We start from the raw sequence: 56,324 nt of genomic DNA on the forward strand, positions 1-56,324 counted from the left end.
GTGGAGACGACGGGGCAGCTGTCGTTCCTGCGGCTGCATGGCTGCGAGGGGTTCCAGGGGTTTCTTTTCGGGCGGCCCGGACCGGTGGGAGATATCGATGCCTTGCTGTATCCCGCACGGTAGGCCCCGCCCGGGGCACGGTCCAGGCACGGCCGGGGGTGGGGCGTGACGCGGGTTGGCGCAGGCGTGGGAGTGTTCCTGGACAAGGTGCTGGACCGCAATGCCCCGGGCGCGCGGGGCTTCGTGCTGGTGGTGGTGGCGGCGCTGGCGGGTGCGTGGCTGGTGGTGCTGGCCGCGATGCACTGGCAGGGCGCGGAACGCGCCGCCGAGCGCGCGAAGCTGCTGCAGCAGACCGTCGACGTGCTGCAAAACCGCATCACCGGCGGTGGCATGCTGGGGGCGGTGTCGCTGCTGGGCCTGAGCGAGCCGCTGCTCAAGGCGATGGCGCGGGGCGAGTTGCCGCCGGACGATCCCGAGGCCCTGGCGCGCCTGGGGGTGGCGCGTGGCCGGTTCCTGGTGAGCGGGGTCTACGTGATGTCCGGCGACGGCACCGTGGTGGCGCACGAGACGCCGGGCACCCGTTCCACCGGCCTGAACCTTGCGTTCCGGCCCTATTTCCAGCAGGCCATCAAGGGCGCCATCAGCGTGTATGCCGCGATCGGCAGCAATTCGCAGGAGCGGGGCCTGTACTACGCCGCGCCGCTGTACGAGAGCGACACGCCGTCGAGCATCATCATCGGCGTGGTGATGTTCAAGGTGGGCTTCGAGTCGTTCGACGAAGTGCTGCGGCGCACCGAAATGCCGACCGTGCTGCTGTCTCCTCACGGTGTCGTGTTTGCGTCCACACGGCCCGAATGGCTGTTCGCCGTGGCGCCGCCGCTCACCCAGGCGCGCATTGACGCGATCCGCGCCTCGCGCCAGTTCGGCAATCATTTCGACAAGGGCCTGGCGTCCGCCCTGCCTTTTGCGCCGGATGCGGGCGAGGTCGTCCTCGACGGAATGACCTATGCGGTGGAGCGCCGCCGCGTTGACTGGGGCGACCCGGGCGGCCAGTGGCAGCTGGCGATGCTGGACGATGTGAGCGCGCTCATGCCCGCCACCGAGCGCCTGCAGGTGGGGGGCGGGGCGTTCGTGCTGCTGTGCCTGCTGGGCCTGCTGCTGCTGGATCTGCTGCGCAGCCGCGCGCGGATGGCCGCCGCGCTCGAGCGTTTCAGCGTGCTGGGGGCCGCGCTCGAAAGCAGCCCCGCCTCGGTGGTGATCACGGACGGGGATGGCCGCATCGACTGGGTCAACCCGCAGTACGAGCGCAACACCGGGTACACGCTGGAAGAGGTCCGGGGCAAGAAGCCATCGATGGTCGCCAGCGGCCAGACCCCCGCACGCACCTACCAGGACATGTGGTCCACGTTGCTGTCGGGCCGTTCCTGGCGGGGCCAGTTCGTGAATCGCCGCAAGGACGGAACCATCTACCACGACGAGGCCACGCTGTCTCCGGTGTTCGATGAACGCGGCAAGCGCATCGCCATCGTCGGCCTGCACGCCGATGTGTCCGAGCGCATCCAGGCCCAGCAGGAGCTGGAGCGGCGCGAGCGCCTGCTCAATGAGCTGCTGGAGCAGCAGACCGCGATCTTCGACAACGCGCCTCCCATCGTCTTGCTGTGCGATGGGCAGGTCCGCCAGTTCAACCCGGCGTTCATGGAGCTGATGGGGGGCACCGCGTCCCAGTTGCTGGGGCAGGGCGTGTCGGCGCTGTTCGGCGGCGCGGCCGGTTCGGACCGGTTCAACGCGCGCGTGGGGGGGGACCTGGCGGCTGGCGAGGCCGTGCGCGAGACCACGTCCCTGTGCCGCCTGGACGGCAGCCGGTTCGAGGCACGGCTGGCGGGCCGAAGCCTGCAGATGGACGGCTGCAGGACCGCATCCATCTGGGTGATCGAGGACGTCAGCGAACAGCGGCGCGCCGAGATCGCGATGCAGCAGGCCAAGGAGCGGCTGGAACTGGCGCAGGAGGCCGGCAAGATCGGTGTGTTCGACATCGACCTGGCCACCGGCCAGGTGTTGTGGAGCGAAAAGCTCCTGGCCATGTTCGGGCTGCCGCCCGGCACCGGGGAGCGTACGCAGCAGGACTGGATGGAGCGCCTGCACCCCGAGGACCGCGACCGGGCCGCCGCCGCGTTTGCCGGTGCGCTGGCGGGGGGCGAGATGCATCTGCGTGATTCGTGGCGCATCGTGCGGCCGCAAGGCGAGGAGCGCTGGTTCCTGTCGGCCGCCCGCATCTTTCGCGACGGCAGGGGCAAGGCGGTGCGCGTGGTGGGCGTCAACGTGGACGTCCACGACCAGAAGCTGCTCGAGGCCCGCGTGGCCGAGCAGCTGGACTTTCAGCAGGCGCTGATCGACGCCATTCCCGTGCCCCTGTTCTACAAGGGAGCGGATGGCCGCTACATCGGCTTCAACCGCGCCTACGAGCAGGCCTTTGGCGTGCAGCGCGAGGCGCTGATCGGCAAGACGGTGCTGGACCTGGCCTTCCTGCCCGAGGCCGAGCGGGAGCGCTTCGACGCGGATGCCGAGGAAGCCCTGAACGGGGTCCAGTCGGTGCACAAGGAGGTGGACCTGCCGTATGCCGACGGAATGGTCCACCACACCCTGTTCTGGCTGCACGGGTTCTCGCGGCCCGACGGCTCGCCCGGGGGCGCCATCGGCACGTTTGTGGACATCACCGACCGGCAGCGCGCCGAGCAGGACCTGCGCCGCGCCAAGGAGCTGGCCGAGGAGTCCACCGCGCTCAAGTCGAACTTTCTGGCCAACATGAGCCACGAGATCCGCACGCCCATGAACGCGATCATCGGCATGTCGCACCTGGCGCTCAAGTCGGGCCTTTCGACGCGCCAGCACGACTACGTGAGCAAGATCCAGCAGGCGGGCCAGCACCTGCTGGGCGTGATCAACGACATCCTCGATTTTTCCAAGATCGAGGCGGGCAAGCTCACGGTCGAGAAGCAGCCCTTCGTGCTCGACCGCATGCTGGAGAGCGTGTCCGACGTGGTGGGCTACAAGGCCGGTGCCAAGGGGCTGGAGCTGGTCTGCGACGTGGGGGCCGACGTGCCCCCGAACCTGGTGGGGGACTCGCTGCGGTTGGGGCAGATCCTCATCAACTTCGCCAACAACGCCATCAAGTTCACCGACACCGGCGAGATCAGCATTGCCGCGCGGCTGGTGGAGGAGGCGGGCAACCGCGTGCTGCTGCGCTTCGAGGTGCGCGACACGGGCATCGGGCTCACCGTGGACCAGATGGGGCGGCTGTTCCAGAGCTTCCAGCAGGCGGACACGTCCACCACGCGCCGCTACGGCGGCACGGGGCTGGGGCTGGCCATCTGCAAGAGCCTGGCGGAACTGATGGGCGGCGAGGTCGGCGTGCAGAGCATCCATGGCCAAGGCTCCACCTTCTGGGTCGCCGTGCCGCTCGAGCGCGGGGCACCCGCGCGGATGCTGCTGCCGCCGCCGGACCTGCGGGGGCGCAGGGTGCTGGTGGTGGACGACAACCACACGGCGGCCACGGTGCTCTCCGACATGCTGCACGCCATGGGCTTCGAGGTGGAACAGGCCTATTCCGGGCTGGAAGCGCTCGACAGGCTGCGCGAATCCATGGCGCGGCACCAGCCTTTCGGCCTGCTGCTGCTCGACTGGCACATGCCGGGCATGGATGGCATCCAGCTGGCGGGCCACATCCGGGGGCTCGGGATGGCGCAGGTGCCCAAGATGCTCATGGTCACGGCCTACGGGCGAGAGGATGTGATGCGCGCCGCGCGCGCGCAGGGCATCGACACGGTGCTGATCAAGCCCGTCAACGCGTCGCTGCTGTTCGACACGCTGATGCAGCCGCTGGAACACTCCACCTACAGCCCGCGCCGCGTGGTCACCCCGGCGCCTGCGGCGGACGAGCTGCCGCTCGCGATCCGGGGCGCGTCCGTGCTGCTGGTGGAAGACAACGAACTCAACCAGATGGTGGCGGTCGAGCTGTTGCGGGAAGCCGGTTTTTCCGTCGATGTGGCCGAAAACGGCCAGATTGCGATCGAGCGCATCGAGCGCAAGCCCTATGACGTGGTGCTGATGGACATGCAGATGCCCGTCATGGACGGAGAAACCGCCACGCGGCGGCTGCGCAGCGACCCGCGGTATGCCCAGCTGCCCATCGTGGCCATGACGGCCAACGCGATGGAGGCCGACCGCCAGCGCTGCTTTGCCGCGGGCATGAACGACCATGTGGCCAAGCCCATCGAGCCCGCGGCGCTGTGGAGCGCCTTGGGCCGCTGGATCCGGCCCCGGCCAGGCCTGGGCAAGCCGCCCGCGCCGGGCCTGCCCGCCACGGCTCCGCCGGATGGCGAGGCGGCGCCCGGCCTGTCCTTGCCCACGGTGGCGGGGCTGGACACGGCCCTGGGCCTGCAGCGCGCGCTGGGCAAGCCGGCCCTGTACGCCGAGATGCTGCGCCGGTTCGTGCAGGGACAGTCACGGGTGCTTGCCGACATGGAGCAGGCCAGCGCCGGCGGCGACACGGTGCTCGCCGAGCGCCTGGCGCACACGCTGCGTTCCGTGGCGGCCAACATCGGGGCCGAGGAGGTGTCCTCCCATGCCCAGGCGCTGGAGCACGCCCTGCGCAGCGGGCAGGAGGCGGGTACCGCCGCGGCCCTTCTGGGGGCCGTGGACTCTGCGCTGCAGCCCCTCCTGGACGGCCTGCAGGCGTGGATGCAGCGGCACCGGCCGGCGGCGCCGGACAGCGTGGCTGGCGCGGGTGCGGGCCACGAGGGGCTGGACGGCGCAGGTGCCCTGCAGCACCTGCGCGGCCTGCTGGAGCAGGACGATCCTGCAGCGCCGGAGTTTTTCCAACACAATGCCCCTGTGCTGAAGCCCGTGCTGGGGAGCGCCTTCACGGTGGTCGAGATGCACACCCTGAATTTTGATTTCGAGCAGGCCCTGGGGGCCATGGCCGATGCGCCAGGCTCCGAACACCCTGCCGCCCACACCCCCTGAGCGGCACAACACGCAGGAAATTCCATGGACAACGCGCCCTTTGCCTCCCCGCAGGCCGTTCTCGTTGAAAAACCGATCGCCACGGTGCTGGTGGTGGATGACACGCCCGACAACCTCACCCTGATGGGCAGCCTGCTGCGAGAGCATTTCCTGGTGAAAGTGGCCAACCATGGGGAAAAGGCTCTGAAGATCGCGCAGTCGGGCACGCCGCCCGACCTGATCCTGCTGGACATCATGATGCCCGAGATGGACGGCTACGAGGTCTGCCGGCGCCTGAAGGCCGCGTCCGCCACGCGCGACATCCCGGTGATCTTCCTCACCGCGCGCTCCGACCCCGATGACGAACGCATGGGCCTGGCGCTGGGCGCGGTGGACTACATCACCAAACCCATCAGTCCGCCCATCCTGCTGGCACGGGTGAACACCCATCTGGCGCTCAAGGCCACCGCGGATTTCCTGCGCGACAAGAGCTCCTACCTGGAGCGCGAGGTCGCCATGCGCACGCTGGAGGTGCAGGCCATCCAGGACGTGACCATCATGGCCATGACCTCGCTGGCCGAGACGCGCGACAACGAAACCGGCAACCACATCCGCCGCACCCAGCTGTACGTGAAGACGCTGGCCGAGCGGCTGCGCCACCACCCGCGGTTCGAGCCGGTGCTCAACGACCGGATGATCGAGCTGCTCTACAAGTCGGCGCCGCTGCACGACATCGGCAAGATCGGCATCCCCGACAGCATCCTCCTGAAGCCGGGCAAGCTCACCGTGGAAGAGTTCGAGATCATGAAGACTCACACCACGCTGGGCCGCAACGCGATTGAGGAGGCCGAGCGGCGCCTGGGCATGCGGGTGGCTTTTCTGAGCGTGTCCAAGGAGATCGCCTACTGCCACCAGGAAAAGTGGGATGGCTCGGGCTACCCGCAGGGGCTGGCGGGGGATGCCATTCCGGTGTCGGCGCGCCTCATGGCCGTGGCCGACGTGTACGACGCGCTCATCAGCAAACGGGTCTACAAGCCCGCGTTCTCGCACGACCAGGCGTGCAACACCATCGTGCGGGGCAAGGGCACGCATTTCGACCCTGACATGGTGGATGCGTTCGTGGACATTGCGGAAGATTTCCGCAGCATTGCCCAGAAATACCCCGACCCGAACTGAGCACAGTCCCGATAGGGGACGGTGCTCAGGCATACATCAGAACGGCGCGTCTTCGCTCTTGGGGGCGTCGGCCTGTGGGGCGGCACCCGTGGTGTCGGACTCCACATCGGCTGCAGCCTCGGCTTCAGCGCTGACGGGTGCGTCTGCCGCAGCCGCCTGGCGCACGGCCGCCTTGTCGCCCGCGCTCGCAAACTTGCTGTACTTGCCCAGGATGGGCACCAGCTGGCCGTAGATGCGGGGGTTGCCGGCCAGGCATTCGCGTTGCTCCAGGAAGTCGGCTTCGCCCGTGAAGTTGCCCACCAGGCCGCCGGCCTCGGTCACCAGCAGCGAGCCGGCGGCCACGTCCCAGATCGACAGGCCGGTCTCGAAGAAGCCATCCGTGAAGCCCGCGGCCACGTAGGCCAGGTCCAGGGCGGCGGCGCCGGGGCGGCGCAGGCCGGCGGTGCGCTGCATCACGTCGGCCATCATGTTCAGGTAGCTCTTGAAGTTGTCGCCCGGGCGGAAGGGGAAGCCCGTGGAGATCAGGCAGTCCTTGAGCTGGGTGCGCTTGGAGACGCGGATGCGGCGCTCGTTCAGGTAGGCGCCGCGGCCCTTGGTGGCCGTGAACAGGTCGTTGCGCGAGGGGTCGTAGATGACCGCCTGCTCGACCTTGCCGCGCACGGCCAGCGCGATGCTGACGCAGTACACAGGAAAGCCGTGGATGAAGTTGGTGGTGCCGTCCAGCGGGTCGATGATCCAGACGAATTCCGAATCCTTGGCGCCGTATTCGCTGCCCGACTCTTCGGCCAGGATGCCGTGACCGGGGTAGGCCGTGAGCAGCGTCTCGATGATGATCTTCTCGGACGCATGGTCCACTTCGGTCACGAAGTCGTTGATCTGCTTTTGCGAGATCCGCACCGATTCCACGTCCAGGGCCGCGCGGTTGATGATGGCGCCGGCGGCGCGTGCGGCCTTGATGGCCACGTTGAGCATGGGGTGCAGATTGGACGACATAGATTGTGGTGGTGGGCAGGGCGCCCGCCGAAGGGGCAACCTGCGAATCAGGAGCGGTGCGATCCGTCCCGGCGATGCGGGCGGCGACAATGAGGGCGGAATTTTACCCGCAGTGCCATTTTTTGCCTAACCCGCGGGCCTTTGTCCGCACCGCTTCCACGCTTCGCCTGTCCTGTTCGTGCCCCGCACACCCTCCTTTTCCGCTGCCATGAAGACCCGTTTTGTCCTGATCAACACCAGCCACGCCGGCAATGTGGGCGCCGCCGCCCGCGCCATGAAAACCATGGGTTTTGACGACCTGGTGCTGGTGGCCCCGCGCTGGGCCAACGTGCTGCGGCGCGAGGAGACCATACAGCGCGCCAGCGGCGCCCTGGACGTGCTGGAGAACGCCCGCATCGTCGCCACGCTGGACGAGGCCCTGGACGGCATGAGCCACCTGTGCGCCACGGCCATGACCCCGCGCGACTTCGGGCCGCCCACGGCAGCACCCCGTGCGCATTTCGATTTGCTATTAAAAAATGAGCTATCAGCGCTTGACGGAAAGGCGCTGGAGGCCAAAAACACCCACAACATTGAGGAATCGGCACCCACCGCATCGGTGGCGGGCCGCCAGGCAGGCGTGGCCTTTCTGTTTGGCTCCGAGCGTTTTGGCATGACCAACGAAGACGTCTACCGCTGCCACGTGGCGCTCTCCATCCCCACCAATCCCGGCTTTGGCTCGCTCAATCTGGGCGCGGCCATTCAGGTGATTGCCTACGAATGGCGCATGGCGCTGGGCGGATTCCCGGTGCAGGACGCCACGCCCGCCCGCGCCCTGGCCGACGCCGCCCAGGTGGCGGGCATGCTGGGCCATTGGGAGCAGGCGCTCACCACCATCGGCTTCCTGGACCCCGCCGCGCCCAAGAAGCTCATGCCCCGCCTTAACCAGCTTTTCAACCGCGCGCAGCTCAGCCCCGAGGAAATCCACATCCTGCGAGGTGTCGCCAAGGCCATGATCGAGGCGAGCCAGTCAAAACGATAGACTGTGCAGCCCATAAACACATAACGAAAAGAACCGATGCTCGCCCGCCTGCGCTCCGATATCCAGTGCATCCTCGACCGCGATCCTGCCGCGCGCAGTACGTGGGAGGTGATCACCTGTTATCCGGGCCTGCACGCGATCTGGCTGCACCGGCCGGCGCACTGGTGCTGGCACCACGGCCTGAAATGGTTCGGGCGCTTCATCTCGCACTTCGCGCGCTGGTTCACCGGCATCGAGATCCACCCCGGCGCCAGGATCGGCGAGCGCGTGTTCTTCGACCACGCCATGGGCGTGGTGGTGGGCGAGACCGCCGAGATTGGCGACGGCTGCACCATCTACCAGGGCGTCACGCTGGGCGGCACCTCGCTCTACAAGGGCGCCAAGCGCCATCCCACGCTGGGCAAGGATGTGGTGGTGAGCGCGGGGGCCAAGGTGCTCGGCGGCTTCGAGGTGGGTGACGGCGCCAAGATCGGCAGCAACGCCGTGGTCATCAAGCCGGTGCCCCCGGGCGCCACGGCGGTGGGCATCCCGGCGCGCATCATCCCGTCCAAGGCGGGCGAAAGCGCCGACGTGACCGAACCCCAGCAGGCCCGCAAGTTCACGGCCTATGGCATCACGCAGGAGGACGACCCCCTCTCGCAGGCCATGCGCGGGCTGATCGACAACGCCTCGTCGCAGGAGCACCAGATCGCGCTGCTGTGGCAGGCCATCGAGAAACTGTCCGCCAACCCGCAGAACAAGGACTGCGTGCCGTGTGATGCGGCGCTCAAGGAGCAGTTCGAGGCGGGCAAGCTCAACGAGCTGGTGGGCAAGTAGCGGCTTGCCTGCGCTGCATTCAAGAATCAGAATGCTATAAAAATTATAGCTGCCAGCGCTTGTTGAATAAGCGCTGGCAGCTATTTTTTCTTTGAACCGTGAGAAATCAGGCCGGGCGAGGCGCTCGCACCGCGTTCTTGGGCCGGAACGCCTTGCAGACTTCGTCGCGCGTTTCCAGATACGGGCCGCCAATCAGGTCCACGCAGTACGGCACGGCGGCAAAGATGCCGGGCACGATCTGCTTGCCGTCGGCGTCCTTCAGGCCTTCCAGCGTCTCGGCAATCGCCTTGGGCTGGCCGGGCAGGTTGATGATGAGGCTCTGGTCGCGCACCACGGCCACCTGGCGCGACAGGATGGCGGTGGGCACGAACTTCAGGCTGATCTGGCGCATCTGCTCGCCAAAGCCCGGCATCTCCTTGTGCGCCACGGCCAGCGTGGCCTCGGGCGTCACGTCGCGCGGGGCGGGGCCGGTGCCGCCGGTGGTCAGCACCAGGCAACAGCCTGCGTTGACCAGCTCGATCAGCGCGGCGCTGATGCCGTCCTGCTCGTCGGGGATCAGGCGCGATTCAAAGGCGATGGGGTTGAGCAGGGCGCGCGCGAGCCAGTCCTGCAGCGCGGGCAGGCCCTTGTCTTCATAGACCCCGGAGCTGGCGCGGTCGCTGATGGAGACGATGCCGACCTTCACCGGGTCGTGTCGGGCCTCACTCATCGCCGTCGTCCTCGTCGATGCCGCTGGCATCGTCCGTGCCCGTGCCGCCCAGGTGCTCGCGCACCAGCTGGAACAGTTCGCGGTAGGCGCGGCCCTTGCGTGGGGCCAGGCCTTGCGACACGGCGGCCTTGTCGGCGGGGGGCGCATCCTTGCGCGCCTGGCGGATCAGCGCGCGCAGCTGCTGGGTGTCGGTGCCTGGGTGCTCGGCCATCCAGGGGGCCAGCGCCTCGTCGTCGGCGATCAGGCGGTCGCGCCAGTGTTCGGCCAGCTGCAGCTGCATCTTTTCGGTGGCCGAGCCCTTGTGCTGCTCCTGCAGCGCCTGGCGGGCCGCCTGCACCAGCTCGGGTTCGAGCTTGCGCATGATCTTGCCCACGTACTGCATCTGGCGGCGCTTGCCCTCGAAATTGGTGATGCGCTTGGCCTCGGCCAGTGCGTCCACCAGCTTGTCGGGCAGGCCCACGGCGTCGAACAGGTCGGCGCGCAGCGTCAGCAGTTCCTTGCCCAGCTCCTGCAGTTCGTCGCTTTCGCGCTTGAGGTCGGTGCGGCTGGCATCGGGCGTGCCTTTGAGTTCGGCCTTGAGCTGAATGTCCATTTCGCTGCCTTCGGCAACGAACTGGCCTCGCACAAAGTAGCCTTTTTTGGGTTTGCGTGACATGGGTGGGGGCAAAAAGAGAAGCGGCGCAGAGCGCGCCACAGCGGCAAGTATCATAGCTTCCGCTATGAATAAACCCTCCACCCGCGCCGCGCGCCTCCAAAGCGCCCCGCCCGCCGCGCAAGCCCCTGCCATTTCCCGCGCCACCCCCGACAGCGGTTTCAGCTACAGCCGCCCCTTCTTCGAGGAACTGGTCGACCGCGCCCTGGCCCATGCCAAAAAGCTCGGCGCCACCGACGCGGGCGCCGAGGCGTCCGAGGGCTGCGGCCTGTCGGTCAGCGTGCGCAAGGGCGAGCTGGAGAACGTGGAGCGCAACCGCGACAAGTCGCTGGGTGTGACGGTCTACATCGGCAACCGCCGCGGCAACGCCAGCACATCCGATTTCTCCAGCAGGGCGATCGAGCAGACCGTGCAGGCCGCGTATGACATCGCCCGCTTCACGGCCGAAGACCCCGTGGCGGGTTTGCCCGATGCCGACGACATCGCCCCCGCGGACACACACCGTGACCTGGACCTGTTCCACCCCTGGGCCCTCACGAGCGAAGAGGCCGCTGAAATCGCCAAGGCCTGCGAGGCCGCCGCGCTCAAGACCCACCGCCGCATCACCAACAGCGAAGGCGCGGGCGTGTCGGCGCAGCAAAGCCATTTCTTCAGCGCCCACACACGCGGCTTTCGCGGCGGCTATGCCAGCTCGCGCCACAGCTTCTCGGTGGCGCCCATCGCCTCGCTGCCCGGCCGCAACGCAGAGATGCAGCGCGACGCCTGGTACAGCTCCATGCGCGACGCCACCGAACTGGCCTCGCCCGAGGCCGTGGGCCGGTACGCCGCGCAGCGCGCATTGAGCCGTCTCGGGTCACGCAAGATCCCCACCACGCAATGCCCGGTGCTGTTCGAATCCACCCTGGCCGCTGGCCTGCTGGGCGGCTTCGTGCAGGCCGTGAGCGGCGGCTCGCTGTACCGCAAGAGCAGCTTCCTGCTCGACTCGCTGGGCAAGATGGTGTTTCCCAAGCACATCGACATTCTGGAAGATCCCTTCATCCTGCGCGGCAAGGGCAGCTCGCCGTTCGACGAGGAGGGCGTGCGCGTGGCGCCGCGCAAGGTGGTGCAGGGCGGGCGCGTGCAGGGCTATTTCTTGTCCAGCTACTCGGCGCGCAAGCTGGGCATGAAGACCACGGGCAACGCGGGCGGCTCGCACAACCTGGTGATGACATCGCGCCTCACCCAGGCCAGCGACAACCTGGACGCCATGCTGCAGAAGCTGGGCACGGGCCTCTTCGTGGTCGAGCTCATGGGCCAGGGCGTGAACTACGTGACGGGCGACTACTCGCGCGGTGCGAGCGGTTTCTGGGTCGAGAACGGCAAGATTGCCTACCCCGTGCACGAGATCACCATCGCGGGCAACCTCAAGGACATGCTCAAGGGCATCGAGGCCGTGGGCGCCGATGCCTACAACTATGGCGCCAAGACCGTGGGCTCCATCCTCGTGAACCGCATGAAGGTCGCAGGCAGCTGAGCGGACGGCGGACGGGCCCGTTCAGGGCAACTTCCGGCAAACAAGGGCCCTCGCCATGGCGAGGGCCTTTTTGCATTCGGCCCCTGAACACCGGGCCGCACCGGGCCGCGCGGCCGTGCGCGTCCATCGACGGGACACATGCCGGCATCATTGCATGTTGACATGATACAGACCTGTATGTAGTATTAAGAACATACAGGTCTGTATCTATTTCTTGAAAGGTCACCATGCATTCCCCTCTCCAGTCCATCGCCGTCTATGGCGCCACGGGCCACACCGGCCAGTTTGTCGTTCGCGAGGCCCGGCTGCGCGGCCTGCCCGTGGTGGCGGTGGGGCGCAGTGCCGCCCGGCTTGGCGCGTTGTTTCCCTCCGGCATCGCCTGCCGCGTGGCGGGCCTGGACGACCCCGGCGCGCTCGGGCAGGCCTTCGCGGGCTGCGCGGTGGTCATCAACTGCGCGGGTCCTTTCCTCGACACCGCGCCCCCGGTGGCGCGGGCCGCGCTGCGGGCCGGCTGCCACTACATCGACGTCACGGCGGAGCAGCCCAGCGCGCAGGCGAGCTTTGCCGACCTGGATGCGCCAGCGCGGGCCGCCAGGCGGGTGGTGATGCCGGCCGCCGGCTTCTATGGAGGGCTGGCCGATCTGCTGGCCAGCGCGCTGGCCTCGGCGGGGCGCATTGACGAGATCACGGTGGCCATGGGGCTGGACCGCTGGTGGCCCACCGCGGGCACCCGCGAGACGGGCGAGCGCAACAAGGCGCCGCGCCAAGTGGTCCAGGGCGGTGCCCTGGTGCCCCTGGTCCCGTCGTCCGATGTGCCGGACTGGACCTTCGCGCCGCCGCTCGGGACGTATCCGATGGTGGAGCTGCCGTTCAGCGAAACGATCACGCTCGCGCACCATCTGCGGGCCGACACGATCCGTTCGTTCCTGAACAGCTCGGCGCTCGCGGACATCCGCGATGCGGCGACGCCGCCGCCCACGGCGGTGGACGGCAGCGGCCGGTCGGCGCAGCGCTTCGAGCTGGCGGTGCGGCTTGTGCAGAACGGGCAGGCCCGCACGGCGGGCGTGCGCGGGCAGGACATCTATGCCGTGACGGCGCCCCTGGTGATCGAGGCGGCGCAGCGCCTGATGGCACCGTCGTTCCAGCGCAGTGGGGCACTGGCCCTGGGGCAGGCCGTGGACCCTGCGGACACGCTGCGCTCGCTGCACGGCCGGGCCCTGGAGGTCTTCGGCGACGCGCTGCCGCGCTGAGGCGAAGACAGGCCGGGCTCAATAGGCGGCCGCCGCGCCGCCGCCGGGCGGCGCCTTCGGCCCGCTGCCGCCGAAGTGGGCCCGCAGCCTGCGTGCCGCGTTGGCGAACATCAGCACATCCACGCCCACGGCCACGAAGGTGCAGCCCAGGTCGAGGTAGCGCTGCGCCAGCGTGGGGTCGGAGGTGAGGGTGCCCGCGGCCTTGCCGCTGGCGATGATGGTCCGCATGGCGCCTTCGATGGCCGCCTGCACCTCGGGGTGGCCGGGATTGCCCCGGTGGCCCATGGAGGCGGCGAGGTCGGCCGGGCCGATGAACACGCCATGCACGCCGTCCACGGCGCAGATGGCGCCGAGGTTGGCCAGCGCCGTGGTGGTCTCGGCCTGCACCAGCAGGCACACTTCGTCGTCCGCGATGTTCAGGTAGTCGGTGCGGGCGCTCCACTGCGACGCGCGGCCCACGGCGCTGCCCACGCCCCGGATGCCCAGCGGCGGGTAGCGCATGGCCGCCACGATGCCCCGTGCCTGTTCGGCGGTGTCCACCATGGGCACGAGCAGGGTCGTGGCGCCGATGTCCAGCATCTGCTTGACCAGGGCCGTGCTGCCTTCCACCACGCGCACCACCGGCTGCGACGCGTGGGCGGCCACCGACTGCAGCGCGGCCAGGGTGCTGCGCACGTCATTGGGCGCGTGCTCGCCGTCGATCAAGAGCCAGTCGTAGCCGCAGGTGGCGGCGGCTTCCGCCAGGTACGGGTCGGCCATGGCGAGCCACAGGCCGATTTGCGGATGGCGGCCGGCGAGCGCGGCCTTGAAGGGGTTGTGTGCGGGCATGGGATTCCTTGTGGGAGGGGAGCTGGGCGCCGCATGCGGCGCCGCGCGAAAGCTGCGGGTCAATCGAGCCCGCCCTGGCAGACGTACTTGGTGTGCAGGTAGTCGTCGAGGCCGTGCGTGGAGCCCTCGCGGCCGTAGCCCGACTCCTTCACGCCGCCAAACGGCGCGGCCTCCGCCGCCAGCGCCCCTTCGTTGACGCCCACGATGCCCGTCTCCAGCGCATCGGCCACGCGCCAGATGCGGCGCACGTCCTGGCTGTAGAAGTACGCGGCCAGCCCGAAGGGCGTGTCGTTGGCGGCGGCGATCACTTCCTCTTCGGTGTCGAACACGGTCAGCGGCGCCACGGGGCCGAAGGTCTCTTCGCAGGCGCAGGCCATGGTGGCGTCGGCGCCGGTGAGCACGGTGGGCGCGTAGTAGGTGGCGCCCAGCTCGGCCAGGCGCCTGCCGCCCGTGAGCACCCTCGCCCCCTTGGCCACCGCGTCATTCACGTGGCGCTCGATCTTCTGCACGGCGCGGCCGTTGATCATGGGGCCGATCTGCGAGGCCGGGTCGCTGGCCGGGCCGACCTGCAGCGCCGCCACGCGCGCCGCGAGCTGGTGGGCGAACGCCTCGAACACGCGGCGCTGCACGAACACGCGGTTGGGGCACACGCAGGTCTGGCCGCCGTTCCTGAACTTGGCGGCCATGAAGCCGTCCACGGCGGCGCCGACGTCGGCGTCCTCGAACACGATGAAGGGCGCGTTGCCGCCGAGTTCGAGCGAGAGTTTCTTGAGCGTCTCCGCGCTGCGCCGCGCCAGGTGCTTGCCCACGGGGGTGGAGCCCGTGAAGGTGATCTTGCGCACGCGGCTGTCGTCGAGCCACACGTCCACCACCTCGGGCGTCTTCTCGCGCGAGGCGGTGACGATGTTGAGCACCCCCGGCGGCACGCCGGCCTCGTGCGCGAGCAGCACCAGGGCCAGGGAGGTCAGCGGCGTGTCCTCGGCGGGCTTGCAGACCACGGTGCAGCCGGCGGCCAGGGCCGGGGCGATCTTGCGCGCGATCATCGCGGCCGGGAAGTTCCACGGCGTGATGGCGGCCACCACGCCCACGGGCTCGCGCAGGGCGAACATGCGCCGGCCCGGCACCGGCGCGGGGATGACCTCGCCGTTCATGCGCGTGGCCTCTTCGGCGAACCATTCGATGTAGCTGGCGGCGTAGGCCACTTCGCCCTTGCCCTCGGCCAGGGGCTTGCCCTGCTCGCGCGAGATGAGCTTGCCCAGGTCGTCCTGGTGGGCCAGCACGAGGTCGTTCCAGTGCTTGATGATGGCGGCGCGCTGCTTGGCGGGCACCTTGCGCCAGGCGGGAAATGCGGCGTGGGCCGCGTCCAGGGCCGCCAGCGCATCGCCAGCGCCGGAGTCCGGCACGCAAGCGATGGTGTCGCCGGTGGCGGGGTCGGTCACGTCAAGCCGGGCGCCGGTGGCCACGGTCCATTCGCCACCGATGAAGTTGGCGCTGCGGATCAGCGCGGGGCGGGTGAGGGTCAGGGGCATGGTTTTCAATGAAATAGGCCGGAAGCGCTTGTACAGCAAGCGCAGGAAGCTATGTTTTTGGGAGCAAATTCTCAAGACACGATGCCCAGGTGCCAGGGCACGAACTCGTGGTCGCCCAGGCCCAGGGCCTCGCTCTTGGTGGCCTCGCCGCTCGCGTGGCGCAGGATCTGCTCGAAGATCTTCCGGCCCATCTCGGGCACGCTGCATTCGCCGTCCACGATCACGCCGCAGTTGATGTCCATGTCCTCTTCGAGGCGCTGGTACATGGGCGTGTTGCTGGCCAGCTTGATGGTGGGCGCGGGCTTGCTGCCGAACATGGAGCCGCGCCCCGTGGTGAAGCAGATGAGCTGCGCGCCGCTGGCGATCTGGCCGGTGGAGGCCACGGGGTCGTAGCCGGGCGAGTCCATGAACACGAAGCCATGCTCGGTGATGGGTTCGGCGTATTCGTACACCGCGCGCAGCGGCGTGGTGCCGCCCTTCATGGCCGAGCCCAGCGACTTCTCGAAGATGTTGGCCAGGCCGCCGGCCTGGTTGCCATGGCCCACCACGCCGTTGAACTGGGCGTTCTGGCCCGCGGTGTAGCGTTCCCACCAGGCCAGGCGGTCCAGCAGCTTCTGGCCCACGGCGGGGCTGATGGCGCGGCGCGTGAGCATGAACTCCACGCCGTGGATCTCGGGCGTTTCCGACAGGATGGCCGTGCCGCCGTGGCGCACCAGGATGTCCATGGCCGCGCCCAGCGCGGGGTTGGCGGTGATGCCCGAGAAACCGTCCGAGCCGCCGCATTCCAGTCCGATCTTGAGGTGGCTCGCGCTCACGGTGCTGCGCCGCGCCTGGTTGGCGATGGGCAGCATCTCCTCGATGGCGGCGATGCCCGCCGCGATGGTGGCGCGCGTTCCGCCCACGTCCTGCATCACCAGCGTGCGCATGAGCTTGCCTTCCTGCAGCCCTTGCGACTCCACCAGGGAGGCGACCTGGTTGCGCTCGCAGCCCAGGCCCACGATGAGCACGCCCGCCAGGTTGGGGTGGCGCGCATAGCCCGCCAGCGTGCGGCGCAGCACGTCGAAGTGCTCGCTGGGCGAGGACATGCCGCAGCCGCTGGTCTGCGCGAAGGCGGCCACGCCGTCCACGTGTGGAAAGTCGGCCAGGCGCTCGGGCGTGAAGTGCGCGGCGATGTTCTTGATCACGGTGGCCGAGCAGTTCACCGACGACAGGATGCCGATGAAGTTGCGCGTTCCCACGCCGCCGTCCGCGCGCACGAAGCCCTGGAAGGTGGCGCGCTCGCCCTCGGGCACGTACGCCACGGGCCGCACGTCGGCGCCAAACGCCGGGTCGCGGTAGTGGTCCACCAGCCGCAGGTTGTGGCTGTGCACGTAGTCGCCGGGCTCCAGGTCGCGCGTGGCGACGCCGATCACGGTGTCGTACTTCTTGACCTGCTCGCCCTCGGCGATGCGGCGCGCGGCGATCTTGTGGCCCGCGGGCACCTGGGCGCGCGTGCGCACGCCCAGTTCGGGAATTTCCTGCCCCAGCGCCAGCGCCGTCTTGGCGACGAGCACGTTGTCGTGGGGGTGCAGGTGCAGCAGCGGGCTGGCGAGCAGGCCGGGGGCCGTGGGGGCGTTCATCGTGGGCCTTGTGGTGGGGGGTGATTCTGGTGGCTGCGGGGCTCAACTGCGCATCAGCTCTCGCAGCTTGAGTTTTTCGATGAGCACGGTCTCCTTGGCGTAGACCGTGTTCACGTACTTTTCGTAGTCAGGGCCGTCCAGGTACAGCAGTGGCGCGTCGAGCTTGTCGGCCACGGCCTTGAATTCGGGGCTGGCCACGGCCTGCTTGAAGGCTTCACGCAGCCGGGCGGCGATGGCGGGGTCCAGGCCCCGGGGCGCGCCGATGCCGTTGGGAGCGTCCACCACCACGTCATAGCCGGATTCGCGCAGCGTCGGGACCTCCTTGAAGCGGGCCGTGCGCTGCTCGCCCCAGGTGGCCAACAGGCGCAGCTTGCCGGCCTCCACATGCGGCGCCCACGAGCTGGAGTCGGCGAGCGCGTCCACGTGGCCGCCCAGCACGCCCTGCAGCGCCTCGGCGCCGCCCTTGTAGGGCACGTGGTTGAGCTGGATGCCCGCGGCGCCCGCGAACTCCTCCATGCCCACATGCGTGGCGCCGCCCACGCCGGCGTGGGCATAGGTCACCTTGCCGGGGTGGGCCTTGGCGTGCTGCACGAAGTCCTTGAGCGTCTTGAATGGCGAGCTGGCGGGCACGGCGATGCCGAAGGTCTGGCCCGAGGTGCGCGCGAGGTAGGTGAAGTCCTTGCGCGGGTCGGCCTGCAGCGTGCCCAGCTGCGAGAAGCGCGTGACCGAGATCGGGATCTGGCCGACGGTGTAGCCGTCGGGCCTGGCCGAGGCCAGCGCCTTGGCGCCGATCATGCCGGACGCGCCCACCTTGTTTTCCACCGCGATGCTCTGGCCCAGCACCCGGCCCGCCACCGCGCACAGCGCGCGCATCGACTGGTCGGCCGTGCCGCCCGCAGGCCAGGGGCAGATGAAGGTGAGGGGGCGCTCGGGCCAGGCCTGGGCGAAGAGGCTGCCGGACGGGGTGGCCGTCAGTGCGCTGGCGCTCAATGCGCCCAGCACGAACTGGCGCCTTGCGATGCGGGGGGTGTTGTGCATGCCTGTCTCCTGTTGTTTGTGGGGTCGGGAGCCGCCATTGTTCAGAACCGGTGCATAACAATCCAATGAAGATATGGACTGGCTTCATTGCCTTGAAGTAATGTGTCGAGCCCGCCAGAAAGAAGACCACGATGGCCAAGATCGACCGCGTACTGCGCTCCAACCTCAAGCTGCGCCACCTGCAGATGCTCGTGGCGCTCGACCAGTTCCGCCACCTGGGCCGCGCGGCGGAGTTCCTGTCGGTCACGCAGCCGGCGGTCTCCAAGACGCTGGCCGAGATCGAGCGCATGTTCGGCCTGCCGCTGTTCGAGCGCTCCACGCGCGGCACCGAGCCCACGGCCGCGGGCGCGAGCGTGGTGCGCTTCGCCCGTTCGGTGCTGGCGGGGTATGACCGCACGCGCGACGAAATCGCCGCCGAGGCCAGTGGTGCCGTGGGCCGCACCAGCGTGGGGGCCATGGTGGCGGCCACGCCGGTGCTGCTGGCGCAGGCGGTGGAGCTGCTCAAGGCGCGGTCCCGCCGCACCACGGTGCTGATCGACGAAGGGGACCTCACGCGCCTGCTGCCCAAGCTGCGCCTGGGCGAGCTGGACCTGTTCGTGGGCCGCCTGGAGCCCGGCTATGCCTCGCCCGACCTGGAGACCGAGGCCCTGTATGGCGACCCCATGGTGGCCGTGGCGCACCCCACGCACCCCCTGGCCCGCAAGCGCAAGGTCGGGTGGGCCGAGGTGGCCGCGCAGCCGTGCGTGCTGCCCCCGCCCTGGGCGTCGCTGCGGGTGAAGCTGGAACAGCAGTTCTTCGCGCACGGCCTGCACCCGCCGCAGGACATCATCGAATCGGCGTCCTTCCTGTCGCAGATCAGCTTCGTCCAGCAGCGCGGCGCCGTGGCCTTCATGGCGCGCACGGTGGGCCGGCATTACGCCGCGCAGGGGCTGGTGGCCGTGCTTGCGCTGCCCGTGCCGGTGGACCTGCCTCCCGTGGGGCTGATCACGCTGCGCGGGCAAAGGCCCACACCCACCACGGGATTGCTGGTGGAATGCTTGCGGGAGGTGGCTGCGGGCATCCAGGGAAAGGGAACGCGGCGGCCGCGGTGAAGGCGATATGCTGTCCTCATGCCGCCCGTGACTCCGGATCTCATTCCCCCGCGCGAAGACCCCGCCGGCCTGCCGTCCACGCCGGACGGGACCGGCGCGCAGCAGGACCCGGCCCTGCTGCGCCGCCTGCTGCGGGCGAAGGACCACATGGACGCCGCCTCGCACGAAGCGTGGCCGGTGAAGCGGCTGGCCCGGGTCAGCGGCGTCTCCGACGCCCATTTCGCGCGCTCGTTCCGGCAGGCCTTCGGCATTCCGCCGCACCGCTATTTGCTCACCCGGCGCATCGAGCAGGCGACCACGCTGCTGCGGGACACGGACCTTCCCATCACCGAGATCGCCTATGCCACCGGCTGGGAAAGCCTGGGCACTTTCGGCCGCACGTTCCGGGACGTCACCGGAAAAAGCCCGAGCACCCTGCGCATCGACGCCCGGCACGAGGCGCAGCAGCTGGGCAGCGTGCCCGCCTGTTTTCTGAAGGCCGCGCAGCGCCCGGACCTTGCCACCGCAGTTTCGGAGAAGCGCCGCCGCCTGGCGGAGGGTACAAACCGGCCCTCAACCAAGGAGATGTGATGAGCCAAGGTATCGGTGTGGTGGGTGTGTATGTCAACGACCAGGACGAAGCCCTGGCGTTCTATGTCGACAAGCTCGGATTCCGCGTCCACACGGACGTGCGCAATGGTGCCTACCGGTGGCTGACGGTGCAGCACCCCGAGCAGCCGGCGTTTCAGCTCGGCCTGTTCACGCCGGGGCCGCCGATGCACGACGAGGCCACGGCCCAGGCGCTGCGCGCCATGGTGGCCAAGGGGGCGATGCCGCCGCTGGTCCTGCATGTGCGCGACTGCCGCGCCGCATGCGCGCACATGCGCGCCCAGGGCGTGGAGTTCACCCAGGAGCCGGTGGACCGGTTCGGCCAGGTGGATGCGGGGTTCCGCGACCCGGCGGGCAACGGCTGGAAGATGATCCAGGCCGCGGGAGGCCCGCAATGAGCCGGGGCCAGGGCGTGCGGCGGTTTCACCGCTGGGCGTCGATGGCCTTCACGCTGGCCGTCGTCGCGAATTTCGCGGCGATGGCCCTGCGGGAGGGCAGCCCGCCGCCCTGGGTGACCTATGCGCCGCTGCCCCCTCTGGGCCTGCTGCTGCTGACAGGGCTGTACCTGCTGGCGCAGCCCGGCCTCCAGCGGTTCGGGGCGTGGTGGTCTTCTTCTGCAGGGGCGCGGCCGGCTCCGCCGCCCGTGTGAACCCACGCCGGCACTGCGCGCGGCCCGGCGCAAATGCCGTGCGCGGGCACGCGCCCCGGGGGCGCGGGGCGAGGGCCTACCCCTTGGAAACCAGCGCCGCGATGGCCGCGCCCACCTGCGTGGTGTCGGCCGAGCCGCCCAGGTCCGGCGTGCGCGGCCCGCTGCGCAGGACCTCCTCGATGGCCGCCACGATCGCATCGTGCGCCTGCCGCCCCGCGCCCTGGCCCTGGGTGAGGAAGTCCAGCATCAGCGCGCCCGACCAGATCATCGCGATGGGGTTGGCGATGTTCTTGCCGTAGATGTCCGGCGCCGAGCCGTGCACGGGCTCGAACAGGCTGGGGAACGTGCGCTCGGGGTTCAGGTTGGCCGAGGGCGCCAGGCCGATGGTGCCCGTGGTGGCGGGGCCCAGGTCGGAGAGGATGTCGCCGAACAGGTTGGTGGCGGCCACCACGTCGAAGCGCCCGGGCTGCAGCACGAAGCGCGCGGTGAGGATGTCGATGTGCTGCTTGTCCAGCGTGATCTCGGGGTAGTCCTTGGCGACTTCCTCGGCGCGCTGGTCCCACCAGGGCATGCTGATGGCGATGCCGTTGCTCTTGGTGGCCAGGGTCACGTGCTTGCGCGGGCGGCTCTGGGCCAGGTCGAACGCGAACTTCAGCAGGCGGTTGGCGCCATGGCGCGAGTAGACCGATTCCTGGATCACGATCTCGCGGTCGGTGCCTTCGTACATGATGCCGCCGAGCGAGGTGTACTCGCCCTCGGTGTTCTCGCGCACCACGTAGTAGTCGATGTCGCCGGGCTTCCTGCCCGCCAGCGGGCAGGGCACGCCCTCGAACAGGCGCACGGGGCGCAGGTTGATGTACTGGTCGAATTCGCGGCGGAACTTGAGCAGCGACCCCCACAGCGAGACGTGGTCGGGCACGGTGGCGGGCCAGCCCACGGCGCCGAAGAAGATGGCGTCCATGCCCGAGAGCTGGGCTTTCCAGTCGTCGGGCATCATTTTTCCGTGGGCGGCGTAGTAGTCGCAGCTGGCCCAGTCGATGGTGGTGGTCTCCAGCGGGATGCCGAAGCGCTGGGCGGCGGCCTGCACCGCGCGCAGGCCTTCGGGCATGACTTCCTTGCCAATGCCGTCGCCGGGGATGACGGCGATCTTGTAGGGGGTGTTGGTGCTCATTCGGGGTCCTTGGTGCCTGGGGAAGAGAAAGAAGGGAAAAGAAAGGCAGGGGGAATCAGCACGGATTGTTTGGCAGTGCGGCAAAAAATACAATCCGGCAACTGTGCTCATATTCTTCACACATCGTGCATAAAAATCCGGCCACCGACGACCTGCGCGTGTTCACCGTGGTGGTGCGCAAATCGAGTTTTGGCGACGCGGCGGCGGAGCTGGGCACCTCGCCCGCGTACGTGAGCAAGCGCATCCGCCTGCTGGAGCAGGAGCTGGCCGTGAAGCTCCTGCACCGCACCACGCGGCGCGTGGCCGTGACGGAGGAGGGCGAGCGTGTCTTCCACTGGGCGCAGCGCATCCTGGACGACATGGATCAGTTGCTGCAGGAGGTGGCCATCACCCGGCGCGAGCCGCGTGGTCAGCTGCGGGTGAGCAGCAGCTTTGGCTTTGGCCGCCAGATCGTGGCGCCCGCGCTGTCGCGGCTGGTGGAGCAGCACCCCGGCCTGCAGGTGCGGCTGGAAGTGTTCGACCGGCTGGTGGACGTGGCCGGCGAAGGGTTCGACCTGGACGTGCGCGTGGGCGACGAGATCGCTCCGCACCTGATCGCCCGCCGTCTGGCGGACAACCACCGCGTGCTGTGCGCGGCGCCCGCCTACCTGGCGAGCCACGGCACGCCGCGCGCGCTGGCGGAGCTGTCCAGCCACGACTGCCTGGTGATCAAGGAGCGCGACCACCCGTTCGGCGTGTGGCGGCTGCGCAGCGGCGCGGTGGACGAGACGGTGAAGGTGCGCGGCCCGCTGTCGGCCAACAACGGCGAGATGGCGGTGCAGTGGGCGGTGGACGGGCGCGGCATCGTGCTGCGTTCGCTGTGGGACGTGGGGGCGCACCTGCGTGCGGGAAGGCTGGTGCAGGTGCTGCCCGACTGGCGGCAGGAGGCCAACGTGTGGGCCGTGTACCCCACGCGGCTGGACCGCTCGGCCAAGGTGCGGGTGTGCGTGGAGTTCCTGGAGGTGTACTTCCGCCAGGAAGCGGGGCGCCTGCAGGGCATGCCCGGGACTGCCTGAGGCCGGCCGGGGATGCCATGGGCCGGCGCGGCGCGGGCGCCGCTGCCAGTGCCGCCCCAGGGCGGCCCGCGCCCGCCGTTCAGCGGGTCCCGAGCAGCGCGGGCAGCTGCGCGGCCAGCGCGTCGATGACGACGCGCGTGCGCCGTGGCAGGGCGCGCGCCTGGGGCCAGACGGCGTGCAGCTCGTAGCCGAAAGGGCGCGCCTCGTCGAACACCTTCACCAGCGTGCCGGCGGCCACCGGCTCGGCCGCCAGCCACTCGGGCAGCCGCGCGATGCCCAGCCCCGCCGCCGCCGTGGCGGCCACCACTTCCAGGCTGTCGCAGCGCACGCGCGCGGGCACCGCGAACGTGCGCGGCTCGCCCGTGGCGTCATCGCGGTAGTGCCAGGGCTTGAGCCCGTCGTCGCGTCCGTAGCTGGCGAAGGCGTGGCGGGGCGCCTCGGCCTGCAGCGCCGCCCAGCTTGCCGGCCGGCCGTGCCGCGCCAGGTAGTCCGGCGCGGCATACAGGCCCATCCATTGGTGCCCGAGCGGGCGGGCCGCGAGCGTGCTGCTGTCGTCCAGCACCCCGCTGCGGATGGCCAGATCGATCCGCTCTTCCACCAGGTCCACCCGCCGGTCGCTGAAGTGCAGGTCCAGCCGCAGGCCGGTGTGCTCGCGCGCCAGGCCCAGCAGCACGGGCGCGACGCAGGCGCGGCCGAACAGCGCCGGCATGCTCATGCGCAGGGTGCCCACGGGCTCGTGGCGGCCGGCCTCCACGGCGGCATCGGCCGCGTCGAGTTCGGCCAGCGCGCGGCGGCAGCGTTCGTAGTAAGCCTGTCCGTCGTCGGTCAGGCTCTGGCTGCGTGTGGTGCGGTGGAACAGCCGCACCCCGAGCCGCTGTTCCAGCCGCGCGATGCCCTTGCCCACCGCCGAGCGGGTGCGGTGCAGCCGCGCCGCCGCCAGCGCGAAGCTGCCGGCCTCCACGGCCGCCACGAAGGCCTCGATTCCCTGCAAACGTTCGTTCATTGGAGAATTTTGCTATCCAGCCATGGGAAAAACAAGAACCATTGGCATCCGTGAAGCGCCAATAGCATTGAAATCCCTTTCTTTCCCTGGAACTCGACGATGCACGACACACCCGCCACCCTCCAGCGTTGGCAACTGCCCCGCTTCGGCCTCGCCCACCTGGAGCGCACCGAGGCGCCCATGCCCTCGCCCGGGCCGAGCCAGATCCTGGTGCGCACCGAGGCCGTGGCCCTCAACTACCGCGACCTGCTGATGGCGCAGGACGGCATGGGCATGCCGCTGGAATTTCCGTTCACCCCCGCCTCGGACCTGGCCGGCACGGTGTTGGCCGTGGGCGCGGGCATCACCCGCTGGCGTCCCGGCGACCGGGTGCTGAGCACCTTCTGGGGCGGCTGGCTGGAGGGCGAGCGCCCTGCCGCTGCCGTGGCCCTGGGCGCGCCGGGGCCGGGCGTGCTGGCCTCGCACGTGCTGCTGGAGGCGGACTGGGCGGTGGCCGCGCCGGTCACGCTGGGCGCCGCCGCCGCGAGCACCCTGCCCATCGCCGGGCTCACGGCCTGGTTCGCGCTGGTGGAGACCGGCCACGTGCGCGCCGGGCAGGCCGTGCTCATCCATGGCACCGGCGGCGTGGCGCTGTTCGGCGTGCAGATCGCCCGCCAGCACGGGGCCGTGCCCATCGTGGTCTCGGGCGATGCGGGCAAGCGCGAACAGGTGCTCGCCCTGGGCGCCGCCCATGCGCTGGCGCGCGAGGCCGACTGGCCCGCGCAGGTGCGGGCGCTGACCGGGGGGCAGGGCGCCGACCATGTGCTGGAGACGGTGGGCGGCCCCAACCTGGGCCGGTCGATGCAGGCGCTGCGCCACGGCGGGCGCGTGTCGGTCATCGGCACCCTGGCCGGCGACACGGTGAGTGCGTCGGTCTACAGCTTCCTGCTGGGGCGGGCCACCGTGCAGGGCATCGGTGTGGGCCACCGCCGCGCGCTGGAGGACCTGGTGCGCGCGGTGGATGCCACCGGGCTGCAGCCGGTGATCGCGGGCGAGTATGGCGCCGACGAAGCGCCGGCTGCTTTCGCGCACCTGCAGCGCGGCGCGTTCGGCAAGGTGGTGGTGCGCTTCTGAGCGGGTGCGCCAAGGAGCGCGTGGATGCGATATTTCAAGTAAAAATAGCCACCGGCGCTTGTCGATCAAGCGCTGGCAGCTATTGAATTGATAGTAAATCGCCGGGTGGCGAGGCGGGCGGTCAGCCGGCGAGCGCGGCCTTGACGGCGGCGGACACCTGGCCCATGTCGGCCTTGCCGGCCAGGCGGGTCTTGACCACGCCCATGACCTTGCCCATGTCGCCCGGGCCCGCGGCGCCCAGCTCGGCCACGATGGCCTTGACGGCGGCCAGGGTCTCGTCGGCCGACATGCGCTCGGGCAGGTAGGCCTGCAGCACGGCCATCTCTGCCTTCTCCTTGTCGGCCAGGTCCTGGCGGCCCGCGCCCTCGAAGGCGGTGATCGAGTCCTTGCGCTGCTTGATGAGCTTGTCCACGATGGCGACCACGGCCGCATCGTCCAGCACGATGCGCTCGTCCACTTCCCTTTGCTTCATCGCGGCCTGCAACAGGCGGATGGTGCCCAGGCGCTCGCTGTCCTTGGCGCGCATGGCGGTCTTCATGTCTTCGGTGATCTGGTCCTTGAGGCTCATGATGGCTTCCTTTTTATGGGGTTTCAGACAGGGACGGAGGGTTTGCACAAAGCCCCTCTGGCCAGGCGCAGCGCCGCAGACAGTAGTCTTCTTGCTACGGCAAGGCGCTGCAACGACGCCAGAGGGGCTTTGTGCAAGCCCAAAAAAGCAAAAACCCGCGCTTGGCGTCCCTAGCGCGGGTTCTGGGACCCAAGCAAGAAGGCTTGGGGCCGAAGATCCATCAGTACATCTTCTTGGGCAGTTGCATGCTGCGAACGCGCTTGTAGTGGCGCTTCACGGCGGCTGCCTTCTTGCGCTTGCGCTCGGCGGTGGGCTTCTCGTAGAACTCACGGGCGCGCAGGTCGGTCAGCAGGCCGAGCTTTTCAATGGTGCGCTTGAAGCGGCGCAGGGCGACGTCAAAGGGTTCGTTTTCTTTTACGCGGATCGTAGTCATTAGCTAATGGTTTCCAAAATGTTGCCCGCAGAGGGTCTTGGGGAGATCGGGCCTCAAGACCGTGCGTGGCGGTTTCCCCGTCTGTAACTAGTATTTGGCCGACGGGGCATTGCCAGCAAAGCCGGAGATTATAGCTGAAGCGGGTTCCGCCTTGGGGTGCTTCGTGCTTCCCCCCTCTCGCGGCACGGGCGGCGGGGCTCCGCCAATCGCCCGGCACGGGCTCCCTGGCAGGGTCGCGCCGACTCTCCGGGGGGCGCGGCGTCGGCGAATCGGGCGCATCGCAGGCGGATCGGCGAAATGGCGTGGAAATTGCTTCATGTTGTAACACTCATCTTCCACCGTCGGTGGGCTGCCCGGGTCATCCGCCCGGGCGGGCCTTCGCCGCAGACACCATGGCATTCATGCACCGCGTATCGGGCTGGCTGGGCCGCCTCAGTGTGGGCCGCAAGCTCATGCTCATCTATCTGCTCGACCTGTCGGCGGTGATCTATGTCTCCAGCATCCTGATCCACGAAAAGTACGTGGCCATCGATTTCACGCGCAAGGAAATCGTGGGCACCACCTATGCGGCGGTGCTGCGCGACGGGCTCATGGGGCAGTTCCTCGATGCATCGCAGCAGCCGCCGCTCGTGGCGGACGTTCTTGCGCGGCTGGCGGGCGTGCGTGCGGCCCACGACGAGCAGCTGCATACCGAGGAGCAGGGCGAGCGCTTCAGCGGGGTGCTGCAGCAGCTGGCCGCCCACCCGCCGGCGGCCACCGATGCGCCGTCCCTCACCCGGCTGCGCAGCCAGCTGCTGCGCGACGGCCGAGAACTGCTCACCACCGTGGGCAACCAGTCCAACCTGATCCTGGACCCGGACCTGGACAGCTACTACGGCATGTCGCTCGTGGTGCTGCGCTTCCCCGAGCTGCTGCAGGCGGTGCACGACACCGTGGTGTTTCTCCATGCCGCGCCCGCGGGGCGCGGGCCGCAGTGGTCCTCCGAACTGCTCACGCTGGTGGGCCGGCTCGACGCGGTGATGCAGGGCATCGAGTCGGACTACAACCAGGCCTTCATCGCGGGCTCTCCCGAGATGCGCACGGCCCTGATGGGCCAGCGCGAGGCGCTCAAGGCCTCGCTGGAGAGCTTCCAGGCGCTGCTGCAGGGCGTGGCGGCGGGCGAATCGCGCCTGACCCTGGCCCAGGTGGGGGCGCAGCAGGCGCAGGTGCTGGGCGCCCTGCGCGATGCCTGGGCGGTGGGCATCGTCGACCTGGAGCGGTTGCTCAACCGCCGGGTGGACGGGCTGTACGCGCGCATGTGGCTGCACCTGGGCACCGCGCTCGTGCTGCTGGGCTGCATCCTCTCTCTGGTGACGCTGGTGGCCCGGCAGATCGCCAAGCCGCTGCAGCAACTGGCGCGCGTGGCCGATGAGGTGCGCAAGAGCGGCGACCACACCCTGCGGGCCCACTGGAGCAGCAGCGACGAGATCGGCCGGCTGGTCACGGCCTTCAACGACATGCTGGCCCAGCTGGACCGCGAACGCCTGCTGCAGCAGGAGCTGGCGGCCAGCGCCCGCGCGGCCGAGGCCCAGCGCGAGCTGGTGGAGGCCTTCCCCATCCCCATGGTCGTCACCTCCATCCCCGAGCACGAGGTGCTGCATTCCAACGCCCCCGCCGCCCACTGGCTCAATGACCGCAAGACCGACCCCTGGGCCGCCGGGCTGGAGCCGGGCGTGCGCGCGCGCTTCTTCCAGCGCCTGGCGGACCAGGGCTCGGTGGACGAGTTCGAGGTGCGCTGGAAGGGCAGCCCCGAGCCCTCCTGGGCGGTGCTGTCGGCGCGGCGGCTGCAGTTCCAGGGGCGCGACTCGGTGCTCACGGCCTTCACGCCCATCAACGTGCTCAAGGTCATGGAGCAGCGCCTGGAGCTGTGGGCCAAGGTGTTCGAGGCGTCGTCCGAGGGCATCATCATCATGAATGCCGACCAGCAGATCATCAGCGTGAACAAGGCGTTCTGCCGCAGCACGCACTACGACTTCTACGAGGTGCTGGGCGAAGACCTGGGCTTCCTGCTGGAGGAGTCCGGCGGCGAGCCCCTGTCCACCCAGATCCGCCGCACCATGCTCGACAAGGAGTCCTGGCAGGGCGAGGTGCGGTTTCGCCGCCGTTCGGGCGAAACCTACCCGGCCTGGCTCATGGTGTCGGCCGTGCGCGAGGGCAAGGGCGGCGGCGCCGTGGCCAACCACATCGGCATCGCCATCGACATCACGGACCGCAAGCGCAGCGAGGAGCGCATCCAGTTCCTTGCGCACCACGACGTGCTCACCGAGCTGCCCAACCGCTCGCTGTGCGTGCAGCGCCTGCAGCTGGCGCTGGCGCAGTCCAGCGTCACCGGCGAGAAGGTCGCCGTGCTGTTCATCGACCTGGACCGCTTCAAGGCCATCAACGACACGCTGGGCCACCACATCGGCGACGGGCTGCTGCGCTCGGTGGCCGGGCGCCTCACGCAGGCCGTGCGCAGCCGCGACACCGTCAGCCGCCTGGGCGGCGACGAGTTCGTGGTGGTGATGCGCGACGTGGCCGGGCGCGAGGACGTGCAGCAGCTCGTGGAGCGGCGCCTCATCCCCCTCATCCGCCAGAGCCACCCGGTGGAGGGGCATGAACTCAATGTGTCATGCAGCGTGGGCATCGCCGTGTACCCCGAGGACGGCGGCGACATCGACGAGCTGATGCGCCGCGCCGATGCGGCGATGTACGAGGCCAAGACCACGGGCCGCGACATGGCGCTGTTCTATTCGGCCGAAACGGACCAGCGCGCGCTGGCCCGCCAGTCCATGGAACAGCACCTGCGCCGCGCGCTGGAGCGCCATGAGCTGAGCCTGCACTACCAGCCCCGGGTGAGCGCCAAGAGCGGCGGCCTGCTGGGGGTGGAGGCCCTGCTGCGCTGGAACAGCCCCACGCTGGGCGCCATCCCGCCCAGCGAGTTCATCCCCATCGCCGAGGAGACCGGCATGATCCGCGCGATGGGCGGCTGGGTGCTGCAGCAGGCCTGCGAGCAGTGGGCGCGCTGGCAGGCACCGCCCGCCGGCCATCCCGCCGGGCGTGCGCCGGCCCACCCGCTGTCGGACGTCTCCATCTCGGTCAACCTCTCGGCCGCGCAACTGGCGGACCCGCAACTGGTGGCCGACATCGAGGCGCTGCTGGCCCGCACCGGCATGCCCGCCCACCGGCTCGAACTGGAAATCACCGAGTCGCAGCTCATGGACAACGCCCACGCGGCCGAGCAGCAGCTGGCCGCGCTCAAGTCGCTGGGCGTACAGCTGTCCATCGACGATTTCGGAACCGGCTACTCCAGCCTGGCCTATCTGAAGCGCTTTGACATCGACCGGCTCAAGGTCGACAAGTCCTTCGTGCACGACATGCTGAGCAACCCCGCCGACATGGCGATCACGCGGGCCATCATCGCCCTGGGCCACACGCTGGGGCTGCGCATCGTGGCCGAGGGCGTGGAAGACCTGGCCACGGCCCAGGTGCTGAGTGCGCTGGACTGCGAGGAGCTGCAGGGCTACCACTTCAGCCGCCCGCTGCCGCCCGAGGCCCTGCTCGCCTGGGCATTGCAGCACTGCGTGCTCCATGGCGCGCCAGTGCGCGGGCTGGCTTCCGAGTGCATTCAGCCAGCCCCCCTGGCCGGATGATGTCTCCTCAGTGCCGCCGTGGTCCCCATCATGCGAGCCGGATGTGCAGCGCAACGGCGAGCCCGACCAGGAGGACGCCTGGCGAGAAATTGCCCAGACACAGGGAGAGGCGAGAGGTCGAACGGCCCGAAATGCGCGAGTCGGCCCGCAGGTAGGCGTCACCTTCGTCGGTGAGCAGCCACCGCACCATCACCGCGCCCCCGGCCAGCGACCCCATGCCCAGTGCCGCAAGGATCGCGATGAAGATATTCCCGGCCATGCTTGCGGCCGGTACAAGGGCGATCAGCGCGCCCGTGGCCGTGGCAGCCGCTTGCCACCTCTCCGCGCGTTCGAATCCGTCCATGCCGAGGCTCCCCATGGCTGGTAAAGCGTTTGTTTGTGTGTCTGACCGGAGGGCAGGAGCCATCCCTGGGGCGCCACCTGCACAGGCGTCCTCCGCCGCCTCAATGCGCCGCCAGCGGCAGCGCCTGCGCGCAGGCATGGGCGCTGGCCCAGGCCCACTGGAAGTTGTAGCCGCCCAGCCAGCCCGTCACGTCCACCACTTCGCCAATGAAGTACAGGCCCGGCTGCGTCTTGCACTCCATGGTCTGCTGCGACAGCACGCGCGTGTCCACGCCGCCGAGCGTGACCTCGGCTTTCTTGTAGCCCTCGGTGCCGGTGGGCGTGAGCTCCCAGCGCGCCAGCTGTTCGGCCAGCCGCGCCAGGGCCTTGTCGCTGGCCTCGTTGATGGGGCGCTGCCAGTCGGCCTCGCGCTGGGCCCAGGCGTCCGCCAGGCGGCCCGGGACGAGGGCGGCCAGCTCGTTGGCAATCAGCTTGCGCGAACGGGCCTTGCCCTGCGCCAGCGCGGCGGGCAGATCCACCGTGGGCGCGAGGTCGATGGCCAGCGGCGTGCCCTCCTGCCAGTAGCTGGAGATCTGCAGCACGGCCGGGCCTGAGAGGCCGCGGTGGGTGAACAGCAGGTCTTCGTCGAAGGCCATACGGGCTTTCTTGGCACCGGTGCTGATTTGCACCGGAAGCGCCAAGCCCGCGAGTTGCGCATACGGCGCCCAGCCCGCGCCATCAAAGGTCAGCGGCACCAGACCCGGGCGGCGTTCGATGAGCGGGATGTTGAACTGCTGCGCCAGCCGGTAGCCGAAGTCGGTCGCGCCGATCTTGGGAATGGACAGCCCGCCCGTGGCGATCACCAGCGAGCGCGCCCGCACCGGGCCCCGGTCGGTATCAATTTGATAGCTGCCAGCGCTTGATGGATCAGCGCCAGGGGCTGAAAACACTATATTCTTGACCGCACAAGGCTGCCAGTGCGTCACCTGGCCCGCCGCGCACTCGGCCAGCAGCATGGCGATGATGTCCTCGGCCGAGCGGTCGGCGAACAGCTGGCCCTTGTGTTTTTCGTGGAACGCGATGCCGTGTTTTTGTACCAGCGCGATGAAGTCGGCGGGGGTGTAGCGCGAGAGCGCCGAGCGGCAAAATTGCGGGTTCTGCCCCACGAAGTGCTTGTGGGGCGCGGCGGGATCGAGGTCGCGGTTGGTGAAGTTGCAGCGCCCGCCGCCCGAGATGCGGATCTTCTCGGCCACCTTCTCGGCATGGTCGATCAGCAGCACCTTCAGGCCCCGCTGGCCCGCCTGGGCGGCGCAGAACAGGCCGGCGGCGCCGGCGCCGATGATGACTACGTCGAATGGAGGGGAGGAAGCGTGGGGCACGGTGGGGCGAAGGCGGCGTTGGCGGGCCGCCATTGTCGCCGCAGCGTTCGCACGGGGCGGGTAGGCCCCTCGAACCGGTGCCTATTGCCGGTACACGCCACCCGAGCCCACCACCGCGATGTCCACGAAGTTCGAGCCGTGGTGGTTCTGTGCGCTGAACTGGTAGCCGTAGCCGCCCAGGTCCAGGTTGCCCAGCCCCTGCATGGCCTGCACCAGACTCGCGCGCGTCACGCCGGGCCCCGCTGCGCGCAGGCCCTCGATGAGCACGCGCGCATCCATGTAGCCGGTGTAGCGGTCGTAGTCCACGGGCTTGTCGTGGCGCTTCATCGACGCCTGGAAGTCCCGCGTGAGCGCGATGGTCGGCCGGCTGGGCGAGGGGCCCGTGCGTGCCACGGCCAGGCCGCGCGCGTCTTCGCCCAGCGCCCGCAGCACCGCCGAGCCCGCGCCCAGCGACAAGGTATACACCGGCACGCCCAGGTGTGCGCGGTTGGCGCGCACGTACGCCACCACCGGAGGGCCCGCCGCCACCAGCAGCACGGCCTGTGGCTTGTGCGCGGCCAGCGCCTTGGCGGCATCGGCGGCGTCCTGGCCTTTGGGGTCCAGCGCGTGCGAGCCCGCCATGGTGGCGCCTTCGGCCGCGATCGTTTTTTCAACCAGCGGCAGCAGCAGCTTGCCGAAATCGTTGTTCTCGTAGGCGACGGCAATGCGCAGGGTCTGCACCGCCACCAGGTTGCGCACGATCCTGACCAGCTCATCGGCATAGCTGGCGCGCGTGGTGAACAGGTACGGGTGCTGCTGCGCGCGCACCGCCGGGCTGCCGGTGTACACGGAGATCAGCGGCAGCCTGGCCTGCGCGAGGTAGGGCAGCAGCCCGATGACCTGCGAGGTGCCCGACACGCCGAACAGGGCCACCACGCCTTCTTTTTCACTCAGCTGCACGGCGTTTTCCAGCGTGCGGCGCGGGTCGAAGCCATCGTCCATGGTCACCAGGCGGATCTTGCGTCCCCCGATGCCGCCCTTGGCGTTGGCGTCCTCGATGGCGGCATCCTGGCCTTCATGGATGGGCTGCAGAAACGGTGCCATGCCGCCCGACAGCGCGGTGGACCTGCCGATCAGGATGTCACCCCTCACGTCTGCGCGGGGCTGCGCCTGGGCCATGGCCGGCAGTGGCGACAGCGCGGCGGCGGCCCAGCACAGCAGGGTGCGGCGGCATGGGCCGAAGGGGGCGCGGGCGGCGCTGGCGGCAAGGGCGAGGCGGGCGTCGGAGGGCGGCACAACGGGCATGGGGTCTCCAGGGGCGGCAGGGGGAGCCCATGGTAGGAAGGTTGCCGCGCGGGCGGCCACGGGGTTTCCCCGCAAGCACCGTCGCCCGGGGGACTGGCCGCGCGGGGCGTTAGCATGCGCCATCCATCCGCCAAGGACTGTTCCATGAATCCGATCCGCTATGCCGCCTGCGCCCTGCTGCTGCTGGGCTTTCTGGCCCCGGCCTGGGCCATCAACAAATGCACGGACGCCGATGGCAAGGTGTCGTTCCAGGACGGGCCCTGCCCGGGCCAGGGCGAGAAGGTCGAGGTGCGGCCCGCCATGCAGGGCGCCACCCCCGTGCAGCCTGCCCCTTCCACCGCGAAGGAAGGCGCCTTCGGCGCGACCTGGCAGCGCAAGCACTATCTGCAGAACCAGGGCGTGCCCCAGGCGCGCGCGGCCGTCGAGCGCAGCCAGCAGGAATGTGCGGCCACGGCGCCGGATACCGCCGTGGCCCACGCCGGCCCGCTGCGGCGCAGCACCCTGGCCTCAGGCTCCCAGTTCGCGCAGGAGCGCGCCGCCGGTGCCGACAAGGACAAGGCCGCGTGCGAGGCGCGAACCAACGAGCTGCGCAACCAGCTGAAGTCGCTCGAAGCCGAGCTCGGCAAGCCGTAGTGCGTCGGACGAACCCGCCTCACCCTTTCCAGGTGAACGGGAACTTGAACTGCTTGACGAACCCGTTGGGCACGTAGTCGCCCAGCACGCCATAGTGCTCGGGCCAGAGCTTGGTGCTTTTCACGGCGGTGCCGAACAGGTAGTCGAGAAACGCGAAGTGCGCCGCGTAGTTCTTGTCCAGCGCCTCCTGGTCCTGGCTGTGGTGCCAGTGGTGGAAGTTGGGCGTGACCAGCACGTAGCGCAGCGGCCCCAGGCGCACGCTCACGTTGGCGTGGTTGAACACCGCCTGGAAGCCGACGACCACGATGTAGGCGTCGATCACCTCCTTGGAAAAGCCCAGCACGTAGATGGGCGCGAGCACCAGGGTGCGCGTGATCAGCAGCTCCAGGATGTGCTGGCGCGAGCCGGCCATCCAGTCCATGCTTTTCACGCTGTGGTGCACGGCGTGCAGGCGCCACAGCAGCGGCACCTCGTGGTAGGCGCGGTGTGTCCAGTACTGCACGAGATCGGCCACGAGCACGATGAGGAACAGCGCCACCCAGAAGTTCAGGCCCTGCACCCAGCCGCGGATGCCGTCGTTGGCGGCCCAGCCGAAGAACTTGTGCACCAGCAGGTTGGTGGCCAGCAGCACGAAGCCCACCACCATGTGGTTCACGATGAAGTGGTGGAAATCGGTCTGCCACTCGGCGCGGAAGATGGGCTGGTCCTTGCGCAGCGCGAACAGCTTCTCGATGAAGATGAAGATCAGCGAGCTGCCCAGCAGGTCCAGGATGAACCAGTCCAGGCCGATGTACGGGGTGTTGTCGGGGAAGTTCGGGTCCACCTCGACCTTGTGGCCGCCCAGGAAGGCGGCCAGCGCCACCATGGCAAAGGCAAACGTGGCCAGCCAGCGCGAGCGGTTGAACAGGATGTTGACCAGCGAGATGCCGCCCGCGATCGCCATGGCCGCCAGCATGATGGTGCGGATCACCGTCACATCGTAGCTCTTGCGCAGCTGTGGCGTGGTCAGGTATTCGGGGAAGTGGAAGGCCAGCACGCCCAGGAAGCACAGGATCGCGAGCGTGAGCGCGATCACGCCCGACACCAGTCCGCGCCCCGTGCGCAGCGCGCCGTGGCTTTCGGTGAATTCATTGAGCTTGTCGATTTCGAGCATGTTTTCCCTCCGGCACCAGGTGCCTTGAACTGGCTTGTGTGGCGGGAGTGTAGCGGCCGTGGCGTTGTGCCGCCGAGACGGTGCGGCCCCTAGAATCGCGGCATGAACATCCCTTCCCACCAACTCAGCATGACCGTGCTCATGTCGCCCGACATGGCCAATTTCTCGGGCAATGTGCACGGTGGCGCCATTCTCAAGCTGCTGGACCAGGTGGCCTATTCGTGCGCCAGCCGGTATTCGGCGTGTTACGTGGTCACGCTCAGCGTGGACCAGGTGATGTTTCTGCAACCCATCCATGTCGGTGAGCTGGTGACCTTCCTGGCCAGCGTGAACTACACGGGGTCATCGTCCATGGAGATCGGCATCAAGGTGGTGGCCGAGGACATCCGCTCGCAGGTGGTGCGCCATGTGAACAGCTGCTTCTTCACCATGGTGGCGGTGGATGAATCGCGCAAGCCGGTGACGGTGCCGGCACTGTCGCCGTCCACGGCCGACGAACGCCGCCGCTGGGAAGCGGCCCTGCTGCGCAAGGCGCTGCGCAAAGAGCTGGCGCAACGCTTCCAGCAGGTGCGCGAGTCGGCGGGCACCTGACGGCTTGATGGACGGGCTGGCTGGCGGTATGCGCGCCGCCGCGCGACGGCGGCGCGGGGTGATGATCAGCGGACGGCGCAGAAGCCGAATTCGGCCGCCGCTCCGGGAGAGAGCGTCTTGTTCCAGTCCACGCCAGAGGCGTTGAGGTTGCTGCCCGCCTGGGACCAGGTGGCGTTCCACAGGTTGTTGACGGTGCCGCTCACCGGGACGGTGATGGCCCAGTTGCCCTGGGTGGTGCCCGTGTTCACGATCTGGACCCGCTGGCAATAGCCGGAACCCCAGTCGCTGTCCGTCGTCTGCAGGACGGAGAAGTTCGCGGCCGGGGTGGGCGTTGGCGTCGGGGTGGGGGTCGGAGTCGGCGTAGGGGTTGGTGTGGGCGCCGGGGTGGTTGCATCGCCCCACAGCCGTTGCAGCAACTGGACCTTGTCGGCGCGCACGGTGGTCCAGTCGTCGTCCAGGATGCCGCCCGTGTCGCCACTGTTGGGGTTCCACGACCAGTAGAAGCCGCTGCGCATGCCCTTGCCGACCATGTAGTCCACCAGCGCGTTCTGCCACAACACGTCGCGCGCATCGCCGCGGCCCAACTTGCCGCCGAACTCGCCCAGCATCACGGCATAGCCCGCCTGCACGAATTGGCCGAAATGCTGGTCCCAGATGGCCGGCATGTTGCTCGGGAAGTTGGAGGCGTTGAAGTAGGGCTGCACGTAGACATCCGGCCCGTAGGTGTGCGGCGCCAGCAGCAGGCGGTTGGCCGGGATGTTCAGCGGCGTGCAGGCCAGGGGTTCCAGATTGCCGCCCCAGAAGTGCGCGTTGCCACCCGAGCAGCTGGGGTTTTCGCCGATGCCTTCCACCGCGATCAGCCACTGGGGCGCCACCTGCAGCACGGCCGCCGCGGCGCGCTCGGCCGCGCGGTTCCAGTCGGTGGCGTTGTTGCCGGTGCCCCAGGTGGCCGCGCCGTGGGGTTCGTTCTTGATGTCGATGCCGATCACGCCGGGCACGCCCGCATAGCGCTGCGCCACAAAGGTCAGGTCGCTGATCCACTGCTGCTCGCTGTAGCCCGGGGTGTACCAGAGCTCGCTGATGGTCTGGCAATCGGGGGTGTGGTGGTCCAGCAGCACATACATGCCGCGGTTGCTCAGCTCGCCGACGACCTTGTCCATCACCTGGATGGCCGACAGGCCCTGCAGGTCGGCATTGCGGCCGTAGTCGATGCTGCTGGGCGTGGCGGAGCCATGCAAGGTGGCGGGGCAGAAGGGCAGGCGCACGGCGTTGAAGCCCTGCGCCTGCATCTGCGTGATCATGTCGGTCCAGTTGCGTGCCCACAGGCCGTGCACCACATGGTTGTTGGTCTCGAAGCCAAACCAGTTCACGCCGCGCAGCTGGATGGCCTTGCCCGCACCGTCCAGCACCTTGCCGGCGTTGATTTCGTAGCTCCAGGCCGCGCTGGCGCTGGCCAGCAGGCAGCCGGCCAACGCCAGGCTCTTGCACAGGGTGGTGATCTTCATGGCTCGCGCATCTCCCGAAAATGGTGTTGTGTCTGGCAGTCAGCGGGAAGGCCCCTGGCGGGCGGGCCTGCGCTCTCGCAGTGTGGGCGCCCCGCGCACCGGCGGCGTTTCCATGGATGCCAATTGTAAGAGGCTGTTCGCGGTCTTCCGGGACGTTCGCGCCATCTTTGCGGAATGGGGGTCAGGCCGCGTTGCGGGTGCGGCCTGCCAGCGACACGGCCTGCAGCGAAAGGCCGTCGATTTCATGGGTGATGCCCGAAAGCACGTTCGCCACCACGGCAAATTCCCGCCCGTGCTGGCCCGCGCGCGCCGCCATGACCTGCGCATTGAAACTGACCACCTTGGCCTCGCGGGCCACCGTCTGGATGGACTCCACGATGCCCGCCAGTTCCTTCATGAGGGTTTCGGACTGGGCCTTGCCCACCTGGTCGAACACCGTGGTGGCGGTGTTGAGTGCCTCCAGCACGCCGTCGGTGGTCTCCACCAGCCGCGCGAGCACTTCCTCGACGCGTGGGCTGCGGCGCTCCGTCAGGTCCAGCGCGGTGGCGACCTGCTGGGCAAAGGCATCGATGACGGTGCCTACGCCTCCGGGCTGCCCATACACCTTGCGGATGCGGTCGGCGTCGGGAGCGTTGAAATGGCGGGGCGTGTCCATCAGCCGGGCCTGGCTGGCGGTGAACAGGGCCAGGGTGCCGCGCGCGGCCTTCAGGTGCAGGTCGCTGCCACCGGCGGCCAGCACGGTTTGCAGCACCATGCGCTGGGACAGCATGCGCTGGCGGGCGGCGAGGTTGACCAGCGACATCTCGGCATCGCGTGCCGCCGGTGGCGAAGGCATGGGCAGGGTGGAAGGCGGTGCGGACGTGCCCGGGCGTGGGGAGAGGGAATAGGCTGCCATGGTGGTCCTTGTGCTCATTGCATTCAGATACATACTTCAAGCAATAGCCGGGCCAGCGCGTGGCCGCCGGATGGTCGTCGTGCGGGGGAACGATGGGATGAGGCGTGGCCACGGCGCACCGCCAGCGGTGTGCCGTTGGCGGCGGGGCGCACGGTGCGGCGGGGCGGGGGCCCCGGGACGGTGGGGAGGCGGCGTGGCGTCCGCGGCCTACACGGCGCGGCGCGCCAGGGGAGCGTCCTGCGATGCCAGGGCCACGCCGCGCACCACATCGCCCACCACGATCACCGACGGGCTGGCCAGCCCTTCGTGGGTGATGGTGGCATGCAGCGCTCCCAGCGTGGTCACGGCCTGCCGCTGGTGCGGCAGGCTGGCGTGCTGGATGATGGCCACGGGGGTGTCGGCCGGCAGGCCGGTGAGCAGCTCCTGCTCGATGGTGGCAGCACCGCTCACGCCCATGTAGATCACCAGCGTGAGCCTGGCGTCGCGGGCCGTGGCGGCCAGCTGGCGCCAGTCGGTGCCCGCGTCGCCGGGCTTGGCGTGGCCGGTGACGAAGACCACGCCGTGGGCATGCTCACGGTGTGTGAGCGGCGCGCCCAGCGAGGTCAGGCCCGCCAGGCCCGCCGTGATGCCGTTGACCACGGTGACCGGCACACCCGCTGCGCGCAGGTGCTCCACTTCTTCACCACCACGGCCAAAGATGAACGGGTCGCCGCCCTTGAGGCGCACGACGTTCTCGCCTTCGTTCACCGCCATCAGCATCAGCTTTTCAATGAAGGCCTGGGGGGTGCTCTTGCAGCCGCCGCGCTTGCCCACGTAGATGATGCGTGCCGTGGGAGATGCGTGGGCCACGATGGCATCGCTCACCAGGTCGTCCACCAGCAGCACGGTGGCTGCCTGGATCGCCTTGAGGGCCTTGATCGTCAGCAGCTCCGGGTCGCCCGGGCCCGCGCCGACCAGCGTGCAGCTGCCGCCGGTGCCCAGGTGGGGCTTGGAGGGGGGCAGGGTGGCGGGGGGTGTGGGGCGGCTCATGGGGATGTCTCCGAAACTGTTTGATCGGCAAGTTGCAAGATATGTTCCACCTGGCGCGCAATCGCGGGTGGAACCGGCAACTCACCCGCCAGCACGCGGCGCGTGTAGGTGGCGGTCGTGGCGACGTCGATCTCGGCCGGCAGGCCCGGCACCTCGCTGGCCGTGCCGGGCTGCTGCGCTTCCAGCACCTTGTGCACGCCGTTCACGAAACCGTCGTAGCGGGGCGTGCGGCGGGGGTCGGTGGCGACCTCGCCTTCCAGGCCGCGCGAGAGCAGCGCGCTCATGTCCAGCGTGTGGAAGGTGGTCTGCAGCATCTCGAAGTATTCAGGATGGGTGTAGGCCGTGACCACCACCGAGGGCCCCGCGCACGGGCTCATCAGCTTGACCACGCTGTGCCCGGGGTTGCGCAGGCCCACCACCTCGCGCACGGCCAGCAGGCGCGCCAGGCCCGCGTGCAGGTGTTGGGTGTGGATATGGCGTACCGTGCCATTTGCTATCTTTTCAGGAGCTGCTAGCGCAGGTATGTCCAGCGCCAGCAGCACATCGGATGCCAAAATGCGGCGCGCCTCGGTGCGCATGCCGTGCAGCAGCACGGGCAGGCCCTCACGTGCCAGCAGCAGGGCCAGCAGCGGCGTCAGCACCGGCAGCTTGCGCGCACCGTTGTAGCTGGGCAGCACGATGAGCGGGCGGTCGGTGGCGGGCAGCAGGGCCAGGCGCTGGTGCGTGGCATCGAGAAAGCCGCACATCTCCTCCGAGGTCTCGCCCTTGATGCGCATGGCCAGGCAAAAGGCGCCGATCTCCAGGTCGCTCACCTGCCCATCCAGCACCTGGCCGAACAGATCCGTGGCCTGCTCGCGCGCGAGTGGCTTGGCGCCGCGTGCGCCACGGCCGATCTCTTTGATGTACTGACTGATGCCCATGGTATTTTTTTGCGGGACTTGTGAAACAGGGCTCCAGCGTCGTTATTTCGGCTTGCCGTACAGGTGTACTGTCTGCGCCGAAAATGCCTAGCTGGAGCCCTGTTGCACAAGTCCTTGTGGGGGTTCTAGGGGGAACTGAGCCGCTATTTTCCTGCAACCCAGAGAACTTTTGGTTATATGGTGGCCTGCGCCAGGGGCTTGGACGCCAATGGGCCGGTGGCGCGCACCATGCGCTTGAGTTCGGGCAGGCACGAGCCGCAGTTGGTGCCGCAGCGCAGCTTGCCTTGCAGCTGGGCCAGGCGGTCGTCGTCGGTGCCGTGGCAGCGCGCCAGCTCGGCGGTGATGGCGGTGTCCGTCACGTTGAAGCAGGTGCACACCGACTTGCCGCGCGACTGCACGGCCACGGGGGCCTTGGCGCCGGGCACCAGCAGCAGGCGGCCGTAGGTCTGCGCGGGCAGTTCTTCCTGCAGCAGGGTCTTGAGCCAGCCCTCGGCGCTGGTGTCGCCCGCCAGCACGATGCCTTCGAGCGTTGTGGTGTCACCGTGGCGTGCCAGCCGCGCGGCGCGGCGCTGGCCGCGTTTCTTGTCGGCGTAGCGCAGCGTGTCGGTGGTGGCCAGGCCCATCAGGGCTTCGATGTGTTCCACCGTGGCGTCCGGCGGGGCTTCGTGCGCGGCGGCGCGCAGCAGCACACCCACGCGCTCGCGCCCGGGTTCGCCCAGCGGCGTGTTGTTGCTGAAGGGCACGCAGCTGGCAAACGGAAACTGCGCCATCAGCGCGGACAGCGCCTCGCGCGTGGCCTGGGCGCTGCTGGCGGGCAGCCAGGCCATGGCCAGCAGCGTCCAGGGCAGCTCGGCCTTGAGCACTTTCACGGCCGCGTGCTTGAGCTCAGGCTGCTTGGACGTGGGGCAGTAGGCCGAAGTAGTGAGCGCGTTCACGCCTGCCAAGCGCTCGCCGGTGGACGAGCAGCCGCTCAAGAACTCGCTGCCCCAGTGCATCGCCATGAAGGCCTGCGACAGGCCCATGGTGGTGTCGGCCTGCGCGGGCACCACGATGGTGCCGCGCTTGCTCGTCACGTAGACCAGGTCGCCGTTCTTCAGGCCGCGTCGCTCCATGTCCTGTGGGTGCAGCTGCACGCTGGGCTCGGCCACATGGCCGAAGAGGCGTCCCAGGGTGCCCGTGCGGGTCATGCCGTGCCACTGGTCGCGCAGGCGGCCCGTGGTCAGGCTGAAGGGGTAACGCGACTCGCGCTGCTCGGCCGTGGGTTGCCATGCGTGCGCGGCAAAACGGGCGCGGCCGTCGGTGGTGGGGAACACGCCGTCTTCGTACAGGCGCGCCTTGCCGGTGGTGGCGCCTTCGGGCAGCGGCCATTGTTGCGGGCCTTGGGATTCGAGCACCTCCCACGACAGGCCGGTGATGTCCAGGTCACGCCCGCGCGTGCTTTCGCGGTGCTCGTTCCACACGGTTTCGGCGCCCTGGTCGGCGTCGCCAGTGGCGTAGGGGAACAGCGTGGATTGGCCGGGCCGCAGGCGGGCCTCCAGCTGGTGCGCGAACTGCACCGCGATGGCCCAGTCGTGGCGTGTTTCGCCGGGGGCGGGCACGGCAGAGCGCACGCGCGAGATGCGGCGTTCGCTGTTGGTCACGGTGCCGGTCTTTTCGCCCCAGGTGGTGGCGGGAAGCAGCAGGTCGGCATAGGCGCAGGTGGCGGCGGTGGCAAAGGCCTCCTGCACCACCACGAACTCGGCGCGCTGCAGTGCGCGGCGCACGGTGGCCTGGTCGGGCATGCTCTGCGCGGGGTTGGTGCAGGCGATCCACAAGGCCTTGATCTCGCCGTCGGCGGCGGCCTGGAACATCTCCACGGCCGTCTTGCCCGGCTTGCTGGGCACATCGGCCACGCCCCACAGCGCGGCCACTTCGGCGCGGTGCTGCGGGTTGGCCAGGTCGCGGTGGGCGGTCAGCAAATTGGCCAGCCCCCCCACTTCGCGGCCGCCCATGGCGTTGGGCTGGCCGGTCAGGCTGAACGGGCCCGCGCCGGGCTTGCCGATCTGCGCGGTGGCCAGGTGCAGGTTGATGAGCGCTGCGTTCTTGGCCGTGCCGCTGCTGCTCTGGTTGAGGCCCTGGCAGTACAGGCTCAACGTAGCCTTGGACGTGGCAAACCACTTGGCTGCCGTGGTCAGGTCGGCCACCGAAATGCCACACACCTGGGCCACGCGGTCGGGCGTGGCTTCGCGCACCAGGGCCTTGAGTTCGTCGAAGCCCGTGGTGTGCGCGCCGATGTAGGCGGCGTCGATCCAGCCTTCCCACAGCATGATGTGCAGCATGCCGTTGAACAGCATCACGTCGCTGCCCGGCTGGATAGGTAGGAACAGGTCAGCCATGCCGGCCGTGTCGGTGCGGCGCGGGTCGGCCACGATGACCTTCATGCCGGGGTTGGCGGCGCGTGCGTCTTCGATGCGGCGGAACAAGATGGGGTGCGCCCAGGCTGCATTGCTGCCCACGATGAACAGGCACTGCGCGTGTTTCACGTCGTCGTAGCAGGCGGGTGGTGCGTCGGCGCCCAGCGTCTGCTTGTAGCCCGCCACGGCGCTGCTCATGCACAGGCGCGAGTTGGTGTCGATGTTGTTGGTGCCGATCAGGCCCTTGGCGAGTTTGTTGAAGACGTAGTAGTCCTCGGTCAGCAACTGGCCGCTCACGTAGAAGCCCACGGCGTCGGGGCCGTGCTGCTGGATGGTGTGGGCAAACTTCTCGGTGGCCAGGCCCAGGGCCGTGTCCCATGAGATGGCGCGTGGAGCATCGCTGCGCTGCAGACGTTGCTGCGGCTGCAGCAACCGGGTCTGCAGCGTGATGGGGCTGCTGGCGGTGAGGTGCAGGGTCGAGCCCTTGGTGCACAGGCGGCCAAAGTTGGCGGGGTGGTCCGGGTCGCCCCGCACGCCGGTGATCTGGGGGCCGTCGCTTTCGATGATCACGCCGCAGCCTACGCCACAGTAGGGGCAGGTGGATTTGGTTTCTTGCATGGCGTGGATTCCGGTGTTTTTGTGCTCCAGCGCTTGTGTGGTAAGCGCTGAAAGCTATGAATTTGTTAGCGTTTTCGGGCGACAGGCCTTCTGGCGCGGAGCTGGCTCCGGGGCTTCTTCTTCACGCCGCCACGCCGCGCCGCGCGGGCCCGGCCAGCGGCCGTGCCAGGTCCAGCGCGTGCGAGGCCAGTTCCGTGGCGTCCAGGTACACGCTGCCGTCTTCCACCTTTACGGCGAAACGCGGCGTGCAGCCTTCGTCGGGCGCCGAGGCCTGGCCGTCGCACAGGCCGATGGTCCAGTTGTGCAGCGGGCACGCCACGTGGGTGCCAAACACGATGCCCTGCGACAGCGGGCCGCCCTTGTGCGGGCAGCGGTCCAGCAGCGCGAACACGCCGCCGGCATCGTTGCGGAACACGGCCACGTCCAGGCCCTGGGGGCGCGCCACGCGGCGCGAGCCCAGCTCGGGGATGTCGTCCACGCGGCAGATCAGCTTCCAGTCGGCGGGGGTGGTCGTGGTCATGGTCATGGCGATGATTCCTTCGATTTTTTTGTGTTGCGGGGGCGTGGAGCCGTGGGACGGGGTACCGGACGAACAGCCGGGCTCAGGCGGAAAGCGCGGCGTACAGGCCGGTCACGCGGTCCATGCTGGAGAGCAGGTTCTCGCTGGCCACGAACACCTCGGCCACCTGGCGGTTCACGTTGCCGCCGCCCTGCATGCGCTGCAGCGCGGCGTCGAAAAAAACCCACTGCCCGTCGGCCAGCTGCAGCTCCTGGCGGATGCGGCTGGTGGCCTGGGGGGCGTTGCGCAGCAGCTCGGTGGCGGCGATGAATTCGCCGCGCGCCTTGGCGATCTCGGTGGTGGCGGTGGCCGCGTCCACGGGCAGCATGGCGGCCAGGTAGAACTTGGCCATGCGCTGGCTCAGCATGCGCTGGCGGCCCGCAACGTTGACCAATTGGCCCACGGGCTTGCCCAGCGCGGCTTCGTACTGCGTGGTGCCCTGATGGGCCAGGGCCAGCACCTTGGCATCGGCCTGCAGCATGGCGCTGGCGTTGTCGGCGGACGAGGTTTCGGCCGCCAGCGTGACCTTGTGGGCGGCCCAGGCGGTCTCCAGCTTCACATAGGTCTCGCGGATGGCGGGCGAGGGCGCAAAGGCCTTGAGCTCCGCCAGCTGGCGCTCGAACAGCGCGATGGACTGGCCCAGCACCTGGCGCGCCGTGGGCGTGTCGGCCTTGTGGGACAGGGCCAGCCAGGCCTTGCCCACGCGCTGGCTCAGCATGCGCTGGCGCCCGGCCTTGTTGATGGCGTCGTTGAGGTCGGTGACCTGGGCGTGGGCGTTGCCCAGCGGGGCCAGGGCGCCGCAGGCCGCGGCGGTCAGGAGGGTTCTGCGTTGCATGGGATGTGCTCCGTGGGGACTCAGGCGCCCAGGGGGGCGAACTGGCGGGTGTCCACCGCCGCCTTGTCGAACTCGAACCAGGGGTCGGGCTCGCCGTCGAGCGCGAACTGCAGCTGCTCCCACAGGGCCTTGCGGCCTTCGTGGTCTTCGAGGATGCGTTTTTTGACGTAGTCCAGGCCCACGCGGTCCACGTAGTGCACGGTGCGCTCCAGGTACCAGCCCTCCTGGCGGTACAGCTCGCAGAACGCGCCCGTGTACTCCAGCACTTCCTCGGCGGTCTTGAGCTTGGTAAAGAAGTGCGCCACCTCGGTCTTGATGCCGCCGTTGCCGGCCACGTACATCTCCCAGCCCGAGTCCACGCCGATGATGCCCACGTCCTTGATGCCGGCCTCGGCGCAGTTGCGCGGGCAGCCCGACACCGCGAACTTCACCTTGTGCGGCGCGTACATGCGCCACATGGCGCGCTCCAGGTCCTTGCCCATTTGCGTGCTGTCCTGGGTGCCCATGCGGCACCACTCGCTGCCCACGCAGGTCTTCACGGTGCGCAGGGCCTTGGCGTAGGCGTGGCCGCTGGGCATGCCGATGTCCTTCCACACATTGACCAGGTCTTCCTTCTTCACGCCCAGCAAATCGATGCGCTGGCCTCCCGTGACCTTGACGGTGGGGATCTTGTACTTGTCCACCGCGTCGGCGATGCGGCGCAGTTCGTCGGCCGTGGTCTCGCCGCCCCACATGCGCGGGATGACGCTGTAGGTGCCGTCTTTCTGGATGTTGGCGTGGCTGCGTTCGTTGATGAAGCGGCTTTGCGGATCGTCCCTGGCCTCCTTGGGCCAGGTGCTGATGAGGTAGTAGTTGACCGCGGGGCGGCAGCTGGCGCAGCCATTGGGCGTCTTCCATTCCATGAACCTGAACACGTCGGCGATGGTCACCAGCTTGGCTGTGCGGATCGCATCGCGCACGGCCTGGTGGCCGTGGTCCGTGCAGCCGCACATGGCCTTGGTCTTGGGCGTGGCGCTGTAGTCGCCGCCCGCTGTGAACATGATGATCTGCTCCACCAGCCCGGTGCATGAGCCGCAGGAGGCGCTGGCCTTGGTGTGCTTGCGCACTTCATCCAGCGTGAACAGGCCTTTTTCCTTGATGGCCTTGCAGATGGAGCCCTTGGTCACGCCGTTGCAGCCGCAGACCTCATCGCTGTCCTGCATGGCGGCGGCCTTGCTCTGGCCCTGGTGGCCGGTGTCGCCCAGGTGCGATTCGCCGAACATGAGCTTGTCGCGCAGGTCGGTCACGCTGCGGCCGTCGCGCAGCAGCTTGAAGTACCAGCTGCCGTCCACCGTGTCGCCATACAGGCAGGCGCCCACCAGCTTGTCGTCCTTGATCACCAGTTTTTTGTACACGCCGCCGAAGGGGTCGCTCATCACGATTTCTTCGGTGCCTTCACCGCCCTGGAAGTCGCCGGCCGAGAACAAATCGATGCCGGTGACCTTGAGCTTGGTGGAGGTCAGCGAGCCCTGGTAGCGGCCAATGCCGAACTCGGCCAGGTGGTTGGCCAGCACCTTGCCCTGCTCGAACAGCGGGGCCACCAGGCCATAGGCAATGCCCCGGTGCGCGGCGCATTCGCCCACGGCGTAGATGCGTGCGTCGGTGGTGGTCTGCAGCGTGTCGCTCACCACGATGCCGCGGTTCACGTGCAGGCGCATCTTTTCAGCCAGGGCGGTGTTGGGGCGGATGCCCACGGCCATCACCACGAGGTCGGCGGGCACCTCGGTGCCATCCTTGAACTTGATGCCCGCCACGCGGCCATCGGCGTTGCCCACGAGTTCCTGCGTCTGCGCGCCGATCAAGAACTGCATGCCGCGCTGCTGCAGCGAATCCTGCAGCATCTTGCCCGCCACGTCGTCCAGCTGGCGTTCCATGAGCCAGCCCGCCACGTGTACCACGGTGACCTGCATGCCGCGCTTCATGAGGCCGTTGGCGGCCTCCAGGCCCAGCAGGCCGCCGCCGATGACCACGGCGTGTTTGTAGGTGGCGGCGGCGTCGATCATGGCCTGGGTGTCGGCGATGTCGCGGTAGGCCAGCACACCCTTCAAGTCCTTGCCCGGCACGGGCAGGATGAACGGGTTCGAGCCGGTGGCCATGATCAGGCGGTCGTATTCGGCGGTGATCACATCGCCTGCGGCACTGGTCGCGCTGACCACGCGGCGCACGCGGTCCACGTCGGTCACCGTGAAGCCGGTGTGCAGCGTGATGTGGTTGCCGGCATACCAGGACCAGTCGTTCAGAATGATCTCGTCGATGGTCTGCTCGCCGGCCAGCACGGGCGAGAGCAGGATGCGGTTGTAGTTGGGATGCGGCTCGGCGCCGAACACCGTGATGTCGTACAGATCGGGGGCAATCTTGAGCAGCTCTTCCAGCGTGCGCACACCGGCCATGCCGTTCCCCACCATCACCAGCTTGAGCTTTTTCATCGTGACTCCGTCCGTTGCGCCGCCGGGGCGGCGCGAAAAACAAAAAAGGCGTCCACACGATGCTGCTTCGAATGCGATTCGAAACGGCATGTGGGGACGCCTTTGTCCGTACAACTCCTCGGTGCGCCATTGCACGGCTGAATTGCGGGACCCCGCAGGGTCTCGTTGCCTACGTTAAGCAATGCTTGTGCCAGTCGCCCTGCACGCATCTGGGGCGCGGGCTGGCGCCGGGCCCGGAGAATGGGGCAGGCCGGGGCCGGGCCCGTGCCGCCCCGCGCACCCGGCGGGCGCGGCATGCACCACCTTGGGCATGAAACCTGCATGGAGCTGGTGCATGAGTTTTGAACTGGACTTTGGCTACACCTCGCAGGCCGGGCGCAAGGCGTTGAACGAGGACTTCGCCGCGCTGGTGTCCGGGCAGGGGCGCGAGCGCGAGCGGGGTGCCATCGCCGCCATCGCCGATGGCGTGAGCACGGGCGGCAACGGCCGCGAGGCCGCCCAGACCACGGTCAACACGCTGGTGAACGACTACTTCGCCACGCCCGACACCTGGGACACCACGGTGGCGCTGGACCGCATCCTGTCCGCCCACAACGGCTGGCTCGCGTCCATGAACCGGCGCCGCCAGCCCGCGGTGGGGCTGACCACCGTGACCGCGCTGGTGCTGCGCGGCCAGTCGTACACGCTGGCCCATGTGGGCGACACGCGGGCCTACCTGCTGCGCGGCGGCCGGCTGCAGCAGCTGACCGCCGACCACGTGATGTCGCAGCACGACTTCGCCCACCAGCTCACCCGCGCCATGGGCCTGGATGACCATGTGGTGGTGGACTACAGCCAGGGCGAACTGCACAGCGGCGACCTGTTCGTGCTGCTCTCCGATGGCGTGCACGGCAGCCTTCCCGTGCGCGAGCTGCGCCAGCTGCTGCGCCAGGGCGGGCCGGCGCAGGCCCTGAGCGACGGGCTGGTGCAGGCCGCGCTGCGCCGTGGCAGCAGCGACAACGTGACCGCGCTGATCGTGCAGGTGCAGGGCGTGCTGGAGGCCACGCTGCAGGATGAATCCCGCCGTGCGCAGGACCTGCCCGTGCTGCCCCTGCTCAAGGTGGGCGACACCGTGGATGGCCTCACGGTGACGGCCCTGGTGGCCGACAGCGGCATCCACCGCATCTACCAGGTGCGCGACGGGGCCACGCAGCGGCTGTATGCCCTCAAGACCCTGCTGCCCGCGCGTGCCCACGACGTGGAGGAGCGCGCCACGCTGGCGCACGAGGCCTGGGTGGCGCGGCGCATGCAGTCGGGCCAGGCCGCAGCCCATCTGGCGCGGCTCAACGACTGGCCATTGGGCGCCACCGGCACGGGCGACAGCACGGGGGCCAGCGCGTTTTACCTGCTGTACGACTGGCATTCCGGCGACACGCTGGGGCAGCGCCTGCGCCACCGCCAGCACCTGGCCGTGGGGCAGGCCGTGACGGTGGCCGTGCAGGCCGCGCGCGTGCTGGGCTGGCTGCACCGCCAGGGCGTGGTGCACCGCGACATCAAGCCCGACAACCTGCACCTGGGCGACGACGGCGTGCTGCGCGTGCTGGACCTGGGCGTGGCCCTCTCGGGCCGCGAGCCCGAGGCCACGCGCCGCCTGCACGCGGGCACCCCCAGCTACATGAACCCCGAGCAGTGGCCGGGCTACGAACGCAACGGCGATCCCGCCGGCCAGCTGCCCGACGCGGGCAGCGACCTGTTCGCGCTGGGTGTCACGCTGTACCAGCTGCTCAGCCACGGGCGCCTGCCCTATGGCGAGGTGGTGCAGTACCAGCTGGGCCGCTACCACCGCGACCCCGTGGCCCCCAGCCGCCACAATCCGGGCGTGCCCATCTGGCTCGACCAGATCGCCCTGAAGGCCGTGGCGCGCCACCGCGCGCAGCGCTTCGAGACGGCGGAGGAGCTGCTGCTGGCCCTGGAGCGCGGCGCGTCGCGGCCCCTGTCGGCCCCCGGCCCCCAGCCCCTGATGCAGCGCGATGCCACGGCCCTGTGGAAGATCGCGCTCGCGGTGAGCGTGCTGGTGAACCTGCTGCTGATCTACTGGCTGCTGTTCCTGCCCCGGTAGGGGGCGGCAATGGTGGTTGATTGCTATTGAAAACATAGCTGCTGGCACTGATGGAGAAAGCGCCAGGGCCTGTTTTCCCTTCAAGATAACATCGAGGTGGTGCGCGGCCTCTGAAGCCGCCCCGGCCCCTGCCGGGATGCCGGGCAGGGGCTTTTCCTTTCGGGCGGCCCATGCCCGCGCCCCCGTGGGCAGGCACAAGGCAAGGCCGCAACGCCTCAGGAGGAAGTCCTGGCCCGTCCGCCGCGTTCGGCCCAGGTCCGCGTCCAGCGGATCTGCATCACGCGCAGCAGCAGCAGCATGGCCAGCGCACACACTGCGATGCCCACGAAACCCCACAGGTAAGTGCCCGTGTACTGGCGCGAGATGCCCATGCCATTGGGGATGAGGCCGCCGCCCAGCGCGCCGATCTCACCGATCATCGAGCCCGCCACCGCCGTGGTCAGCGGCCAGCGCAGCGGCACCAGCTGGAACAGTGCGCCGTTGCCCGCGCCCAGCGCTGCAAAACACACCAGGAACAGCAGCATGGTGATGGGCAGCGAGTTCTCTGCCAGGCCGCACAGCACCATGCTCACGGCCGTGATGGCCAGCACGCCCGTCAGTGTGTTGACGCCGCCCCAGTGGTCCGACAGCCAGCCGCCGAATATGCGCAGGGCCGCGCCCAGAAAGGCCGCCATCATCGTGAGCTGGCCTGCCTGCACCTTGCTCACGCTGAACTGGTCGTAGAAGTAGCTGGGCAAAAAGGCGGTCAGGCCGATGAAGCCGCCAAACGTCACGGCGTAGATCAGGCTGAAGGCCCAGCCGTCCTTCTCGAACAGGCAGGCAATGTGTTCACGAAAGCTGCTGTGGGCCGCGAGGTCTGGAGGTTCCTTCGCGTAGACGGCCATCACCAGCGCGGGGATGGCCACGCTCACGGCGGCAAAGCCATACACGGCCTGCCAGCCGAACTTTTGCGCCAGTGCGGGGGCGAGCAGCGCGGCCACCGCCGTACCCACGTTGCCGGCGCCCACGATGCCCATGGCCAGGCCCTTGTAGCGCGGCGGAAACGAGCCCGAACCCAGCGACAGCGCCACGCCAAAGCTGGCGCCCGCCACGCCCAGCAGGATGCCCATGGCCAGCAGGTCGTTGTAGGTGTGCACGAACATGTAGCCAAAGCCCATGGCCAGGAAGATGCCGGCCATCTCGACCAGCGTGGCGTTCTTGCGGCCGATGTACTGCGCCAGGATGCCCAGCGGAAAACGCATGAGCGCGCCCGCGAAGATGGGGATGGACAGCATCATGCCCATCTGCGTGGGGGTGAGCTGGAAGGCTTCGCGGATGAACGGCGCCATGGCACCGTTGATCACCCAGATTGCGCACGAGAAACCGAAATACAGAAAGGACGACCACAGCGTGGGCGCGTGGCCGGACTTGAGGAACTCGCGAAATTGAAGCATGGCGATCTTGCGCAAAAGGGCCGTGGTGCCTGCCGCAAGCACACCCCAGCCGGGGCAGAAAAACAAAAAGGCGCCTGCATGGACTGCTCGGGCTGTGTCCCAGCCTGTGCCTGCCCATGAAGACGCCAACGTCCTGTTCGCCCAATCCGCCGTTGCACCGGGCTGACACGCGGCCCGCATTGGCCGCAGGCTTCCTCAAGCAATGGCTGTGCCAAGGCGGTGCATTGCCAAAGCGCAAAAGGAACCCAGCCCGGGCGCCGTCATGCGCCAGCGTTCGCTGCGGCCGGGATGGGTGCCCGGCCGGCGGGGTGCCTGGAATGGTGCAGCGCAACGCACCAACCCGGTGTGGGCGCGATGCACCTGTTTGGGGATTTTTGGCGCGGCACGGCCCGAATTTGTTTCAGGATTGCAAGTTCCTGGATTAGCATGGTTTGCATCCGTGCCTGGCGTGTCTCGTGGTGCCAGGGGGCGGTGGACCGAGCAACGGCCTATTCCCATTCTTTGATGAGGGACCCACCATGCGCGTCAATCTGCCCGTCAGCACCCAGGAATATGCGTTTCCCGCCGGCCAGACCCTGGTGTCCACCACCGATCTCAAGGGGCGCATCCTGTACTGCAACCCGATGTTCATCGAGGTCAGCGGGTACGAAAAGGAAGAACTCCTGGGCCAGCCGCACAACATGATCCGGCACCCGGACATGCCCGAGGAGGCGTTTCGCGACATGTGGGACACCATCGCCAGCGGCGCACCCTGGTCGGCGGCGGTCAAGAACCGGCGCAAGGACGGCTCTTTCTACTGGGTGATGGCCAACGTGACGCCGCTGATGCAGGGCGACCAGCCCACGGGCTATATGTCGGTGCGCACCGAGGCCACGCGCGAAGAGATCCAGGCGGCCGACCGGCTGTACCGGCAGATGCAGGCCGAGAAGCAGGCCGGCACGTCCGTGCACGTGCTGCGCGCGGGCCAGCTGGTGAAGAACACGTCCTGGGGGCGCGTCGCTGGCTGGGTGCGCCTGGGGCCCCTGGGCAAGATGATGCTCTGCACGCTGCTGCTGGTGCTCGCCTCGTTCGGGGCCGCATGGCTGGGCGGGCATGCGGTGACGCTCGCGTCCGGGGTGGCGTGGGTGGCCGTGGCGCTGCTGGCGCTGGCCATGGCGGCCTACCTGCACAAGGTCACGGTCGCGCCGCTGGCGCAGATGCTGCGATGGGCCAACCGCATGGCGGCAGGCGACCTGACGCAGAAGATCAGCGCCACGCGCAGCGACACGGTGGGCGACCTGCAGAAGGCGCTGGCGCAGCTCAACGTGAACCTGCTGTCCATCGTGCGCGACGCGCGCCAGGAGAGCGAGCACATGCAGCTCTCCACCCGCGAGATCGCGCAGGGCAACCAGGACCTGTCGGCGCGCACCGAGGCGCAGGCCGGCAACCTGCAGCAGACGGCCGCGTCGATGGAGGAGATCACCGGCACCGTCAAGCAAACCGCCGAGTCGGCGCGCCAGGCCACGGTGCTGGCCACGCAGGCCACCGGGGTGGCCGAGCGCAGCAGCGAGGCCGTGGATGGCGTGGCCAGCACGATGAAGCAGATCCAGGCCGCGTCGGGCCGCATCAGCGAGATCACGCAGCTCATCGACTCCATCGCGTTCCAGACCAACATCCTGGCGCTCAACGCGGCCGTGGAGGCCGCGCGCGCGGGCGAGCAGGGGCGGGGGTTCGCGGTGGTGGCGTCGGAGGTGCGCAGCCTGTCGCATCGCACGCAGTCCGCCGCCAAGGAAATCCGCCAGCTGATCGACGACTCCGCCACCAAGGTGAGCGAGGGCCATGAAAAAACCGACGCCGCGCAGAAGACCATGGCCGAATCGCTGGAGCTGGTGCGCAGGGTGAACACGCTGATCGGCGAGATCCACAGCGCGTCCAACGAACAGCTCAGCGGCATCTCGCAGGTGAACTCGGCGGTGGCCCAGCTCGACACCATCACGCAGCAGAACGCCGCGCTGGTGGAGGAGAACGCCGCGTCGGCCATGCAGCTCAACGGCCAGGCCCAGACCATGACCGAAACGGTGCAGGTGTTCCGCATCGATGCCTCGGCGCCCGCGCAGACGCGCGATGCGGTGGCGCTGCGCAAGGAGATGAAGGGCGGCCAGGCGGCAAAGTCTTCCAGCCGCGCGCTGGCGCCCGTCTGACAGGCGCCGGGCGGCCGGTTGCGTGGGCGGCGGCCCGCGGCCTCGCGGGACATGGGTTCTTGCACGCCCGCCCCCCCGCCGGTAGGGTGGCCGCGGCCGGCGGTGTGCGGTAGCCTTCGCGGCCAGGGCGGGGCGCGGGTGCCTGCCTGCTGATGGAGACCATGGCACTTTCAACCACCGAACGATTCATCGCGACCTGCCTGCATGGCTGCGTGCGCGCCTGCTGCAAGAGAACGCAGGCACCGTTGTGCGGCGCAGGGCTGGTGCCTGGTGCAGCCGTACCTCCATCGGCCCGTGGCCGGGGGCTGGAGTGCGTCGGCAAGCTGGGCAGCCGTCCTGTGCGGGCCGGTGCGCTGAAGGCGTGGCCAAGCGGCACGCCGCTGTTGCCGTACCAGGACGCGCGGTGTCCGTGGCACGCCACGCCGGTGCATAGTGCGCACATCACAGGAGTCGATCCCTATGGCATACATCTGCGCGAGCTGCGGCAAGGACCACGATGAACTCTCGCCCTACATGATGTGGCGGCTGCCGGACCCGGCCCTCGAGCGTGAGCATGAACTCGTGTTCGACGACGACTTCACCTGCCGCATCGGCGACGAGCAGTACTTCATCAGCTGTGAGCTGGAGGTCCCGTTCAAGGCCGATGACCTCAAGCCGCTGGGTTTCATCTGCTGGGCCCGCGTGGACCGCGAAACATACGACCGCTACCGCGGCTATCGCGAGCACGAGGACACGCTGGCGGAATACGCCGAACTGGTGCCGGGCACGTTGGCCAATCCCATCCCCTGCGTGCCCGGCTCCTCTGGCACGGCCGTGGGCCTCAAGGTGCTGGCCGGCGACCCCACGCCCTACATTCGCTGGGTGGATCCTGGCTCGGCCGTGGCGCACCTTCTGGCCCGGGGCGCAACGGTCGGGTATTGGCACGAGGCCATGGGCGCGGGCTGAGGATGTGGGCTGAGAATGTGGGCTGAGAATGTGGGCTGGGGGCGCGGCGGGGTTCTTGGTGAAATCAAAAACCATAGCGGCTAGCGCTTTGTGCATGAGGGCTGGAGGCCAAAAAGGCTGGAAATCCAGGGTTTCCGGCCCCTGTGCTGCTCCTCCCTTCAGGTGCTCCCCCGCACGGTCAACTCAAAGCCCAGGTCGACCGAGTTCCGCTCGGGCGCCTCGCCGCGCATCAGCGCAAGCAGCATGCGCGCACTGGCCTCGCCGATGGCCGAGCGTGGCGTGCGCACCGTGGTCAGCGGCGGCAGCATCTGGTCGCTGCCGGCCAGATCGTTGAAGCCCGCGATGGCGACCTGGCCGGGCACCTGCAGGCCCAGCCGCTGCGCTGCCAGCAGGCCGCCCTGCGCCAGGTCGTCGTTGCAGAAGAACACGGCATCGACACCCGGGCGGGTGCGCAGCAGTTCCTCCAGCAGTTCTCCGCCCAGCCGCATGGACGAGGGCTGGGGGCTGAGCAGTTCCAGCTTCGGGTCGTACAGGCCCGCTTCCTTCAGGCAGCGGCGGTAGCCTTCGGCGCGCTGCATGGTGCGGGGGTCGAGCTGGGCCGCGACAAACGCCACGCGGCGACGGCCCCGGGCCAGCAGATGGGCCGTCATGCCGTGGCCCCCGTCCTGCTGCGAAAAGCCCACGCAGTACACGCCGGGCGCGGAGGTCATCTCCATCAGGTGCACGCACGGCACGCCACTGGCGGCGATCATCTGGCGCGATGCCTCGGTGCGGTCGAAGCCGGTGACCAGCAGCCCCGCCGGGCGGTGGGCCAGGTAGGTGCGCAGCAGCTGCTCTTCTTCCTGCGGGTCGTAGTGGGTCACGCCGATCAGCGCCTGGTAGCCGTGGGGGAACAGCGCGCGGTGCACGGCCTCCAGCACGTCGACGAACAGGGCGTTGGACAGCAGGGGGACGAGCACGGGCACCTGCACGCTGCGCTGGGAGGCGAGGGCCCTGGCGGCGGGGTCGGGCACGTAGCCCAGCCGCTGGGCGGCGTCTTTCACGCGCTGCACCAGTTCCTGCGCCACGCCGCGCTCGCCGCGCAGCGCGCGGGAGGCGGTGATGGGGCTGACCTCGGCGGCCTGGGCCACGTCGCTCAGTGTCATGCGGCCGCTGGAGCGGCGCCTTGTCTCGGGTTTGTTCAAGGGTTAACCCTCATTGGGGTGCGGATCGATGTGGTTAGGATAGCGCTGTCCAAACGATGGGACAAGGCATTGAGGCCCATTTTGGACGAAGTTGCAAAAGTTGCCACGGTTATTGCGGCATCCAGCCAGGGTGCCTTTTTTATGGATCAATTGGATAGCGCTACCAACATGAGTGTTTTGCCGTCAACGGTTTTTCTGGTGGTCATGGGCGTGGCGGGGTGCGGCAAGTCGAGCCTGGGCTCGGCCCTGGCGCAAGCCGAGGGCCTGCCGCTGATCGAGGGAGACGACCACCACAGCCCGGCGAGCCGTGAAAAGATGCGCCAGGGCATCGCGCTGACCGATGCAGACCGCGAGGGGTGGCTCGCCACGCTCGGGCAGCTGCTGCAGGCGCAGCCCCATGGCGCGGTCCTGACGTGCTCCGCGCTCAAGAAGTCCTACCGGGACCGCCTGCGCGATGCCTGCCCGGGGCTGCGGTTCGTTTTCCTGGAGATCGACCGTGCCAGCGCGGGCCAGCGCGTGGCCGACCGTGCCGGGACCCATTTCTTTTCCAGCGCGCTGGTGGACAGCCAGTTCGCCACGCTCGAGTCGCCCGTGGGCGAGGCGGGCGTGCTGCGGCTGGATGCACTGGCCGCCCTGGCCGTTCTTCAACAGCAGGCCTCGGCCTGGATCGCCGCCACGGAGGCCGCATGACCACCCCGGAAGACTCCACCCCCGTGCGGCCCAGCCGGTACGTCGCCGCCTCCCAGGTGCTCATGGCCGCCTGCCTGGCCGTGATGGCCGTGGCCGTGTTCGTGAATGTGGTGCTGCGCTACGGCTTTGGCAGTGGCGTCGTGGCGAGCGAAGAACTCTCGCGCCTGCTTTTCGTGTGGATGGTTTTCATTGGCGCCGCGGCGGCCTACCCCGCCGGCGAGCACATGGCCTTCACCAGCCTGGCGGGCCTGCTCGCCAAGCGTCCCCTGGCATTTGGCGCGCTCACGGCGTTGATCCGGCTGCTGGTGATCGCGGCCTGCGCGATGCTGGCCTGGGGCGCCTGGCACCAGGTGATCGTCGGCATGGACAGCCATTCCGTGGTGCTGGGCTACCCGGCGGCCCTGTTGCCGCTGCCCGCCTTCCTGTGCGCTGTCGCCATCGGCGTCATGGCGCTGATCGAATTGATTCAACGCAAGCCGCTGGACCTGGGTCACGGCGCCGAGGTGGAGTAACCGATGATGTCCCTGGGACCCGAAGCGCAGGCTTTTATTGTTTTCTCCGTGGGCATGCTGGTGCTCATGGGCACAGGCATGAACATGGGCCTGGCCCTCGTGCTCACGGGCGCGGGCATGGCGTGGGTGCTCGACTTCTGGGATGCGCAGCTGCTGGCCCAGAACCTGGTGGCGGGGGTGGACAGCTTTCCGCTGCTGGCCGTGCCGTTCTTCATCCTGGCTGGCGAGCTGATGAATTCGGGCGGCATCAGCCGCCGCATCATCGACATGGCGCAGGCCTGGGTCGGGCACATCCGGGGCGGCCTGGGCTACGTGGCCATCGGCGCGGCAGTGCTCATGGCCAGCATGAGCGGCTCCGCGCTGGCCGATACGGCCGCGCTGGCCACCATCCTCTTGCCCATGATGCGCCAGCAGGGCTACCCGATGAACACGTCGGCCGGGCTGATCGCCTCGGGCGGCATCATCGCGCCCATCATCCCGCCCTCCATGCCGTTCGTCATCTACGGCGTGACGACCAACACCTCGATCTCTGCGCTGTTCGTCTCCGGCATCGTGCCGGGCCTGATGATGGGCGCGGGCCTCATCTTCGCCTGGCGCTGGGTGCTGCGCGGCATGGACCTGCCGCAGGGCGAACCCTTGCCCGTCAAGGACCGCCTGCGCGCCACGGTGCGTGCCTTCTGGGCCATGCTGATGCCCCTGATCATCATCGGCGGCATGAAGTCGGGCGTCTTCACGCCCACCGAGGCCGCCGTGGTGGCCGCGTTCTACGCGCTGGTGGTGGCGCTGTTCGTCCACCGCGAAATGAAGATCGCGGAAATCTACGGCGTGCTGGTGCGTGCGGCCAAGACCACCTCCATCGTGATGTTCCTCTGCGCGGGCGCCCAGGTGGCCAGCTACATGATCACGCTGGCCGACCTGCCCAATGTGCTGACCAGCTGGCTGGGCCCGCTGGTGGAGAACCCCCGCCTCCTGATGGCGGTGATGATGATCGTGCTGGTGCTGATCGGCACGGCGCTCGACCTCACGCCCACCATCCTGATCTTCGCGCCCGTGATGCTGCCCATCGCCGTGAAGGCGGGCATCGACCCGGTGTATTTCGGCCTGATGTTCGTGCTCAACGGCGCGATCGGCCTCATCACGCCGCCGGTGGGCACGGTGCTCAACGTGGTGGCCGGGGTGGGGCGGATATCGATGCACAGCGTGATCAAGGGCGTG

General features: G+C 68.8%; 46 protein-coding genes (1 of these 46 running past the window's edge). 21 read left to right on the forward strand and 25 right to left on the reverse strand.

Annotation, left to right across the window (positions count from 1 at the left end):
- The first annotated feature begins 165 nt into the window (after positions 1-165).
- Positions 166-5,022, forward strand: a complete 4,857-nt coding sequence (locus tag AC1RVY_RS07140) for a PAS domain S-box protein (protein ID WP_492805979.1) — start codon at positions 166-168, stop codon at positions 5,020-5,022.
- Positions 5,023-5,046: 24 nt separating this feature from the next.
- Positions 5,047-6,177: a response regulator gene (locus AC1RVY_RS07145; RefSeq protein WP_218293835.1), complete on the forward strand. Its 1,131-nt coding sequence runs from the start codon at positions 5,047-5,049 to the stop codon at positions 6,175-6,177.
- Between the two features lie 36 nt (positions 6,178-6,213).
- Here AC1RVY_RS07145 and AC1RVY_RS07150 read toward each other — a convergent pair whose 3' ends face one another.
- A complete protein-coding gene (locus AC1RVY_RS07150) occupies positions 6,214-7,170 on the reverse strand; it encodes an inositol monophosphatase family protein (protein WP_492245522.1) in 957 nt (318 codons plus the stop codon).
- Positions 7,171-7,378: 208 nt separating this feature from the next.
- Here AC1RVY_RS07150 and AC1RVY_RS07155 point away from each other — a divergent pair, with 208 nt between their 5' ends.
- Both AC1RVY_RS07155 and cysE read left to right on the forward strand, forming a co-directional pair.
- Positions 7,379-8,191: an RNA methyltransferase gene (locus tag AC1RVY_RS07155; RefSeq protein WP_492805982.1), complete on the forward strand. Its 813-nt coding sequence runs from the start codon at positions 7,379-7,381 to the stop codon at positions 8,189-8,191.
- A gap of 36 nt (positions 8,192-8,227) precedes the next feature.
- Positions 8,228-9,007 carry a serine O-acetyltransferase gene (gene cysE, locus AC1RVY_RS07160; protein WP_369641871.1) on the forward strand — a complete coding sequence of 260 codons (780 nt, stop codon included), beginning with the start codon at positions 8,228-8,230 and terminating at the stop codon, positions 9,005-9,007.
- A 106-nt stretch (positions 9,008-9,113) separates the two neighbouring features.
- Here the strand turns inward: cysE and mog are convergent, their stop codons facing one another.
- Positions 9,114-9,716: a molybdopterin adenylyltransferase gene (gene mog / locus AC1RVY_RS07165; protein WP_218293839.1), complete on the reverse strand. Its 603-nt coding sequence runs from the start codon at positions 9,714-9,716 to the stop codon at positions 9,114-9,116.
- Positions 9,709-10,371 (reverse strand): ribosome biogenesis factor YjgA, encoded by a 663-nt coding sequence (gene yjgA, locus AC1RVY_RS07170; protein ID WP_492805984.1) that lies wholly within the window; start codon positions 10,369-10,371, stop codon positions 9,709-9,711. Before yjgA ends, mog begins: the two co-directional genes overlap by 8 nt.
- Positions 10,372-10,435: 64 nt before the next feature.
- Between yjgA and pmbA the strand changes: the two genes are divergently transcribed.
- Positions 10,436-11,881: a metalloprotease PmbA gene (pmbA, locus tag AC1RVY_RS07175; RefSeq protein ID WP_492805986.1), complete on the forward strand. Its 1,446-nt coding sequence runs from the start codon at positions 10,436-10,438 to the stop codon at positions 11,879-11,881.
- Positions 11,882-12,108: 227 nt separating this feature from the next.
- Positions 12,109-13,131 carry a saccharopine dehydrogenase NADP-binding domain-containing protein gene (locus AC1RVY_RS07180; protein WP_492805988.1) on the forward strand — a complete coding sequence of 341 codons (1,023 nt, stop codon included), beginning with the start codon at positions 12,109-12,111 and terminating at the stop codon, positions 13,129-13,131.
- Between the two features lie 18 nt (positions 13,132-13,149).
- Here AC1RVY_RS07180 and AC1RVY_RS07185 read toward each other — a convergent pair whose 3' ends face one another.
- From AC1RVY_RS07185 to AC1RVY_RS07200, 4 genes are all read right to left on the reverse strand, one after another.
- A complete protein-coding gene (locus AC1RVY_RS07185) occupies positions 13,150-13,959 on the reverse strand; it encodes an aldolase/citrate lyase family protein (protein ID WP_492805990.1) in 810 nt (269 codons plus the stop codon).
- Positions 13,960-14,018: 59 nt separating this feature from the next.
- Positions 14,019-15,488 (reverse strand): NAD-dependent succinate-semialdehyde dehydrogenase, encoded by a 1,470-nt coding sequence (locus AC1RVY_RS07190; protein ID WP_492805992.1) that lies wholly within the window; start codon positions 15,486-15,488, stop codon positions 14,019-14,021.
- Positions 15,489-15,559: 71 nt separating this feature from the next.
- A complete protein-coding gene (locus tag AC1RVY_RS07195) occupies positions 15,560-17,107 on the reverse strand; it encodes a UxaA family hydrolase (protein WP_492805993.1) in 1,548 nt (515 codons plus the stop codon).
- 42 nt (positions 17,108-17,149) lie between these two features.
- On the reverse strand, positions 17,150-18,145 hold the full coding sequence (locus tag AC1RVY_RS07200; protein WP_218341911.1) for a Bug family tripartite tricarboxylate transporter substrate binding protein: 996 nt from the start codon (positions 18,143-18,145) through the stop codon (positions 17,150-17,152).
- A 131-nt stretch (positions 18,146-18,276) separates the two neighbouring features.
- Between AC1RVY_RS07200 and AC1RVY_RS07205 the strand changes: the two genes are divergently transcribed.
- From AC1RVY_RS07205 to AC1RVY_RS07220, 4 genes are read left to right on the forward strand one after another with little or no spacing between them, the layout of a single operon-like run.
- Entirely contained in the window at positions 18,277-19,236 is a 960-nt protein-coding gene (locus AC1RVY_RS07205; protein ID WP_369641877.1) for a LysR substrate-binding domain-containing protein, read from the forward strand.
- 18 nt (positions 19,237-19,254) lie between these two features.
- Positions 19,255-19,806 carry a helix-turn-helix transcriptional regulator gene (locus AC1RVY_RS07210; protein WP_218341909.1) on the forward strand — a complete coding sequence of 184 codons (552 nt, stop codon included), beginning with the start codon at positions 19,255-19,257 and terminating at the stop codon, positions 19,804-19,806.
- On the forward strand, positions 19,806-20,222 hold the full coding sequence (locus tag AC1RVY_RS07215) for a VOC family protein (protein ID WP_218293848.1): 417 nt from the start codon (positions 19,806-19,808) through the stop codon (positions 20,220-20,222). Before AC1RVY_RS07210 ends, AC1RVY_RS07215 begins: the two co-directional genes overlap by 1 nt.
- Positions 20,219-20,473 (forward strand): hypothetical protein, encoded by a 255-nt coding sequence (locus tag AC1RVY_RS07220; RefSeq protein WP_369641878.1) that lies wholly within the window; start codon positions 20,219-20,221, stop codon positions 20,471-20,473. The genes AC1RVY_RS07215 and AC1RVY_RS07220 overlap by 4 nt, the downstream gene beginning before the upstream one ends.
- Positions 20,474-20,549: 76 nt before the next feature.
- On the opposite strand, the gene AC1RVY_RS07225 is transcribed toward AC1RVY_RS07220, so the two are convergent.
- Positions 20,550-21,644 carry a tartrate dehydrogenase gene (locus tag AC1RVY_RS07225; RefSeq protein WP_218293850.1) on the reverse strand — a complete coding sequence of 365 codons (1,095 nt, stop codon included), beginning with the start codon at positions 21,642-21,644 and terminating at the stop codon, positions 20,550-20,552.
- A 125-nt stretch (positions 21,645-21,769) separates the two neighbouring features.
- Between AC1RVY_RS07225 and AC1RVY_RS07230 the strand changes: the two genes are divergently transcribed.
- Positions 21,770-22,699, forward strand: a complete 930-nt coding sequence (locus AC1RVY_RS07230) for a LysR substrate-binding domain-containing protein (RefSeq protein ID WP_492245529.1) — start codon at positions 21,770-21,772, stop codon at positions 22,697-22,699.
- 79 nt (positions 22,700-22,778) lie between these two features.
- On the opposite strand, the gene AC1RVY_RS07235 is transcribed toward AC1RVY_RS07230, so the two are convergent.
- Positions 22,779-23,702, reverse strand: a complete 924-nt coding sequence (locus AC1RVY_RS07235) for a LysR substrate-binding domain-containing protein (protein WP_492805994.1) — start codon at positions 23,700-23,702, stop codon at positions 22,779-22,781.
- Between the two features lie 99 nt (positions 23,703-23,801).
- Between AC1RVY_RS07235 and AC1RVY_RS07240 the strand changes: the two genes are divergently transcribed.
- Positions 23,802-24,815 (forward strand): zinc-dependent alcohol dehydrogenase family protein, encoded by a 1,014-nt coding sequence (locus AC1RVY_RS07240; protein WP_492805996.1) that lies wholly within the window; start codon positions 23,802-23,804, stop codon positions 24,813-24,815.
- A 121-nt stretch (positions 24,816-24,936) separates the two neighbouring features.
- On the opposite strand, the gene AC1RVY_RS07245 is transcribed toward AC1RVY_RS07240, so the two are convergent.
- A complete protein-coding gene (locus tag AC1RVY_RS07245) occupies positions 24,937-25,383 on the reverse strand; it encodes a GatB/YqeY domain-containing protein (RefSeq protein ID WP_218293854.1) in 447 nt (148 codons plus the stop codon).
- A gap of 220 nt (positions 25,384-25,603) precedes the next feature.
- Positions 25,604-25,816 (reverse strand): 30S ribosomal protein S21, encoded by a 213-nt coding sequence (rpsU, locus tag AC1RVY_RS07250; RefSeq protein WP_005799779.1) that lies wholly within the window; start codon positions 25,814-25,816, stop codon positions 25,604-25,606.
- A 392-nt stretch (positions 25,817-26,208) separates the two neighbouring features.
- Between rpsU and AC1RVY_RS07255 the strand changes: the two genes are divergently transcribed.
- Entirely contained in the window at positions 26,209-29,487 is a 3,279-nt protein-coding gene (locus AC1RVY_RS07255; protein ID WP_492805997.1) for an EAL domain-containing protein, read from the forward strand.
- A gap of 28 nt (positions 29,488-29,515) precedes the next feature.
- On the opposite strand, the gene AC1RVY_RS07260 is transcribed toward AC1RVY_RS07255, so the two are convergent.
- From AC1RVY_RS07260 to AC1RVY_RS07270, 3 genes are all read right to left on the reverse strand, one after another.
- Entirely contained in the window at positions 29,516-29,830 is a 315-nt protein-coding gene (locus AC1RVY_RS07260) for a hypothetical protein (RefSeq protein WP_218293856.1), read from the reverse strand.
- Positions 29,831-29,930: 100 nt separating this feature from the next.
- Positions 29,931-31,187 (reverse strand): BaiN/RdsA family NAD(P)/FAD-dependent oxidoreductase, encoded by a 1,257-nt coding sequence (locus AC1RVY_RS07265; RefSeq protein ID WP_369641883.1) that lies wholly within the window; start codon positions 31,185-31,187, stop codon positions 29,931-29,933.
- An 81-nt stretch (positions 31,188-31,268) separates the two neighbouring features.
- A complete protein-coding gene (locus AC1RVY_RS07270) occupies positions 31,269-32,471 on the reverse strand; it encodes an ABC transporter substrate-binding protein (protein ID WP_218293858.1) in 1,203 nt (400 codons plus the stop codon).
- A gap of 144 nt (positions 32,472-32,615) precedes the next feature.
- On the opposite strand from AC1RVY_RS07270, the gene AC1RVY_RS07275 reads away from it, so the two are divergent.
- Positions 32,616-33,104 (forward strand): DUF4124 domain-containing protein, encoded by a 489-nt coding sequence (locus tag AC1RVY_RS07275; protein ID WP_218340621.1) that lies wholly within the window; start codon positions 32,616-32,618, stop codon positions 33,102-33,104.
- Positions 33,105-33,123: 19 nt separating this feature from the next.
- Here the strand turns inward: AC1RVY_RS07275 and AC1RVY_RS07280 are convergent, their stop codons facing one another.
- Positions 33,124-34,257: a sterol desaturase family protein gene (locus AC1RVY_RS07280; RefSeq protein WP_218293860.1), complete on the reverse strand. Its 1,134-nt coding sequence runs from the start codon at positions 34,255-34,257 to the stop codon at positions 33,124-33,126.
- Between the two features lie 102 nt (positions 34,258-34,359).
- Here AC1RVY_RS07280 and AC1RVY_RS07285 point away from each other — a divergent pair, with 102 nt between their 5' ends.
- Positions 34,360-34,848: an acyl-CoA thioesterase gene (locus AC1RVY_RS07285; RefSeq protein ID WP_218293861.1), complete on the forward strand. Its 489-nt coding sequence runs from the start codon at positions 34,360-34,362 to the stop codon at positions 34,846-34,848.
- A 65-nt stretch (positions 34,849-34,913) separates the two neighbouring features.
- On the opposite strand, the gene AC1RVY_RS07290 is transcribed toward AC1RVY_RS07285, so the two are convergent.
- From AC1RVY_RS07290 to nirB, 8 genes are all read right to left on the reverse strand, one after another.
- Positions 34,914-36,353: a cellulase family glycosylhydrolase gene (locus AC1RVY_RS07290; RefSeq protein WP_218340622.1), complete on the reverse strand. Its 1,440-nt coding sequence runs from the start codon at positions 36,351-36,353 to the stop codon at positions 34,914-34,916.
- 181 nt (positions 36,354-36,534) lie between these two features.
- Positions 36,535-37,248, reverse strand: a complete 714-nt coding sequence (locus tag AC1RVY_RS07295) for a methyl-accepting chemotaxis protein (protein WP_492806000.1) — start codon at positions 37,246-37,248, stop codon at positions 36,535-36,537.
- Between the two features lie 207 nt (positions 37,249-37,455).
- Positions 37,456-38,277, reverse strand: a complete 822-nt coding sequence (gene cobA, locus AC1RVY_RS07300) for a uroporphyrinogen-III C-methyltransferase (RefSeq protein ID WP_218293864.1) — start codon at positions 38,275-38,277, stop codon at positions 37,456-37,458.
- Complete coding sequence (gene ybiB, locus AC1RVY_RS07305; RefSeq protein ID WP_492806001.1) at positions 38,274-39,197, reverse strand: DNA-binding protein YbiB; 924 nt, start codon at positions 39,195-39,197, stop codon at positions 38,274-38,276. Before ybiB ends, cobA begins: the two co-directional genes overlap by 4 nt.
- Before the next feature lie 173 nt (positions 39,198-39,370).
- Positions 39,371-42,208, reverse strand: coding sequence for a nitrate reductase (locus AC1RVY_RS07310; protein ID WP_492806003.1), 2,838 nt, complete (start codon positions 42,206-42,208; stop codon positions 39,371-39,373).
- A gap of 121 nt (positions 42,209-42,329) precedes the next feature.
- Positions 42,330-42,728 carry a nitrite reductase small subunit NirD gene (nirD, locus tag AC1RVY_RS07315; RefSeq protein ID WP_218294442.1) on the reverse strand — a complete coding sequence of 133 codons (399 nt, stop codon included), beginning with the start codon at positions 42,726-42,728 and terminating at the stop codon, positions 42,330-42,332.
- Positions 42,729-42,810: 82 nt separating this feature from the next.
- Positions 42,811-43,602 carry a type IV pili methyl-accepting chemotaxis transducer N-terminal domain-containing protein gene (locus tag AC1RVY_RS07320; RefSeq protein ID WP_218293867.1) on the reverse strand — a complete coding sequence of 264 codons (792 nt, stop codon included), beginning with the start codon at positions 43,600-43,602 and terminating at the stop codon, positions 42,811-42,813.
- A 20-nt stretch (positions 43,603-43,622) separates the two neighbouring features.
- Entirely contained in the window at positions 43,623-46,067 is a 2,445-nt protein-coding gene (nirB, locus tag AC1RVY_RS07325) for a nitrite reductase large subunit NirB (protein WP_492806004.1), read from the reverse strand.
- Between the two features lie 334 nt (positions 46,068-46,401).
- Between nirB and AC1RVY_RS07330 the strand changes: the two genes are divergently transcribed.
- Complete coding sequence (locus AC1RVY_RS07330; RefSeq protein ID WP_492806006.1) at positions 46,402-48,165, forward strand: bifunctional protein-serine/threonine kinase/phosphatase; 1,764 nt, start codon at positions 46,402-46,404, stop codon at positions 48,163-48,165.
- A 215-nt stretch (positions 48,166-48,380) separates the two neighbouring features.
- Here AC1RVY_RS07330 and AC1RVY_RS07335 read toward each other — a convergent pair whose 3' ends face one another.
- A complete protein-coding gene (locus tag AC1RVY_RS07335) occupies positions 48,381-49,598 on the reverse strand; it encodes an MFS transporter (RefSeq protein ID WP_218293870.1) in 1,218 nt (405 codons plus the stop codon).
- A 518-nt stretch (positions 49,599-50,116) separates the two neighbouring features.
- On the opposite strand from AC1RVY_RS07335, the gene AC1RVY_RS07340 reads away from it, so the two are divergent.
- Together AC1RVY_RS07340 and AC1RVY_RS07345 are read left to right on the forward strand one after the other, a co-directional pair.
- A complete protein-coding gene (locus AC1RVY_RS07340; RefSeq protein ID WP_492806008.1) occupies positions 50,117-51,778 on the forward strand; it encodes a methyl-accepting chemotaxis protein in 1,662 nt (553 codons plus the stop codon).
- Positions 51,779-52,237: 459 nt separating this feature from the next.
- Positions 52,238-52,723 (forward strand): DUF2199 domain-containing protein, encoded by a 486-nt coding sequence (locus tag AC1RVY_RS07345; RefSeq protein WP_492806010.1) that lies wholly within the window; start codon positions 52,238-52,240, stop codon positions 52,721-52,723.
- Positions 52,724-52,881: 158 nt separating this feature from the next.
- On the opposite strand, the gene gntR is transcribed toward AC1RVY_RS07345, so the two are convergent.
- Positions 52,882-53,907, reverse strand: a complete 1,026-nt coding sequence (gene gntR, locus AC1RVY_RS07350; RefSeq protein ID WP_492245540.1) for an HTH-type transcriptional regulator GntR — start codon at positions 53,905-53,907, stop codon at positions 52,882-52,884.
- 204 nt (positions 53,908-54,111) lie between these two features.
- Here gntR and AC1RVY_RS07355 point away from each other — a divergent pair, with 204 nt between their 5' ends.
- The 3 genes in view from AC1RVY_RS07355 to AC1RVY_RS07365 are tightly spaced (at most 6 nt apart) and all read left to right on the forward strand, a layout consistent with a single transcriptional unit that may run on beyond the window.
- Entirely contained in the window at positions 54,112-54,597 is a 486-nt protein-coding gene (locus tag AC1RVY_RS07355) for a gluconokinase (protein ID WP_218294444.1), read from the forward strand.
- Entirely contained in the window at positions 54,594-55,109 is a 516-nt protein-coding gene (locus AC1RVY_RS07360) for a TRAP transporter small permease subunit (protein ID WP_218293873.1), read from the forward strand. The genes AC1RVY_RS07355 and AC1RVY_RS07360 overlap by 4 nt, the downstream gene beginning before the upstream one ends.
- A gap of 6 nt (positions 55,110-55,115) precedes the next feature.
- Positions 55,116-56,324: the 5' portion of a TRAP transporter large permease gene (locus AC1RVY_RS07365; protein WP_218293874.1), read on the forward strand. It continues 90 nt past the right edge of the window; only the first 1,209 of its 1,299 coding nucleotides appear in the window; the start codon lies at positions 55,116-55,118; its stop codon lies off the right edge, out of view.

This window comes from Acidovorax sp. GW821-FHT11A03 (genome assembly GCF_058809075.1).

Excerpts from the sequence above, each read along its gene's own strand:
- AC1RVY_RS07145 (WP_218293835.1), top strand. The coding sequence starts at position 5,047 with ATGGACAACGCGCCCTTTGCCTCCCCGCAGGCCGTTCTCGTTGAAAAA.
- AC1RVY_RS07150 (WP_492245522.1), bottom strand. The coding sequence starts at position 7,170 with ATGTCGTCCAATCTGCACCCCATGCTCAACGTGGCCATCAAGGCCGCA.
- AC1RVY_RS07155 (WP_492805982.1), top strand. The coding sequence starts at position 7,379 with ATGAAGACCCGTTTTGTCCTGATCAACACCAGCCACGCCGGCAATGTG.
- cysE (WP_369641871.1), top strand. The coding sequence starts at position 8,228 with ATGCTCGCCCGCCTGCGCTCCGATATCCAGTGCATCCTCGACCGCGAT.
- mog (WP_218293839.1), bottom strand. The coding sequence starts at position 9,716 with ATGAGTGAGGCCCGACACGACCCGGTGAAGGTCGGCATCGTCTCCATC.
- yjgA (WP_492805984.1), bottom strand. The coding sequence starts at position 10,371 with ATGTCACGCAAACCCAAAAAAGGCTACTTTGTGCGAGGCCAGTTCGTT.
- pmbA (WP_492805986.1), top strand. The coding sequence starts at position 10,436 with ATGAATAAACCCTCCACCCGCGCCGCGCGCCTCCAAAGCGCCCCGCCC.
- AC1RVY_RS07180 (WP_492805988.1), top strand. The coding sequence starts at position 12,109 with ATGCATTCCCCTCTCCAGTCCATCGCCGTCTATGGCGCCACGGGCCAC.
- AC1RVY_RS07185 (WP_492805990.1), bottom strand. The coding sequence starts at position 13,959 with ATGCCCGCACACAACCCCTTCAAGGCCGCGCTCGCCGGCCGCCATCCG.
- AC1RVY_RS07190 (WP_492805992.1), bottom strand. The coding sequence starts at position 15,488 with ATGCCCCTGACCCTCACCCGCCCCGCGCTGATCCGCAGCGCCAACTTC.
- AC1RVY_RS07195 (WP_492805993.1), bottom strand. The coding sequence starts at position 17,107 with ATGAACGCCCCCACGGCCCCCGGCCTGCTCGCCAGCCCGCTGCTGCAC.
- AC1RVY_RS07200 (WP_218341911.1), bottom strand. The coding sequence starts at position 18,145 with ATGCACAACACCCCCCGCATCGCAAGGCGCCAGTTCGTGCTGGGCGCA.
- AC1RVY_RS07205 (WP_369641877.1), top strand. The coding sequence starts at position 18,277 with ATGGCCAAGATCGACCGCGTACTGCGCTCCAACCTCAAGCTGCGCCAC.
- AC1RVY_RS07210 (WP_218341909.1), top strand. The coding sequence starts at position 19,255 with ATGCCGCCCGTGACTCCGGATCTCATTCCCCCGCGCGAAGACCCCGCC.
- AC1RVY_RS07215 (WP_218293848.1), top strand. The coding sequence starts at position 19,806 with ATGAGCCAAGGTATCGGTGTGGTGGGTGTGTATGTCAACGACCAGGAC.
- AC1RVY_RS07220 (WP_369641878.1), top strand. The coding sequence starts at position 20,219 with ATGAGCCGGGGCCAGGGCGTGCGGCGGTTTCACCGCTGGGCGTCGATG.
- AC1RVY_RS07225 (WP_218293850.1), bottom strand. The coding sequence starts at position 21,644 with ATGAGCACCAACACCCCCTACAAGATCGCCGTCATCCCCGGCGACGGC.
- AC1RVY_RS07235 (WP_492805994.1), bottom strand. The coding sequence starts at position 23,702 with ATGAACGAACGTTTGCAGGGAATCGAGGCCTTCGTGGCGGCCGTGGAG.
- AC1RVY_RS07240 (WP_492805996.1), top strand. The coding sequence starts at position 23,802 with ATGCACGACACACCCGCCACCCTCCAGCGTTGGCAACTGCCCCGCTTC.
- AC1RVY_RS07245 (WP_218293854.1), bottom strand. The coding sequence starts at position 25,383 with ATGAGCCTCAAGGACCAGATCACCGAAGACATGAAGACCGCCATGCGC.
- rpsU (WP_005799779.1), bottom strand. The coding sequence starts at position 25,816 with ATGACTACGATCCGCGTAAAAGAAAACGAACCCTTTGACGTCGCCCTG.
- AC1RVY_RS07255 (WP_492805997.1), top strand. The coding sequence starts at position 26,209 with ATGGCATTCATGCACCGCGTATCGGGCTGGCTGGGCCGCCTCAGTGTG.
- AC1RVY_RS07260 (WP_218293856.1), bottom strand. The coding sequence starts at position 29,830 with ATGGACGGATTCGAACGCGCGGAGAGGTGGCAAGCGGCTGCCACGGCC.
- AC1RVY_RS07270 (WP_218293858.1), bottom strand. The coding sequence starts at position 32,471 with ATGCCCGTTGTGCCGCCCTCCGACGCCCGCCTCGCCCTTGCCGCCAGC.
- AC1RVY_RS07275 (WP_218340621.1), top strand. The coding sequence starts at position 32,616 with ATGAATCCGATCCGCTATGCCGCCTGCGCCCTGCTGCTGCTGGGCTTT.
- AC1RVY_RS07280 (WP_218293860.1), bottom strand. The coding sequence starts at position 34,257 with ATGCTCGAAATCGACAAGCTCAATGAATTCACCGAAAGCCACGGCGCG.
- AC1RVY_RS07285 (WP_218293861.1), top strand. The coding sequence starts at position 34,360 with ATGAACATCCCTTCCCACCAACTCAGCATGACCGTGCTCATGTCGCCC.
- AC1RVY_RS07290 (WP_218340622.1), bottom strand. The coding sequence starts at position 36,353 with ATGAAGATCACCACCCTGTGCAAGAGCCTGGCGTTGGCCGGCTGCCTG.
- AC1RVY_RS07295 (WP_492806000.1), bottom strand. The coding sequence starts at position 37,248 with ATGGCAGCCTATTCCCTCTCCCCACGCCCGGGCACGTCCGCACCGCCT.
- cobA (WP_218293864.1), bottom strand. The coding sequence starts at position 38,277 with ATGAGCCGCCCCACACCCCCCGCCACCCTGCCCCCCTCCAAGCCCCAC.
- ybiB (WP_492806001.1), bottom strand. The coding sequence starts at position 39,197 with ATGGGCATCAGTCAGTACATCAAAGAGATCGGCCGTGGCGCACGCGGC.
- AC1RVY_RS07310 (WP_492806003.1), bottom strand. The coding sequence starts at position 42,208 with ATGCAAGAAACCAAATCCACCTGCCCCTACTGTGGCGTAGGCTGCGGC.
- nirD (WP_218294442.1), bottom strand. The coding sequence starts at position 42,728 with ATGACCACGACCACCCCCGCCGACTGGAAGCTGATCTGCCGCGTGGAC.
- AC1RVY_RS07320 (WP_218293867.1), bottom strand. The coding sequence starts at position 43,602 with ATGCAACGCAGAACCCTCCTGACCGCCGCGGCCTGCGGCGCCCTGGCC.
- nirB (WP_492806004.1), bottom strand. The coding sequence starts at position 46,067 with ATGAAAAAGCTCAAGCTGGTGATGGTGGGGAACGGCATGGCCGGTGTG.
- AC1RVY_RS07330 (WP_492806006.1), top strand. The coding sequence starts at position 46,402 with ATGAGTTTTGAACTGGACTTTGGCTACACCTCGCAGGCCGGGCGCAAG.
- AC1RVY_RS07335 (WP_218293870.1), bottom strand. The coding sequence starts at position 49,598 with ATGCTTCAATTTCGCGAGTTCCTCAAGTCCGGCCACGCGCCCACGCTG.
- AC1RVY_RS07340 (WP_492806008.1), top strand. The coding sequence starts at position 50,117 with ATGCGCGTCAATCTGCCCGTCAGCACCCAGGAATATGCGTTTCCCGCC.
- AC1RVY_RS07345 (WP_492806010.1), top strand. The coding sequence starts at position 52,238 with ATGGCATACATCTGCGCGAGCTGCGGCAAGGACCACGATGAACTCTCG.
- AC1RVY_RS07355 (WP_218294444.1), top strand. The coding sequence starts at position 54,112 with ATGGGCGTGGCGGGGTGCGGCAAGTCGAGCCTGGGCTCGGCCCTGGCG.
- AC1RVY_RS07360 (WP_218293873.1), top strand. The coding sequence starts at position 54,594 with ATGACCACCCCGGAAGACTCCACCCCCGTGCGGCCCAGCCGGTACGTC.